Source organism: Rhizobium sp. BK289, assembly GCF_014193575.1.
Classification (GTDB): domain Bacteria; phylum Pseudomonadota; class Alphaproteobacteria; order Rhizobiales; family Rhizobiaceae; genus Rhizobium; species Rhizobium tropici_C.
Genome location: NZ_JACHZO010000016.1, coordinates 1 through 57,671, shown reverse-complemented (window position 1 = coordinate 57,671; position 57,671 = coordinate 1). Strand labels below are relative to the sequence as shown.

The following is a 57,671-nucleotide window of genomic DNA, read 5'->3' as shown; positions in this document are numbered from 1 at the left end:
GCGACGGTCATCCGGTGCCGGTCGAAGGCCCGACGCCGGCATTGAGCTTCGACGGCGCGGATATCGAAGCGCGCGCCGTGGCCGCTCCCACCGATCGCTGGTGGCGAAAGCTGGCCATCGATGCGCAGATCGTCCTCGTCTGGATTCTCGACAGGTTCGGCATCAGGGCCGCGACCTTCGATGCCAAGATCTATCGGCGGGACCTTGCAGCAAATTCCGATTTTCGCAAATTCGACGATGGACTGAAAATGACGATCGACGTCGATGCTGCGCATCTCAAGCGCATCGAGGCGCGTCTGCAGCAGGCGGAGGCCGCAGGTGTCTGCCGCTTTGGACTGCACCGGCAGGACAGCGCCCTGATGACATGCTTCGTGCCGACACCGCTTATGCGAGACCATATGCATTTCATCGACGGTGCGAGCGGCGGATATGCAATGGCGGCAATGGCCTTGCGGGAAAAGAGGCCGCCGGCGCTTGCCGCGGGCGAGTGATTTTCACGCGATGGAGCGGTGACGCGACTGGCAGCCTCGGGCCGCGGTCGCGATTTTATCGATCCGCTTCGTTTTTGCCATTGTTTCAGCGTCATATGCGCCTTATCTCAAAGAGAACAAAACGAGAGTCGCCGGTTGCGGCGATCGTCTTTTGCTGCATTTCATATGCGGGGGTGCGGGAGAAATGCAGCCGGATTTCTGGCGTCGACATGACCTGACGAAGGAAAGCATCGACGCTGTCGCATGGTGATTTTGTCCGACCTCAAGCCGATAGGCAGGGGGTTGCGGAGACGGCGGCATTCCATGGCCGGGACGAAACATCAGGCATTGCAATATGGACCGCGGGGATAATGACTATTCATTCGAGTGTTTCCGATATTCTTCTCGATAAAGTAGCGGAATGGCTGACGCAGGCGGCGCTGACCGGCGAAAACCTGGAGACCATCGTGCGGGGCTTCTGCGAGCGCATGGCGGCGACGGGGATGCCGCTCGTTCGCGTGCATCTGACCTTTTCTATGCTGCATCCGCTTTATGATGCTCTCGGATTTACCTGGCGGCGGGCGGGCGGCCTGACGATCGAAGGCTATCGCCATGTTAACGATCGGCCGGAACGCTTCATGCAGAGCCCCTATTACTATCTTCTCTCCAATAATCTCCTGCATTTGCGTCGTCGGATCGATGTGGATGGAGCCGTGGAGTTTCCGATTTTCGAGGACCTGCGCAAGGAGAAGGTGACCGACTATATGGCCTTCGTGCAGACCTTTGGAGCGGGTTCTGTCCAGGGCATGATGGGTTCCTGGTCAACCGACAGCATCGGCGGCTTCAGCGAGGAGATGATCGGAGCGCTGATGCGCATGCAGAACCATCTCGCCATGGCGGCCAAGATGGCGGTTCTAGGTAAGCTCGCCAACAACATGTTGACCACTTATCTCGGCGGCGACGCCGGCAAGCGCGTGCTGAACGGGCAGATCCGCCGCGGCGACGGCGAGACGATCCGCGCGGCGCTGGTCATGGGTGATATGCGGCAATCCACCGTCTATGCCGAAAAGGAAGGGCGGCAGGCCTATATCGATACGCTGAACGAGTTCTTCGACGCGATCGCGGCCCCCTTCAACCGCAATGGGGGCGAAATCATGAGCTTTCTCGGCGATGGATTCCTGGCGGTCTATCCCTGCGGCCGCCACAAGGATCCGTCCAAGGTGGCTTGCGAAGCGGCGCTATCGGCCGTTTTCGAGGCGCAGCGCCGCGTTGCTGCCCTCAACAAGGATCGCCAGGCGCGCAATTTGAGCGAGGTGCGTTACGGAATAGGCCTGCACGTCGGCAACGTCATGTTCGGCAATGTCGGATTGAAGGATCGGTTGACGTTCTCGGCCTTCGGCGCCGCCGTCAACGAGGTGGAGCGGCTGCAGTCCCTGACCAAGAAATATGGAACGGAGGTTGTCGCGAGCCAGGCCTTTTCCGGCTACACCGACTGCGAGTGGGGAACACTCGGGGAAGAAAAGCTGCGCGGCGTGCGCCAGCGCTTTACAGTGGTCTCTCCGATGGCAGCCTCCATTGCCAATGGTACGGTGGAGGTTTTCCACGACGCGGCGGCGGACGGGCTCTCCGAAGCCGAGCAGGTTATCCTCCTGCACAGGGATGCCAAGAAGTTCGAAGGCCGTGTTCAAGTCGAAAACCTGACCCAGTGACCTCTGCCGCAGCCTGGTTCAGCATAGGCCGATATATCACTGGAAAGACGACAGATTTTTTACAGTCTTTGCACCGCCTTGACCAGCTAGACACCCGTTATGCCCTACGTTAGTGTGCCGCCTAAGGCCACAAAGGTCATGTGAGCGGGAAGTAATATGTATGGCGTCAGGGACTGATCTACTGCGTATTGAGAACCTCGACGTCTCGTTTTCCCTTTACGGGGACAATCTGCGTGTCGTCAAAAACGCCGGTTTGAGGGTGCTTCCCGGCAAGGTCACGGCCCTTGTCGGCGAGTCCGGTTCCGGCAAATCCATTATCAGCCAGTCGATCATGGGCATCCTGCCGACGCCGGCAACCGCGACGGGGCGGATCCTTTTTACCGACCCACTCGACGGCGAGACCACCGATCTTCTCCAACTGCCGCGTGATGGCGCCGCTATGCGCAGGCTGCGTGGCGCGCGCATGGCCAAGATTTTCCAGGAGCCGATGACGTCGCTGTCGCCGTTGCATACGGTGGGCAACCAGATCAGCGAAGTGCTCCGTATTCACAGCCCCGACACCAGCAGGGCGGAGCAGCGCGAGAAGACTGAGGAAATGCTGAGCCTCGTCGGCTTTCAGGATCCCCAACATACTTTCGACATGTATCCTTTCCAGCTCTCCGGCGGCATGCGCCAGCGTGCGATGATCGCCATGGCGCTGATCTGCAATCCGGCGCTGCTGATTGCCGATGAACCGACCACCGCGCTTGACGTCACCATCCAGGCGCAAATTCTCGGTCTGCTGCGCAACCTCCAGCAAACCTTCAACATGGCGATGCTCCTGATCACCCATGATCTCGGTGTCGTGGCGAATATGGCCGACGAGGTCGTCGTTATCTATCACGGCGAAATCATGGAGGCCGGGCCGGTCGAAACGATCTTCCGCCAGCCGCAGCATCGCTATTTGAAGGCCCTGATGTCGGCGGTGCCGCATTTCGACATGAAGCCGGGCGAACGGCTGAAGTCCCTTCGGGATGTCCCCGTCAATCTCGGCACCTTTTCCGGCAAGAAGAAGCTGATCGGCAACGGCGCGCCCGCCACCGGCACGGCACCCGATGTCCTGCTCAGCGTAAGCAACCTGACCAAGACCTATACATCGAAGGCCGGCGGCCTGTTCGGCAGGCGGGACGGCACGAAGTTCCGTGCCGTCGATAATGTCAGCTTCGATATCCGCCGCGGCGAATGTCTCGGCTTGGTCGGCGAAAGCGGCTGCGGCAAGACGACAGTGAGCAAGATCCTCATGCGCGGCATCACGGCCGACAGCGGTTCCGTCAGCTTCGACGACGGCAGCGGCAAGATCGACGTGCTGTCCGTCAAGGGCGACGAGTTGATGGATCTGCGCACGAAGATACAGATGGTCTTCCAGGATCCGGTTTCGTCGCTTTCTCCGCGCATGACGATCCGCAATATTCTGAGCGAGCCCCTGGAAATCCATGGGCATGGCGATAGTGCCGAACGCAAGGAGAAGGTCGAGGCGCTGATGCAGGCGATCGGCCTCGACAAGCATTTTCTCAGCCGTTACCCGCACAGCTTTTCCGGCGGCCAGCGCCAGCGCATCGGCATTGCGCGCGCCCTGGCACTTGGGCCGAAGCTTCTCATCCTGGATGAGCCGGTCTCGGCACTCGATGTGTCCGTTCAGGCGCAAATCCTGAACCTCCTCAAGGACTTGCAAAAGGAACTCGGCCTGACCTACCTGTTCATCTCGCACAATCTCGCCGTGGTCGATTACATGGCGGACAGGATCGCCGTCATGGCGCGGGGGCGCATCGTCGAAATCGCGCCGCGCGAAATCATCCTTCGCGATCCCGTTCATCCCTATACGCGCTCGTTGCTTGCCGCCGTCCCGTTCCCCGATCTCGACCGGCCTCTGGATTTCTCCGCTCTGAACAGCGAGGGACCGGCCGCCAAACAGAAATGGGGGCCGCAATTCTCGGAAAGCGCGGACGGAGACCTTGCCTATGCTGATCTGGGCGGCGGCCATTTCGTTCGCGCCCGCCGGGGCGTCGAAGCCCAGGAGCTGCGCAAATGGTAACGCGGCGAAGCTTTCTCGGCCTGCTGGCTTCCACCATATTGCCGCCGCCTCTTGCTGCGGCGGAGGTCGACAACGAGCCGGACTATCTCGCCGATTGGCTGCGAGCCGGCCAGATGCCGCATCTTGCGAAGCGGCTGCCGAAATTTCCGCGCGTCGTCAATGTCGCCGCCATGGGGCGCACGCCCGGCCGCTACGGTGGCTCCGTCCGTACGATCATCGGCAGCCAGAACGATATCCGTCTCATGACGATCTACGGCTATGCGCGCCTCGTGGGTTACGATCGCACGCTGACGCTTCAGCCGGATATTCTGGAATCCTTTTCCGCCGTCAACGACACGGTCTTCACCTTCAAGCTGCGTGAAGGGCATAGATGGTCCGATGGGCATCCGTTCACCGCCAACGACTTCCGTTACTGGTGGGAGGATGTCATTCTCAACAAGGAGTTGACACCCGGCGGTGGCGCGCTCGAATTGCGCCCGCACGGAAGCCTGCCGAATTTCGAGATGCTCGACGAGCTCACGGTGCGCTACACCTGGGATGATCCCAATCCGAATTTCCTGCCGATCCTTGCCGCTCCGCAGCCGCTCGTCATTGCCGGGCCGGCCCACTATCTCAAGCAGTTCCACAAGAAATACCAGGACAAGATTCGTCTTTCATCGCTGATGCAGGAAAACAGAGCGAAGAAATGGCAGGATCTGCATATCAAGATGGGCCGCTCGTACCGCCCGGAAAACCCCAATCTGCCGGTGCTCGACCCGTGGAAGAATACGACGGCGCCGCCGGCGGAGCAGTTCGTGTTCGAGCGCAACCCCTATTTCCATCGCGTCGACGAGAACGGCCGGCAACTGCCCTATATCGATCGCATGATCCTGGACATCAGTTCGTCGTCGATCATTCCGGCCAAGACCGGGGCAGGAGAAAGCGATCTTCAGGCAACCGGCATAGACTTCAACGACTATACTTTCCTGAAAGAGGCCGAGAAGCGCAATCCGAGCAAGATTAAGGTCGATCTTTGGAAGGCAGCGCGTGGATCGCGTGTCGCCCTGTACCCCAATCTCAACAGCGCCGACGCCGTCTGGCGCGACCTCTTGCGCGATGTTCGGGTCCGCAGAGCGCTGTCGCTTGCGATCGATCGTCACGAGATCAACATGGCGGTCTTCTACGGTCTCGGAACAGCGAGCGCCAACACTGTGTTGCCTGACAGCCCGCTTTTCAAACCCGAATATGCCTCTGCCTGGATCGCGCATGATCCGGATCAGGCCAATGCTCTTCTGGACGCCGCCGGCCTTGACAAGCGGGATGAAGACGGGGTCCGCTTGCTGCCGGACGGCCGGCGAATGGAAATCACCGTTGAGACACCGGGCGAAAGCACGCTTGACACGGACGTGTTGGAATTGGTTACCGATCATTGGCGCAAGGTCGGCATTGCACTTTTCACCCGCGTATCGCAACGCGATATTTTCCGCAGCCGCGCCATGGGCGGCCGCATTCTGATGTCGCTGTGGTACGGCCTCGACAATGGGGTGGCGACGGCCGACATGAATCCGGGCGAATTGGCACCGACGACCAATGACCAGATGCAGTGGCCGCTTTGGGGCATGTACTATCTATCGCGCCAGACACAAGGCGTGGCGCCGGACGTGCCGGAGGCAACCGAGCTGATCAAGCTGCTGGGCGAATGGGAAGAGGCTGCCTCCTCCTTCGAGCGGGCCGAGGTCTGGCACAAGATGCTGAAGATCTATACGGACCAGGTTTTCTCCATCGGTCTGGTCAACGGCACTTTCCAGCCGATCGTGCATTCGGCGCGCATGCAGAATGTGCCGGAAAAGGCGCTCTACGGCTTCGATCCGACCTGTCTGCTCGGCGTCTACATGCCGGATACCTTCTGGATGAAGGAGGATCGTCCGAATGCTTAGATATATTCTCTGGCGCGTTGCGGTGATGCTTCCGACCCTGATCGTCATCTCGATGCTGGTCTTTACGATCATCCAGCTGCCGCCCGGCGACTTCTTCGATAGCCAGATCGCGGAATTGCGCGCCCAGGGTGATACCGCGAATCTTCAGGATATGGAGAATCTTCGCCACGAATATGGGCTCGACAAGCCCTTGCCGCTTCAATATCTGCACTGGGCCGGAGGTATGCTGCATGGCGATTTCGGCTATTCCTTCGAGTATCAGCTGCCGGTTTCGGAAGTGGTCGGCGATCGGCTCTGGCTGACCATCCTCGTGTCGATGACGACGATCCTTCTGACCTGGTTGATCGCCTTCCCGATCGGTATTTATTCCGCCACCCATCAATACAGCTGGGGCGACTACGGGCTGACCTTCCTCGGGCTGCTCGGTATCGCCATTCCGAACTTCATGCTGGCGCTGATCCTGATGTATTTCGCCAATGTCTGGTTCGGCGTATCGATCGGCCATTTGATGGATCAAAAATATCTCTCGCAGCCGATGAGCTGGGAAAAAGCGCGCTCGATCCTGTCGCACCTGTGGATTCCGGTCATCATCGTCGGCACGGCCGGAACGGCGGGCATGATCCGCCGCCTACGCGCCAATCTGCTCGACGAGATGCAGAAGCAATATGTCGTCACAGCGCGCGCCAAGGGGCTGCATCCGTTGAGGGTGCTGGTGAAATATCCATTGCGCATGGCGTTGAATTTCTTCGTCGCCGATATCGGGTCGATCCTGCCGGCGATCATTTCCGGTGCCGAGATCACCGCCATCGTGCTGTCTCTGGAGACGACCGGCCCGATGCTGATCCGGGCCTTGCAGAGCCAGGACATGTATCTCGCCGGCTCTTTCCTGATGTTCCTGGCCTTTCTCAACGTCATCGGCGTGCTGATCTCGGATATCGCCCTTGGCTTTCTCGATCCCCGCATCCGCTTGCAAGGCAGGAGCACAAAGTGAGCGTATCCCTGCCAAAGCCCGGTGCTCCTCTAGAGCACTATGTCTCGAACGCGAATTTCGATCCAGATCAGTTCGAAGCCACGTCCGCAGGCCAGCAACGCTATTACATGGCGTCGCAAAAGAAGCTGATGTGGTGGAAATTCAAGCGCCACAAGCTTGCGCTTGCATCCGGCATCTTCCTTCTGCTGGCCTATGGCATGATCGTGATTGCGGAATTCCTGGCGCCCTACGGGCTGCACACCCGCAATGTCGACTATATCCATTCGCCGCCGCAGATGATCCACCTGTTCGACAAGGGCAATTTCGTCGGGCCGTTCGTCTATGGCCGCAAGATGACGCTCGATATCGACTCGCTGCGCCGGATCTACACGGATAACCCCTCCGATGTGCAGCCGATCCGTTTCCTTTGTCGCGGGGACGCCTATCGCTTCTGGGGGCTGGTGGACTCGAACCTTCATCTGGTTTGCCCGGCCGTCGGCGGCCAGATGTATCTGCTCGGCACCGACAGGCTGGGACGTGACGTGCTGTCGCGCATCATCTATGGCGCGCGCATATCCCTGACGATCGGGTTGATCGGCATTTCAATCAGTTTTCTGCTCGGCATCGTCATCGGCGGGCTTGCCGGCTATCATGGCGGCCTTTTCGATCTTCTCGTGCAGCGCGTGATCGAGGTGCTGCAGTCGCTGCCGAGCCTGCCCTTGTGGATGGCGCTTGCGGCGATCATGCCGGTAAGCTGGAGCCCGATCATCGTCTACTTCGGCATCACCATCATCCTCGGCATCCTGGATTGGACAGGCCTTGCGCGCGCCGTACGCTCCAAGCTTTTATCCTTGCGCGAGGAGGACTACGTGCTTGCCGCGCAACTGATGGGAGCAAGCACGCCCCGCATCATCGGCCGTCACCTCGTCCCCGGCTTCATGTCGCACCTGATCGCTACCGCAACAATTTCGGTGCCGAGCATGATTCTCGGCGAAACTGCCCTAAGTTTCCTTGGATTGGGCCTTCGTCCGCCGATCACGAGTTGGGGCATCCTGTTGACCGAGGCCAAGAACGTCAGCGTGATCGCCTTCTATCCATGGCTTCTTTTTCCGATGATCCCGGTGATATTGGTTATTCTGGCGTTCAACTTTTTAGGAGACGGGTTGCGTGATGCCGCCGATCCCTACAAATAGCAGGGTGAATGGCGAAGACAGGATTGCAATTCGACGAGCGGTCGCGGATGTCGTTTGCCGACAAACCGCGTTATGACTTTTACCCCCAGAGGTTTTGCCAATGAAGCGGCGCTTAGAAGATGCTCGAATCCTCATGTACAGCCACGACACGTTCGGTCTCGGTCACCTGCGGCGATGCCGGACGATCGCGCATGCACTCGTGGAGGATTATCGCGGGCTGAACGTGCTGATTATCTCTGGCGCGACGATTGCCGGGGCATTCGATTATCGGTCCCGTGTGGATTTCGTCAAAGTGCCGAGCGTGATCAAGCTGCGTGACGGCGAATACACGTCTATGGCGAGCCATGTCGCGTTGCAGGAAACGCTGAAGATGCGGCAGTCGATCATCCGTCATACGGCGGAAACCTTTCAGCCGGATGTTTTCATCGTCGACAAGGAGCCGTTGGGCCTCAAGGGCGAGGTCGAGGAGACCCTGACCTATCTCAAGGCGCGTGGTACGACGCTTGTTCTCGGCATGCGCGATGTCATGGACGCACCGCACCTGTTGGAGGCGGAGTGGAAGAAAAACAACGTGCTGCAGAAGATCGATCAGTTCTACGACAGCGTCTGGGTCTACGGGCCGCCGGATTTCCATGATCCCCTTATCGGGCTCGATGTGCCAGCGGGCGTGCGGCGGAAGATGGAGTTCGTCGGCTTTCTGCAGCGTAGCGTTTCCACTCTGGGCACGAAATCCGAACATGTGCCCGACGAGGACTATATCCTGGTGACGACTGGCGGCGGCGGCGATGGTGCCGATCTCGTCAGCGATGTGGTTGCCGCGTTCGAACAGGACAGCTCCCTCACGCAGAAGACGCTGATCGTCCTCGGCCCCTATATGCCCGCCAAGGAGCGCGGCCAGCTCCTGGAGCGCGCCAGCAAGATCGATTGTCTGCAGGTGATCGAGTTCGACAACAAAATGGAAGAGCTGATTGCCGGCGCCAAGGCCGTTGTCGCCATGGGCGGTTACAACACCTATTGCGAGATCCTCTCCTTCGATAAGCCGGCGCTGATCATTCCGCGCACGCGTCCACGCGAGGAACAGCTGATCCGCGCCCAGCGCGCCAGCGAACTCGGCCTCGTCGATATGCTGCTGCCGGAGGAATCCGCCGATCCGAGGCAGCTTGCCGCCGCCCTGAAGCGCCTGCCGAACCGCGCGCCGCCTTCGGCAAGCAGCAGTAATATGCGCCTTGAAGGCCTGGTGCATATTTCGCGCACCATCGGCGAGTGGTTCGATGATCGCGAGCGCTATACGCCGCTGTCGATCGTTGCAGAATAGAGCATCGGAAGCCGTCGATGCGGAAGAAAATCCTGGTGGTCCTCAAGGGCTATCCTCGCCTGTCGGAAACCTTCATTGCGCAGGAGCTGCTTGGCCTGGAAAGGGCCGGCTTCGACCTGACGCTGATTTCGATGCGCAAGCCGACGGACAAGAAGCGTCATCCAGTCCATGACGAAATCAAGGCGCGCGTCGTCTATCTGCCGGAATATCTGCACAACGAACCGCTGAGGGTGCTGCGGGCCTTCTTTGCAGGCATCGGCAAGCCGGGCTTCAGGCCGCTCGTGAAGCAATTCTGGGCCGACTTGAAGCGGGACATTACCCCAAACCGCGTGCGGCGCTTCGGCCAGGCATTGGTTCTGGCGCATGAATGGCCAGACGGTGGCGAATGGCTGCATGCGCATTTCATCCATACGCCGGCTTCGGTGACCTCCTATGCCAGCATCATGACCGGCATTCCCTGGACCTGCTCGGCGCATGCCAAGGATATCTGGACGTCGCCGGACTGGGAGCTTTCTGAAAAGCTCGACCGAGCCCGCTGGGCGGTGACCTGCACGCGCACCGGCTTCGAGCACATGCGCGATCTGATCCAGGCGGATGACAAGGTCTATCTCAGCTATCATGGCCTGGATCTCGATCGCTTCGCTCCCTTCGCCGGCGAACATTCCGATCGGAACGGCACGGATGCTTCCGACCCCGCCTTCATTCTCAGCGTCGGGCGCGCAGTGGAGAAAAAGGGATACGATGTCTTGCTGAAGGCACTGGCGCTGCTGCCTGGCGATCTCAACTGGCGCTTTACCCATATCGGCGGCGGCGATGGGCTGGCAAAGCTGAAGGCATTGGCCGACACGCTCGGCATTGCCGATCGCATCACCTGGAAGGGCGCGCTGGCCCAGGAGGATGTGCTTGCCCATTATCGTCAGGCCGATATCTTTGCGCTTGCCTGCCGCATTGCGGCCGACGGCGATCGCGACGGCCTGCCGAACGTGCTCGTGGAAGCATCGAGCCAGCGTCTCCCCTGCGTTTCCACCAATGTTTCCGGCGTTCCCGAATTGATCGACGATGGCGAAAGCGGTCTTGTCGTTCCATCCGAGAATCCGCAAGCCCTTGCCGCGGCGCTGGAAGCTGCCATTCGCAATCCCGCGCTACGCCGCGGGCTGGGAGAGGCAGCCGAAAGGCGGGTGCGCGAGCATTTCGACTATCATGCCAGCATCCGGCAATTGACGCGGCTGTTCGAGGAACAGTGGCAAAGGGAAGATCAATGGCGGAAATCCGCATGACGGCCCCGCATTCCCAGCCTTTGCGCGTTTTCTTCTACGTTCAGCATCTGCTCGGCATCGGCCATCTGGCGCGCGCCAGCCGCATTGCCAGCGCCCTGGCGAAGGATGGCTGTGAGGTGACTGTTGTCACCGGCGGCATACCGGTGAGCGGTTTCCCCGCGGCGGATGTCACCTCGGTCACATTGCCGGCCGTCGTCGCTAGCAGCGCCGGGTTTTCCGGGCTGGCCGATCAGGCCGGCAATCCCGTCGGCGAAGATTTTCTGTCGCGTCGTCGCGATCTGCTGCTGGATGCTTTCCGGCAGGCTGCCCCCGATGTTGTCGTCATCGAGGCCTTTCCGTTCGGCCGCAGACAGATGCGTTTCGAGCTTCTGCCGCTGCTCGATGCCGTTGCCAAGGCAGATCCGAAACCGAGGCTTTACACATCGGTGCGCGATATTCTGCAGCAACAGAAGAAACCGGGCCGGGACGAGGAGACCGTCGGCCTGCTTCGCGACCACTTCGATGGCGTGCTCGTTCATGGCGATCCGCATTTTGTCCGGCTGGAAGAAACCTTTCCCCTGACCGAGGCGATCGCCGACAAGATTGCCTATACCGGTCTTGTCGCACCCGCCTTGCCGCCGGAGCCTGTCGAAACCTTCGATATCGTCGTATCGGCCGGCGGCGGCGCTGTCGGGCTTGATCTGATCCGCGCATCGCTGGAGGCGGCAAGCCGCGTGGCGACCGATCGCCGCTGGCTTCTGATTGCCGGGCCGAACCTGCCCGAACAGGATTATGCCGATCTCGCCAGGCGCGCGCCGGGCAATGTCGCGCTCGTTCGCTTCCGCAAGGATTTTCCGTCTCTGCTGCGGGGGGCGGAGCTGTCGATCTCGCAAGCCGGCTATAATACCGTCGGCGATCTTCTCGTTGCCGGTTGCCGCGCCATTCTGGTCCCCTTCACGGCCGGCGGCGAAACGGAGCAATCCGTCCGGGCCGAGCGGCTGGAAAGGCTGGGCTTGGCATTGGCTCTGCCGGAGGCGGGATTGACGAGCGAATTGCTGGTCGCAGCCGTGAAAACCGCGCTGTCGCGCCCCAAGCCGAGCAACCCGGACATCGATCTTGGCGGCGCCGCCAGAACCTCGGCTATCCTGCGTCGAACCATATAGGGAAAAGCCGCGGCTGATATCGGAGGCATCCTGTCGTTTTATCCTCCTGGATTCCTGCAATCTTGTGATATAAATCGAAAAATCGATGAATCGGGAGGAGCGTGGACGAAGGACCGGGCGGTTCCCCTTTTCACAATGGGGCCACGTATCCGCAACGAAATCTTCCCGCATCTCTGCAACATCGGTGCCGGCATCAGGCCGGCGTTGGGCGTTGAATCTGAAAGCCTGCAGTAAGCAATGGAAAAAAGCCTAGCGCGTTACATTTGGTCGAACACCCGGCTGGAGCAGGTCTGGATACTGCTGGTGGTTGCGGCGTCGATGATTCCGTACTTTCTGTCCTTCGACCTGCCGAAGCAGATCGTCAACGGACCGATCCAGGGCAAGGGCTTCGAACATCCCGGCGATACGCAGACGTTCATGCACATTGCCTTCAACATGCCGCTGATCGGCCATGTCGAAGTCTTTCAGGGCGTCCAGCTGACCCGCATGTGGATGCTTGTTGCGTTGAGCATGGTGTTTCTGGCGCTTGTCGTGCTCAACGGCCTCTTCAAGCTCTATATCAATACCTATAAGGGGCGGCTCGGTGAGCGCATGCTGCGACGCATCCGCTTCGAACTGATCGATCGCGTGCTGCGGTTCCCTCCGAGCCATTTCAAGCGGGTGAAGCCGGCGGAAATCGCCACCATGATCAAGGACGAAGTGGAGCCGATGGGCGGCTTCACCGGCGATGCCTTCGTCCAGCCCGCTCTTCTCGGTGGCCAGGCGGTGACGGCGCTCGTCTTCATCATCATGCAGAATTTCTGGCTCGGCATGATCGCCGCGGCCATCGTCGCCGTACAGGCGATCGTCATTCCCCGCATGCGCAAGCGGCTTCTGGAGCTTGGCCGCCAGCGCCAGCTGACGGCGCGCGAGCTTTCCGGCCGCGTTGGCGAAATCGTCGATGGTATCGGCACCATCCACGCCAACGATACCACCAACCTTGAGCGCGCGGACATAGCTCACCGGCTCGGATTGATCTTCTCGATCCGCTATGATCTCTACCAGTGGAAGTTCCTGGTCAAATTCATCAATAACTTCCTCGCTCAGGTGACGCCGTTCCTGTTTTATCTGATCGGCGGTTTCCTGGCCTTGCAGGGCCGCCTGGACATTGGCCAGCTCGTTGCCGTCATCAATGCCTATAAGGATTTGCCGGGACCGCTGAAGGAACTGATCGACTGGGACCAGTCGCGTCAGGACGTTCAGGTCAAATACAATCAGGTGGTCGAACAGTTCAGCGTCGATCATCTGATCGATCCGAAAATCCAGGCGGTTTCGCACGTGCCCGCCGGCCGCATCACCCATTCTCTCGTCGCGACCAATCTGACCATCGTCGATGACAGCGGCGCGCGCGTGCTGGACCACGTTTCGGTTGAAATTCATCCCGGCGAAAGGGTAGCGATAGTTGGCGACAGCGGGGCGGGAGGCGAATATCTGGCGGAAGCATTCGGGCGCCTGATCTGGCCGGACAGCGGCCGCATCTCGATCGATGGCCGCGATATCCTGGAACTGCCGGAATCGGTAACCGGACGACGTATTGCCTACGCCTCGTCCGAGACCTTCTTCTTCCACGGCACGTTGCGCAGCAATCTGCTTTATGGCCTCAAGCATGCGCCACTCATCGCTCCCGTCTATACCGACGATGAGGCCACAAAGGCCAAATGGCGTGTGACCGAAGCGCGGCGCGCGGCCAATCCGGAATTCGATCTCAATAGCGACTGGGTCGATTATGCGGCTGCCGGTGCCACCGGGCCGGATGATATCTATTCGGTGATCCGTCCGGTTCTCGATGCCGTTGCCATGTCGCAGGATATTTTCGACATGGCGCTGCGCTCGAATGTCGATGCGGCAGCACATGAAGATCTGACATCGCGCATCGTCGAGCTGCGTCAGGCATTGCGGTTGCGGCTTGAGGAAGAGAAGCTGGAGGACCTCGTCGTTCCCTTCCAGTTCGATGTTTATAATCCGCAGGCGACGGTCGGCGAAAATCTGTTGTTCGGTACGCTGAAGCGGCCGCAGATCACCAATCGCAAGCTGGCGGCACATCCCTATTTCCAGCAGATATTCGCCGAGACGGGTCTGGTATCGGATTTGTACGATATGGGTCTGGAAATCGCCGAAAACGCTGTCGAGCTTTTCACCGACCTGCCGCCGGACCATCCGTTCTTCCAGCAGCTGACCTTCATGACGGCGGAGGATATTCCGACCTATGAGGCGCTGCTTCAGAAGCTGAACGGCAAGGGATATGAGGCGGCGACCGACGATGAACGCGCGGCCATCATCCGCCTGAGCTTCTCCTATATCGAACCGCGTCACCGCTTCGGTCTTCTGACACAGATGCTGATGGAAAAGATCGTCCATGCACGGGCGAAATTCTACGAGAACATACCAGCCGATCTTGCCAGGGTCATCGAGCGTTATGATCCGGAGCGCTTTACCGCGTCGGCGACCTTGATGGACAACGTGCTGTTCGGCCGCATCGCCCATCAGCAGGCCAATGCGCCCGAGCGTATCCACCAGATCATGTATGATGTCTTCGGTCGTCTCGGCATGCATGACAGCGTCCTGTCGATCGGCCTGGATTTCGATGTCGGCTCGGGCGGCAAGCGCCTGACGAATGTGCAGCGCCAGAAGCTCAATCTTGGCCGTGCTCTTTTAAAACGTGCGGACTACATCATCTGCAATCGTCCGCTGCCGGCGCTCGATCATCGCGTTCAGGAACAGATTGCAAGAGCCATCCTGGGCACATTCGACAGCGACGGATATGCGCCGGCCATCATCTGGGTGCTGTCCAACCCGAGTTTCGCCGAGTTGTTCGATCGTGTTTTGGTCTTCGACCATGGGAGTCTTGTCGAAAGTGGGTCAAGCACCGATCTTTTAGAGAAAAACGGTATGTTCAAAGAACTGTTATCGTAATATCCTATCTCGACAGTGGCGTCTGGGGCCGAACACTGGGGGTACCGAAGCTCATGCTTCTGAAAGACGAAGTTGAAATGCTGAAGCGAGTGCCGATTTTTTCGCGCATCGCGCCCGCGAAATTGAAACTCTTGGCGTTTACGTCCGATCGCGTCAGCTATAATGCTGGCCAAACCCTGTTTCATCAAGGTGATCAGGGAGATGCCGCCTATGTTGTTCTTTCCGGAACTGCTGATATTCTCGTCGATAGCCCGGCCGGCGAGATCAAGGTCGCCGAAGTCGACGTGAATTCCATCGTCGGCGAAATCGCAATCCTCTGTGACGTCTCCCGTACCGCCACGGTAAAGGCCACGTCCAGGCTTGAAGCACTGAAGATCAGCAAGGAGCATTTTCTGAAGCTGCTCAGCGATTTTCCGGAAATGGCTGTCGAGATCATGCGCGTGCTTGCCGACCGTCTCAACCATACGACCTCGGAACTGACCGCCGTCCGCAGCCGCCTCAACCAGCCGCAGTCGATGGCGACGCATTGAGATTGCAGATGGTGTAGAGCGCGCTACGGGCCGGCGCCGAAAAAGGCGAGCCGGGTAAGCGCCGTATAGTGCGATTCCGACACCATCAGAGCGACGAAGACAAGCACCAGGACCGGCGGGACCAGGATGGCGTAGATCAGCGCGAGACGCTCCCAGGCCATGTGCATGAAAATGGCGACGATCAGCCCGGCTTTCAGGATCATGAACAGCAGGATCAGGGACCATCTCAGATAGCCCTGAATGCCGAGATAATCGACAAGGTAGGAGAAGGTGCTGAGGACGAAAAGCAGTCCCCAGACCACCATGTACAGCTTTATCGGATGCTGCTGCCCGGAATGTGTCTGCGTCTCAGCCATGATGCCATCCTCACCACAGATAGAAGAATGCAAAGATGAATACCCAGACCAGATCGACGAAGTGCCAGTATAGTCCCGTGATCTCGACGATCTCGTAACTGCCCTTGCGGCTGGTGAAGAACCCCCGCCTTTCCTGGTCGAAATCTCCCCGCCATACCTTGCGCGCCATGATCAGGAGAAAGAGGACTCCGATCGAGACGTGGGTGCCGTGGAAGCCGGTGATCATGAAGAAGGACGAACCGAACTGCGCCGCTCCCCATGGGTTTTCCCAGGGGCGGACTCCCTCCCTGATCAGCTTGGTCCATTCGAATGCCTGCATCCCGACGAATGTCGCGCCGAGAACTGCGGTTGCCAACATCAGAGCGGCGGTCTTGCGGCGATCACGGCGGTATCCGAAGTTGACGGCCATCGCCATCGTGCCGCTGCTGCTGATGAGAATGAAGGTCATGATGGCAATCAGAATCAGCGGGATTTCCTTGCCTCCGATCGTCAGCGCGAAAACCTCGCTGGGATTGGGCCAGGCGACGATGGTCGACATGCGCGCCGTCATATAGGCCAGGAGGAAACAGCCGAAAATGAAGGTGTCGCTGAGGAGGAAGATCCACATCATCGCCTTGCCCCAGGAGACGTTCTTGAACGCCCGCTGGTCCGATGAAAGGTCAGCCGCGACGCCGCGCAGTCCCACGGGTTGCAGAAGTGGTTCGCTTGTTGGTCTTTCTATGGATTCGGTCATCATCGAGGCTCCTCAACTGACCAACTGACGGCAGAGATCGACGAAACTATTTGCCCAGCCGGCAAAGAGCGCAAAAAGGATCAGCCAGATGACGAGCATGAAATGCCAATAGATGGCGCAGAGATCCACGCTCAGGCGGATTCTCGCCGATACGGTGTTTGTCCAAGCGTGGATCGTCGTCCGTCCGAGCACGAAAAGCCCGCCCAGGATGTGCAGGCCGTGCAGCCCGGTGATCATGTAGAAGAAACTATTCGATGGGTTGTCGGCGAGCACATAGCCTGCCGCAACCAGTTGCCGCCACGCCAAAACCTGTCCAGCCAGAAAGAGAACCGCCAGTGCGAACGCCACTGCAAGCGCCGTGTTCAGCATCTCGCTGCGGTCGAGACGGGCTTCGGTTTTTGCCCATTGCAGTGCGACGCTGCTTGCCGCAAGGGCGGCGGTATTTACCCAGAGCAGTCTTGGGATCGGAATGCTCCACCAGTCGGCGCCGCTAAGGCGCGTAAGATAGGCGCTGATGAGGAGCGCGAACAAGGCGCCGACGACGGCGAGAAAGATGCCGAGACCGACTTTCGCCGTGGTCGCCGATGATCCGCGCATGTCAGGCGCATTGCCTGCGAGGCTCGTTTCCAGCCAGGGTTTCGAGGTCAGCCGCTGCCGCGCCATCCACCAGGCGATGATGCCGGCAATCCCGGCCATGAAGATGAGAATGGCGCTCATGACAACGCCCTTTCGGACGGCCCGACCGAGGCCGGCTGGTTTTGCGGCAAGAAATCCTGATCCGCTCCGGGGACACTGTAATCATACGGCCAGCGGTAGACGATCGGCAGTTCCTTGCCCCAATTTCCGTGCGCGGGCGGCGTCTGCGGCGTCTGCCATTCCAATGTCGTTGCCCGCCACGGATTGCCGCCCGCCTGCCGGCCCCAGCGAAGGCTCCAGGCGAGATTGAACAGGAACAGAAGCTGCGCGGCGCCGACGACCAGAGCGGCAATGGTGATGAACATATTCAACGTATGCGCCGACGGCGGTATGAAGGCCGTTTCGCCCAGCTCGTAATAGCGGCGCGGCACGCCCATAAGGCCAAGGTAGTGCATTGGGAAGAAGATCGCATAGGCGCCGAGGAAGGTGATCCAGAAGTGGATGTGGCCCATCGTCACGTTCAGCATACGCCCCGTAATCTTTGGATACCAATGGTGGATCGCGCCGAAGATCACCAGGATCGGCGCGACCCCCATCACCATATGGAAATGGGCAACCACGAACATGGTGTCGGACAGCGGCACGTCGACGACGACGTTACCGAGAAAGAGGCCGGTCAGTCCACCGTTGATGAATGTGACGATGAATGCCAGAGCAAACAGCATCGGCAATGTCAGATGGATATCGCCGCGCCAGAGCGTCAGTACCCAATTATAGACCTTGATCGCCGTCGGGATGGCGATGATCAACGTCGTGGTTGCGAAAAAGAACCCGAAATTCGGGTTCATGCCGCTCACATACATATGATGCGCCCATACGACGAAACTTAGCGCCGCAATGATGACGATAGCCCAGACCATCATCCGGTAGCCGAAGATGTTCTTGCGCGCATGGGTGCTGATCAGGTCCGAGACGATGCCGAAGGCGGGAAGGGCAACGATATAGACCTCCGGATGGCCGAAGAACCAGAACAGATGCTGGAACAGGATTGGACTGCCGCCACCGTGCTGCAGTTGCTGGCCCATCTCGACAATCGCGGGCATGAAGAAGCTCGTGCCGAGCAAGCGGTCGAACAGCATCATGACGGCAGCGACGAAGAGCGCCGGGAAGGCAAGGAGCGCCATGACGGTCGCGGTGAATATGCCCCATACCGTCAAGGGCATCCGCATCAGCGTCATGCCGCGGGTACGTCCCTGCAGCACCGTCACGACATAGTTCAACCCGCCCATCGTAAAGCCGATGATGAACAGGATCAGCGATGACAGCATCAGGATGATGCCCCAGTCACGCCCTCCCGGCGTACCAGACAGAAGGGCTTGCGGCGGATAGAGCGTCCAGCCGGCTCCCGTCGGCCCGCCGGGCGCGAAGAAGCCGACGACCAGCACGATGACTGCAAGCAGATAGAGCCAGTAGCTCAGCATGTTCGCATAGGGAAACACCATATCGCGCGCGCCGAGCATCAAAGGGATCAGATAGTTGCCGAAACCGCCGAGGAATAGCGCGGTCAGCAGGTAGATCACCATGATCATGCCATGCATGGTGATGAACTGATAATAATGTTCCGCATCGATGAAGGAGAAATAGCCGGGAAAGCCGAGTTGCAGCCGCATCAGCCACGACAGCACCAATGCCACCATGCCGATCGAGATGGCGGTCAAAGAGTATTGAATAGCGATGATCTTGGCATCCTGGCTGAAGACATATCTCGTCCACCAGCTTTTCGGATGATAAAGCTCCACATCCTCGACTTCAGCGGGCCGGATGACCTGCTCGATGCCGGAACCAATCTCGACCATATTCCTTCCTCCCTGTAGCCTCCGATGCGGCATTCCTCCTCAGCGGCGCATGGGGCTTACTTTTGCGCCGACGCCAGCGATTTCGAGAAAGTCGGCTGTTGCTGCAGCCAGGCTTGATAGGCTGTATCGGTATCGACGATGACGGTGCCGCGCATCTGCGGATGACCAACACCGCACAATTCCGCGCAGAGAACCTCGAAGGTTCCCGTTCGCGTCGGTGTGAACCAAAAATAGGTCACCGTGCCGGGAATCATGTCCATCTTTGCCCGGAATTCCGGCACGTAGAAGTCGTGCAGAACGTCGATCGAGCGCAGAAGCATCTTCACCGACTTGCCGGCCGGAATATGCAACTCACCGCCTTCGACGATGACGTCGTCCAGACCCGCAGGATCATTCTTGTCCAAACCGAGCGGGTTGTCCGGAGTAACATCGCGCGTGTTCGCGCGCCCGAGGCGCCCGTCCGCCCCCGGCAGCCGAAAACTCCATTGCCACTGCTGACTGACGACTTCGACCTCGCTGGCATCGGCCGGCACCGTGACGAACTGATTCCACACGAAGAGGCCCGGTGCGAGCATCGCCGCCACACCGATTGCTGTTCCTCCGGCGAGCCACCATTCCAATCTCTTGTTTTCGGGCTGGTATGCCGCCCGGTTTCCTGTGCGGTGCCTGAAACGGAAGACACAATAGGCGATGAACATCACGACAACCGCAAAGACGATGCCGGTGATCCAGAACGTGATGACGATCGTGTTGTCGATATAACTCCAATTCGACGCGATCGGCGTCCACCACCAAGGGCTCAGCAGATGGAATGCAATTGATCCCACCACCAGCAGAACGAGAATCAATACGACAGCCATCGTCTCCTCCTTGACCCGGCCGCGAACGTTTCTGCAATCTCATCGCGAAACGTTTTAGTATTATCTCATGAACAAATCACCCGGGCAATTGCGGCAAAAGTAGTGGTTTATCCAGCAGAGCCGCACGGAGTGCACCAATGCCTCGGCCCGATGGTCGCATCTCGCTATTTGGAGTATTGCTTCAAATAGGCGATCAGATTGGTAATCTCGGTATCGTCCTTCAGTCCGACGAAGGTCATTTTCGTGCCCTTCACCTTCGCCTTGGGGTCGTGCAGATAATCGCGGAGCGTCGTCTCGTTCCAGACGAGGCCGCCCTTGCCCGCCTCCTGCATGGCTGACGAATAAGCGAAATTAGGGTGTGTTCCAGCCGTCCTGCCGAACAGGCCGTTCAGCGAAGGCCCGACCTTGTTTTGATCCGTTTCGGCCACATGACAGATGGCGCATTTCTTGAAAACGGTGGCCCCTGCTGTGACGTCACCTTCCTGTGCAAAGGCGACGAGTGGGAAAGCAACGGCGGGAAGCAGACAGATCGGAAGAAAACGGTAAGACATGGCAATCCTCTTTCTCTCCATCGGTGTTCCAATCTATGTGTCAAACCGCAACCGACGGTCATAAATCTATCAAATCTTGTCGCCTTTGTCGCCTATTCCTTAAATTAGCTAGTCGTCATTCCTTGCGCGGGAGCAATCGGCGATTTCCGACGCGGAGATCTTGAAGACGATGCCCGCTCTTGACGATAAGGTTTTGCCATCGAGTGTCGCTACTCGGCTCTTGACCGTGGAACACCGAACCGGGGCTTCCAAGCAGGTGTGCTTGAGTGCCTGGAAGCTGATATGGGTTCTGTAGACGTCTGCGCCGCTAGCATTGCTTCACAGGAATGCGAGCGGCGCTTATGATCCATTCTCGATCCACACTCTGACGCAAGATCGAGGCGGAGCCTGTTCCAAAGCTAGACCGATCTCAGTTGGACAGTCGCTAGACCTGCCGCTTGGCGGCAGATCTAGCTAATGTCATGTGCGTGTCCATGCCTAAGCGTGGGCATGCGGATGGTGCGCATCCCAGACGACCCATAGTGATGCACCAGCAATGAGCACGCCGAGAACGGTATCCGTCCACATTGCGCTTGCATTGGGGGCAAAACCAAGCAGCCAGGGAGATGCAATCAGCCAAAGACCGAGTACCAGACTGGCCCATTCCTCCCATTCAGCAAATACTGAAAGCGCAGCGACCGCAAACACGCCCAACAGGGCGGCAACGATCCATGCGTTCCAGCTGGGTATCATCTCAGCTGTGAAACCGAAGATCCACGGAGAGACAAACAAGCATGCCGCCAGGATCAGATTTACCCAATCCAGCATTCTCTTTCTTTCCATCAGAGGCATTGCCATAACAACTTCCTCCCAATAAGAAGCCTAGTGTTGGCTACACTTAGCGTGAACTTCACGCCTAAGTATATAAGTGGTTACTTTCGCTTCCATTTCAAGATAACGTGTGAGCGATACTTTCGGTATTATGTCTAAAGTTTCAGCTGTAATGGATGCTGCCGTCCCAGCTCTGCTTTCAAGAAGCGAACAGGCGGGGAAAGATTCCGCCGTAAGGCGCTACATGGCCGTGATGTCCTCCCCCGTTGCTCCGGATGATGCAGATCGCTGAATTTCGGATGAACACCGTCTTCAGCATCCGTTCTGAACACGAGGCCTACAAAGGAGCCGTTCAACCGCGGTGATATCCGCATCGAAGGAGGGGTCAAAATGATCCGCACGTCCATTATCCGCACTCTTCTTGCCGCTGCCGCAGTCGGCGCTGTCGTCATCACCCCGGCGATGGCCAACGACGTGCGCATCGAACAGTATGGCTGGCAGAACTCCGCCGGCGGCGCGCAGAACGGCCACAGGAACCGTGTTCGGTTTTATCAGGACGGACGCTACAATACTGCCATCGGCCAGCAATACGGCCATCGCAACCTGTCTGCCGTCGGGCAGGAGGGCGACAACAACTACGGAGCCACCTATCAGTACGGCAGCCGCAACGTGGCCGGCATAGGACAGTTCGGCTCAAATCACACCGCTATTCTGACGCAGGATGGCAACGGCAACATCGCCGCGGGTGTCCAGGTCGGGCACGGTTGCAACGCCGATGTCAGCCAAGGCGGCAACGGGAATGTAGCCGCGTTCGTCCAGACCTGCCCTTGACCTTTGCGACACGGGCCGGGACCTGTGTTCCCGGCCTCGTTCTTTGCCACGACAAGGAGGCAATCCATGGTTAACTCAGGCAGAGGCTTTCCCATCACCGCAGCGATGATGCTCGCCGGACTGATCGCCGCCGGCGCGAGCGCTGCCGTTCTCGACACGGACAGCTCGGGCTCAGCACCAATTCGCTGCGAAATTCGAGAGAAAATTCAAGGCGATACGATATTTTTGGAGCCGCTTGTGCATTCCGACAGGGAAATGAGTGGCACCTATAGCATCAGCGTATCCGGCGGAGGCGAGGGAGGCTCCTCGAACATCCAGCAGGGCGGTGAATTTTCGGCGGTGGCCGGACGCACGACGTCGCTCGGCCGAATAAGTGTCAGCGCGGGCGGCGCCCTTTACGATGTGAAGCTCAAGGTGACGGTGCCCGGCGGGAACGTCAGCTGCACCAAACAGGTGGCGGGCGTATTCTGAAAGATACTTTAAGTGCTCAAGCAGCGATGGAGCCATTCAGCGATTTCCTGAACCGCTGAATGGCTCTTTTTGTCTGCCTGCCGCAATCAGTTCCCAAGCCCCGTTGGCGGCTTTGGGCCTATCCGCCTTCCTCTATCCGTGCAGTTAAATGGCTGCTGAACATCCTCTTCCAACTTGGTTCAGCTTGGTTTTGCAAAAGTGGCGTATCGGCTGACGACGGCCGGATCAGGAGAGGCAATCATGAATACCAAGCTCGCCAACACTCTAGGAATCGCCACTATTGCCCTATTGCTTGGCGTCTCGGCGCAAGCAGGCTCCGCCATGGCCGGCGGCTCGATCGCATTTTATCTTTCGCCTCGAACGGCACAGGATGCCGAAGTGATGGATTTCGGTTTGCGGGCCTATTCGCTCTACAATGGCCTGCGTGGGGGTGCTCATATCCGTCAGTTCGGCCGAAACAATCTTGCCGGCCTCGGGCAGAATGGACGAGACAATCTCGGTATCGTGCGCCAGGAAGGCAACGGCCATTCCGCGACGCTGCAGCAGAACGGCAGCGATAACTCCTATGGCATCTTCCAGTTCGGAAGAAATACCGACACGCAAGTCGTGCAGAACGGCGACGGGCAAAGTGGGGCGGCGTTGCTGTTTGGTTGGTAGAATTTCGTCGATGAGCTGTGCTTGCCCCGAACGCCAGGACACGGCTTCTCAAAGGCTTTCCAAGCTTTTCCAAAACACCCGACCAGGCACCGTCAATGTCTATTCTGGCGCCGCGATGCTTTACTCTGGGCTATGCTGTGTCGCGGTAGAGAACGCCGATCTTTCAGGAGGTGCAAAAGCAGATTCCGTTTCCCCCCGCGAGGAACGAGATCAATGTCGCTGACAAGCTTTGCGCCGCCCGCGCGACGCTCCAGGGTGATCTTGCGGCTATGGAAGGCTTCCAGCTCGGCACGATGCGCCACGCTTATGATGGTGATCCTCGGCAATTCCCGGATCACCATCTCCATCATCTTGTCCTGGCTCTTCTCATCGAGTGCCGATGTTGCTTCATCCAGCACGATGATATCGGGGTCGTGCAGCAGGAGACGCGCGAATGCGAGACGCTGCTTTTCGCCGCCCGACAATGTCTGGTCCCATGGCGCTTCTTCCTCGATCTTGTCGTTCAGATAATCGAGTTCCACTTTGTCGAGAGCGGCCTTGATCTCATCCAGCGTCCAGCTGTCAGCGGCGCGGGGATAAGCGACTGCCCGGCGAAGTGTTCCGGAAGGAATGTAAGGCCGCTGGGGCAACATGAACAATCGTCTGTCGGCGTGGAAGTTGACACTGCCGCCGCCCCACGGCCAAAGACCTGCAATGGCCCGCACAAGCGTGCTCTTTCCCGTGCCGGATTCTCCGGCGACGAGCACCCGCTCTCCGGGTTCGATTACGACTTGAGTCTCCTTGACCACGGCGGTGCCGTCGTCCAGCGACACGGAGAGATCGTTCAGGCTGAGCATGGCATCACCTTCGGCTTCACCATGCTTGATGCGGCCCATTGTGTCGCTCTTTTCCGCACGCTCAAGCCCGTCGAGCGACATCATCAGCGAAGCGACGCGTCGCGCGCAAGCGTTCCAATCGGCGAGGCGGGGATAGTTGTCGACCAGCCATCCGAATGCGCTCTGAACGATAGCGAAAGCAGAAGCTGCCTGCATGACCTGCCCGAGCGTCATGCTGCCTTCGAGAAATTTGGGCGCGCAAAGCAAAATCGGCACGACGGGCGCAAACAGGCTCGACCCCTGCGACACAAGCGTCGTGCGCATATGTTGGTGCGCAAGCAGCGCCCATTGCCTGAGCACGTTGCCGAAGGTTTTGTCGAGGTCGTTACGCTCCTCCTCTTCGCCGCCGAGCAATGCGATGCTCTCGCCGTTTTCCCGCACATGCGTCAGTGTATAGCGAAATTCGGCTTCCGCCTGATTTTTGATTTCGGAGACATGGACGAAATGGCGGCCGATGACCGCCATCGAGGTGGAGGTGATCGCGGCATAGAGCACCGCGGTGATGACGAGGAAGCCGGGAATTGTGATTGTCGAACCGGCGATTGTCACGGTCAGGGCGCCGCCGATCGTCCAGAGCACCACGATGAAGGTCGAGGCCGACAGAAAGGCCGAAATGACGCCAGCGATGAAATCCACCGGCGCTTCCGTGGCAATCCGCAAATCCTCGGCGATGCGCGCCTCCGGGTTCTTGTGATCGCCACCGATAAGGTTCAGCTGATAGTAGCGGCCGTTTGCCAGCCAGCGCGCGATGAGCGCCGTGGTCAGCCAGGACCGCCAGCGGCGCTGAATTGCCATTCGCAGCGAGACTTGGACGACGACAAGAGCCACGCTTCCGAGCACGAGCGGCAGGAACATGGCGCTTAGAAAATATACGGTATGGGCGTTGCGCTGCTCTATCGCGTCAAAAATTGCGCGATTCCAGATATTGATCCCATACTGGAAGCAGACATTGGTGCCGATCAGGATCAACAGGCCGATTGAACATGGCCACGCAAGTCCATCACCGCCGTTGCCCCAATAACCTCGCGCGCTGATCCAGAAGCGCCTCAGCAAATATCTTTTGCGCGCCTGTTCTGCTTCTTCGGGCGTTAGCTGCGGATCGGGTTCAATGAAACTTGGCGGGGGCTCGACCTCCACAGTCGATGCCTTACCTTGACGCGACCTCTTGGCACCATGCGCTTTGGTACCGTCGACCGATTTCTGTTTGGATTTAGCGTCGGTCATAAGCACGACAACGGCTTAAAAATCAAAAAGTTTCATGGACGGCAGCCTTGAGGAACTGTCCATCGCAATTAGCGTTTCAGTATCAGGAGGAATTTACCATGTGCCCGCAAAAGCCAATGAGCGCACCGCTGTGTGCGCCAGAATTTGGGTTGCCGAACCCTATACAATATTACCCTCAGCCATTGCCCCCTCTCGCCCCTTCAGAAAGCGAGAAAGACGCGTATGAACAGGGAATCAAAGCAGGAAAGCGTGAGGTGGAAAACAAAGAGAACCCCTTTCCCGCTGGCAGCGAACAGGCCAAAGCTTATGAGCATGGCTACCTTGATGGCCAGAAAATCCGATTCGCGGACATGTTTTAGCGATGGACGATTTCGGGCGCCTGCGTGGAAATTGGCACCGGCGTTTTCAGTTTGTTGCGAACCATAGCGACGTTTCGCATTGCCGGGCCTCAAGCTTCGACTTGCTGGGCAAGATCCTGGGACACCGTTCTTGACATGAACGTTTACACTCTCCGCGTCGATATCTTTGTCCAAAGCAAACCGTTCAGTGCGATCGCGTTTCCAGGAAAAGGAGCGGTCGCGGACGCCACGGGCAAAGATCCATCTAAATTTCTCCACCTGAAGTCGGTCTGACCGGTGCGAGACAACGATCCGTAGAGCAGCTAACATATCCTTAATCAATCGCAGGTGGAAATGGAATCCGAAACAAAACCAGACGATGGGAGTGATGCTTCAGCGAGAAATGGGTGATCGCAGCGCAGTCGGATTACGGCGATGACGGCAAACAATCGCACGCCGAATTCCTCAGTTCATGCAATCGGCGATGAGGGATATGACAGCCGCCGTCTAAAAGTTTCGCCTCTCACTTTTTTCAGCGTCGGCAAACCTTTGCTTACGTGCTTAGCCGGATGAAAAAAGCTGCGCTTTGATCATGTGTGCTGAGAGATAAGAGAGGTTTAGGCAATTTAAGTAGAGCCAATCTATTTGGGCCGATAATTAGCCGGAAAGATAGCCGGCGGCCGTGCTTGCGCCTGAGATGAAATTCGTTTCTAATTTAACCGGAGATTGAAGATCCTGTTTTTCTGAATTATATTTAAATTTATTGGTGTATAACGTGCCAATGCATATAAGAAATAGACAATAATTACAACTTATCTCATTTAGATTAAAATATTACTTAACATATTGGCAAAACCGCTGCGCTATATTATCTTCCCGCCACTCAATCAAAGGAGGCGGAGCGGGCGGAGGGCGCTTTAAACGATCTATTGTTCTCCTCGAGATCATTTCGTGGGTGTGGCATCGTCGATAGCGATGCACCATAAAATGCAATTTCATCATCAGTGAAGTCTGAAAGTCTTGTACCGGAGTGGACGCGCGCGAGCTGGCTCGCTTGCGCGGCACACCGACCGTGCGGCTGCATCTTATCGAAGGATGCTTGCCTCGTACAAAATAACTGCGGAAAATTCGGAGAGGTTCTCCAAATGCGGTACTATTCCCTGGACGCGATACGCGGCCTTGCTGCTATCGCCGTTGTGCATTTTCATATGGGATTGATCTGGCACGTCGCACCGTTCGGTTATCTGGCGGTCGATTTCTTTTTCGCGCTGTCGGGCTTTGTCACCGAAACGGTTTACGGCCCACGATTCATAGCTGGCATGACGACGCCTGGTTTCTTTGCCGCCAGGCTGAAACGGCTCTATCCGGTCTTCCTTATCGGCATTTTTCTTGGTGCCTTCGTAATAGTGGCTAAGGTATTTGCAGGTATCGACTGCCCGCCAGCATGGGTCGTTCCGCTTAATCTGGCAGTTCTGCCCGCGCCTGTTGCCGGGGACTATTTTCCGGTCAATGTTCCGTGCTGGACGCTCTTTCTGGAGTTCACCGCCTACTTTCTTTATAGCGCGTGTCGGCGTTACCTGACGCCACCGATACTGCTGACGATGACGGCGGTTTCGGGTGTTGCGCTGCTGGCATGGGGCGATGATCTGAACGTTGGCAGCACGTGGGACACCATCCACATCGGCATTGCGCGGCTTGGCTTCGCCTTTCCCTTCGGCGTGTTGCTGGCGCGGCTTGGCGTCAGGCCGTGTTGGCGTACGTGGCTCGCACTATTGCCGCCCGTTTGGCTTATGGTCGTTTTCTATTACTCGCGAGCTGGCACGGATATTGCGCTGTTAACTCTGCCCATGTTGCTCGTCTGGTCCATCGCACTCGAAGTGCCGGCAAAGTTGCAAGCGTTGTCGCGCTGGCTCGGCGATATTTCCTATCCACTCTACATCGTACACTATCCGCTTCTTTCCGTTTTTCAATTCTTCTGTCGGGAGATCGGCGCTGCTGGGCCAATTGCGCAGATGGTCGGCACGGTGGGTCTTCTCGGCGCGGCTCATATGGTGGCGTCTTGGAATGGCCGCTACCGGACTTTTGCAGAAAAAGGCGGCTGACCATGGAAGACGAACCGAAGCTGGGCTCGGCTTGATGGCCATCGGCTTTGCTCTGCCAATCACGATGCGCAAATCGCGGGAATACGCTCCAGCAAATGGAGGAGGCAATGATTTGGAATTTCGAAGTCATTGTGGCCGTTATTGGCAGCCTCGGCGCTGCCGGCTTTGTCCTGTGGCAATTGGCAGACCCAGGTCGCCGCAGAAACGAGACACGCGAGCACAACGACGACACCGGCGCGATTGTGGAAGAGGTGCGGCAAAACCGGAACGAAGACGACTAGGACATCATTTCGCACTTCCGTCGTAACCCGCCGAGCCGCCATGGACGGCGTTGGCTTGTCCGTCGGCGCAATCATGGGCAATCCTCCAAGCCGCGGATTTAATGTCGTAATGCGATACAAATCCGCAGGGCCGCGTATTTTTGTCGAGATGGGCGCCGGCTGGCCGTACATTGGTACTTGCGCAACCATTGGAGGAACTCGGCGGAGTGTTTTCCTCATACGGTGAAACCATGATTATTGCGACGCCGACCGCGAATAATTAGGCCGACGTCTCGTTCATTATACATTGCTGGAACATTGTGAATTCGGAGGAAACCTGCGAACATGAAAGTAGTTTCTTTGCTGGCGGGTGCCTCATGGACAAAAAATCCGACGCGATCGATGTAGAGGTTGGATTACGCATCCGGCTGCGCCGGGAAGAATTGTCAATTGCGCAGGATGTATTGGCCGCGAAGCTTTGCATAAGCCCTCAGCAGCTCGAGAAATACGGGCGCGGCATAGAAAAAATCGGTGCTGGTCGCCTTCTGTGCATCTCTGAAATTCTCGATGCCCCGGCCATGTTTTTCTTCAGAAGCACATTGGTCGATGCCCTTCCTTCTGTGGCGAGACCAGCTGATTTTCAATTTACCAGACATCATGAGGCCGCTTTGCAGACAGCCTTATCGGCGCTTGAGGACAAGCGGCTGCGGGCAAGGATGCTCGCTTTTGTGCAATCAACCGGACCTGACAACGAGCGCTGATCTAGCAAGATGACATTTCATTTAACGACACTCGGCAGTTGCGCCCTTTATGATGAGAAGGGTGATCGCATGAATGTGCCAAAGCAGGCGCTGCTCATGCTAGCCTATCTTTACGATTGTCGACGATCGATGCCGCGGAAGGACCTGGCGGCTTTCCTCTGGCCCGGCGATCTGCAGGCTGCCGGCGCCAATTTGAGGTCGACGCTTCTGCGTTTGGCGACTGCGACGTCCAAATCATCCAGTCCGCTGATCAGCGGTGCCGCGACGAGCCTCGCATTGAACTTCGAGGCGTTGCGGTGCGATCTGGATGCTGTCGAAAATGCATCCGGCATTGCCAGGCTTAGCGCGCTCGCCGATGCCGTCGCCAAGAATTTCCTGCCCGCTTACGGCAACGGCTCCGGATCCGCGGCTGTTTGGGTACGCGACGTGCGGGCGCGGCTCGCAGGGGAGCTGCGAGTGGAATTCTTCAAAACGCTGGGCCAAGCCTCTTGGTCCCAAAATCGCGGCGAATTGAAGCGCGCAGCCATGCTTCTGCTGGACTGGGATCAGACGGATGACGAGGTCAGGGCGGCGCTCGGCGAGAAAATTACGTCTTACAGTCAGTTGATCGGCGGAGCGAAAGATCCGATTTCAAACCAGCCGGCTCAGGATATGCTTCCGGTTGCCGCCGGCAATCCCGTACCGCGTATCGCCCTGCTTCCGCCTGAGACGCTGGAGGATTCGGAACGAGCCGGATCGGTCGCAAATGCGGTTATCGAGGATCTGACGATCAGTCTTTGCGTCGACCGAAGCGTCTCCGTAGTCGCTCCCTATACCGCCGAGCAGATCCGCTCCTCAAACGACAAGGCCGGGCTTCTCAAGCAGCATAATGTGGTCTATGCGCTCGATACGAAGAGAACGGACAACAGCCTGTTCGCCCAGCTGATTTTCATGCCGCGGGATGAAATTGTCTGGGCGACACGCGTCCAGCTGGATAGTGCGGCCATAACGGAGCATCGCAACGCGATCGCTACCGCCATCCAGAACTCCATCATCGAGCGCGTTGGCGCCTTCCACCACATCGTTTCCGATTTCAGCTGTAAGCCTCAGGCCTATTTTGCCTATCTCGAAGGCGTACAATGCCTGTCCCGCCTGAGCCTTCAGAATGTTCGCCGCGCGCGCAAGCATTTTAAAGAGGCTCTCGAGCACGAGCGGGGTTTTGCGGCGGCCCTTGCGGGCATCGCCAGGACCTTGACGATGGAATGGGTTCTGACGGCGCGCGGCGATGGCGACCTGTTGCATCAGGCGGAGAAAATGGCGGCGGATGCAATCCGTGATGACAGCCAGTTCGCCGGAGGCTTCAAGGAAATCGGCGTCGCCCGGCTCTACCGCGGCAATATCGACGGCAGCCTCGAGGCCTTGTCGAATGCTGAAGACCTTAGCCCGCACTATGCGGATGTGATTTGCAGCCACGCCGACAGCCTCACCCATGGCGCCAATCCGAAAGCGGCATTGGAGAAGGTTGCGACTGCTCTTGATCTCAATCCGCTTGCTCCGGACTACTATTATTGGACCGCAGCAGGAGCCAGCTATTTCATTGGAGAATATACCGAAACGCTGGCCTATCTGGACAGAATGAGAGACCCAGGACCAGCAAGCAGGCTTGCGGCGGCAAGTTGGGCAATGCTGGGGGATCTCGCGAAGGCCAAGATGTATCGACAGCGCGCCCTGCGCGACAATCCGAATTTCGATCTTGAGGCATGGCTTGCCATGATTCCAATCAAGGAAAAGTGGCAGATTGAGCATTACAGGGAAGGCCTGTTGAAGGCCGGTTTTTGAGAGGAAGAAATTATGGCAAAGGCAGTTCTGATTGGAATTAAGGGTGAAAAGGGGCTTTGGCTAGCTGACCTCGAAAAGGGGACCATCGTTCGATACACGCGGCGGCTGACGGGCGATCTGGGGAAGGCTGAATCCTGGCGGGGCAAAGGGATCAGAGTGGAGAAAGATGTCGATTTCGCTGTGGCGTTGACGTCGGCAGGCGATGTGGCGTCGGGCCTCTTTGAAGGCTAGGCACTCGTGATCGGTGTCAAACAACTTTAGAGCATGCCCTCCTGGCGAAACCTTGTCGAGGGTTTGGCCCCATCTGGGACGATTTGGCATAACCCGTGTCGGCCGCCAGACCGAGCTCGATCGCATAGGCATTCCCGTCTGGTGCGCCTATGCCCCGAATTCCAGGGCGATCGTCATCGCTCAGGGAAAAGGTCTGGATGACGTCTCTGCGAAAACATCCGCGGTGATGGAAGCGATCGAGCGATCGGTCGCGACCCAACCCTATTGTTCAACGCTCATGGCAAGTCTGAATGATCTTGCCGCAAGCGGTCATGCCACGGATTGCCTGGAAGATCTGCTGGCGATCGGTGCGCAACCGATAGAGGCCATGGAGCAGATCAGATGGTCTCAAGCCCACGATCTGGCCAAGAACGCCTCGATATTCGTACCTTTCGAGGCCATTCATCTTGACCGAACGCATGTCCGCCCACGCTTCTGGGTATCATCGGATGGATTGGCGTCGGGGAATACCTGGCATGAGGCCGTCCTGCACGGGCTGCTGGAGCGGGTCGAGCGGGATGCTTGCGTCCTTTGGAACGTCGGCGAACCGGCGCATCGGCACGAACGCCGGATAGATCCGTATAGCATCGAAGATGAGGGTATTCGCGAGATGTTGGAGAAGATTTTCTCGGCAGACTTCGATCTCGCCCTTTTCGATGTGACGAGCGATCTGGCTGTCGCCTCCATCGTCGCATTGCTGCGGCCGAAAGGCGATGACGGCTCGCTGAGATATGTCGATTTGACCATGGGCGCAGGGGCATCCTTGTCCCCGGAGTTGGCCGCAGCCCGGGCCGTTTCCGAGGCCGTGCAGTCGCGGATGACCTTCATCGCCGGTGCCAGAGATGATCTTGTCCCGGAACTGTTCTCACGCCGCGCCGATCCTGCCCATCTGCAATTGTTCCGGGCTCGATGCACGACGAACCTGAGCGAACTGCCGACGATGTCGGCCGTGTCTGCGCAAGATGCGCTCGACCGGCTTGTCGAGACCCTGTTGGGAGGCGGTATTGACCAGCTTTATGCAATCGAGCTGGCACCCGAATGGCTTCCGGCATCGGTCGTAAAGGTTTTCGCGCCGCAACTCGAACATCCTGACGGGGATCGCCGAATTCGTCTCGGCAGCCGCGCATTGTCAAAGGGTTTCCTGTGAAAGTGTTCTTCGTAGGTCCGAGCTTGCCCGATGCCGAAGCATATGCCGACAGTACGATGGTCATACGACCCCCGGCATGCCAGGGCGACGTTATGAGAGCACTCGAGGAGGGGGCGACCGCTATCGGCCTTATCGACGGTCAGTTCGAATTCGTCGCGCCGGTGTGGCACAAGGAGTTACTCTTTGCCCTCTCCCGCGGTATCCCCGTGTTCGGGGCAGCCAGCATGGGAGCGCTCCGCGCCGTGGAGTGCCGGGCTTACGGCATGGTCGGCGTTGGCCGGATCTTCGATGACTATGCTTCCGGGCGCCGCGAGGAGGACGCGGATGTTGCTCTCCTCCATGGCCCAGCGGAATTGGGCTATCCCGCTTTGTCGGTGCCGCTGGTCAATGTCGATGCCACAATCGAGGCTGCGATCAGCCAAGGCATTATCGGCAGGCAGGAGGCTCTGCAGCTCTCCCAGGCAGCTCGGCGTATATTCTTCAAGGATCGGACCTGGAAGCGCATTGCCGAAGCCGCCGATATGGACACAGGGCAGGTGAGGGCACTTGTCGCAAAAGCGTGGACCGACCAGAAGCGTCTGGATGCGATCGAGCTTGTGCACGCCCTTGCCGAAGCGTCGTTGCAGGCACATAAGTGGGGCTGGTCTTTCAATGCGACACCGCTGTGGCGTAAGCTCTTTCCGCAATTTTACCGAATGTAGTTGATTCTGAATACAGTCTCTGCGTGTGCAACGCTTTTGCAACGACCCTCATCAATCGAAATATGCCAATCTCCCTCCATCAGATCGTTTTGGCGGGGCTTTTAACAGTGAGCGATTTTGGGAAACAGGAACGTGCGGGCGAGATCTTGGCGCTTGTAAAAATGATGCAGTATGCCGGCGGAGTCGCGAGTGATCTCGATGCACCGCAGGCCGTGTTCCTTATAAAGGAGGTGCAAGCCGCACTTCTTTCGATTTTAGAGACCGAGTTCCCGACACTCTTCAGCGCCCATCTGAACGGGCTTGTCGTCGGTGACATGCATGGTCACTGCTAGCAGGTTCTCGTCCCGATGGAGTGGCCTGCGAGAAAAACAAGCTCTGCCGACACAACAGGCATCGCTGCGGATTTCAAGGAACCTCAGGGGAATATGAGGATTGCGGTTATGATGTTTGGAGCAATTATTATTGCATGGCTCGCGATTGCCTGCGGTATCTGCCGTTCGTTGAACTGGCTCTGACTTTGGCCGTGAACAGGTGTCGTGAAATTGTCCCGATCACGCCTGCAAAGATGATCGCTTATCGGGCGTTTATCGGGCCTGTCGGTGTCGAGCCTCATGATGCTTCACACTGCCGAGTGCAATGGCCCATTCCGCAAATTCTATGGGCGCACTCAACGGCTGAAAAAGCCTAAGAGAAACTCAGTCGGCATTGAGCAGTCTCTGCTCATGCCGAGCTTACGTGAGGTTGCCAGCAATCTTGCGGTGGAGGGGATCATGGAAAGGTTGAAACGTTTCGCACAAGGCGATTTGTCACAAAATGAGCTCAAGGTCATAAAGCGAGTATTTGACTTAGTGACGCGGCAGACCTGGTTCGACGATACTCAATACAGCCGCGAGGGGTTTGCCGCCGCGCTGGTCAGCTTGTTTCGATGCGGAATGAATAATCCGACGCAGCTGGAAAGGATCGCGATGTTTTGGGCATTGAGCGATTTTTCCAAGAGCATGTCGCATACCCAACGGACCAAACTGAAGTCACTCTACAGCCAATGCGAGGCAGAGCGGCAAGTCTGCTATTGATGAGATCTGAACTTTGAAGCTTGCTTTGCAAGCCGTCGCCACAGACTGACAACCGTCCGCCGATGCGGGTCGTTTTGCAGCAATTACAGCGCAACAAGCCTCGGCTCGTACTGCTCAACATCGAGGATTACGAACGCCTCATGCGTCAGTCCGATGCTTGTGCAGCCGGCACGAACGATACCATGTCCGACGCTTTGCTTGCCGAATTCGAGGCCGCCGTCGAAGCTTATGCGGATAGTGATGAGGCGAGTCGGTGAGCCGAGGTCAGTCGCTCTCGCTGACGCAATCTTGTCATCGGTTCTTCGCGACCTGCAGGTACGATTTCTTAAATCCCTGATCCGTCGAGTTGCTGGGTATCATCGCCTTCCCACGGTGAGGGCATCGAGGTGCGGTTGAGATTGGCCGACGGCATCGGCATCCAGCACTTCAATTCCGGCTCGGCATATTCGACGATGCGGCCGGGCGCAGAATCAGAGGCGCGCCAGCCTTCCGCACCGAACTGATCGCCATTCGACCAATAGGCAAGGTCAACTTCTGCCGGCCCCTGTTCGGACGGGCGGATCGTGACAAGGATGCGACTGCCGTCTTTCGGTGCGCTTGCCATATGGCGCCAGCGGTCTGCCTCGACCATCGTTTTTCCTCCTGCCTTCTGCGGGTTGCAAGTGTCACCTCGCCATCGAGAATGGTCAACTCAAACTTTGCGGGTATGTGCCGGGGTGTGCCGGACAAGAAACCAAAGCAAAGGACACTTGTCGAAAATGAACTGCCGCTCCTGCGCCGGCACGAGTCGAGTTCGCCTATTTCATAATATCACCTTTGTGCGAGTGATCAGTAACGCCAACTCCTTTCCGGATTAGGGAATCTCTCTTGGTTTGCCGGGTTTGCGATGTAGCGAGCAGAATGGAAAGCGCGATGGCACACAGCATCGCAGCCATTAATATTCCGGGCGGAAAACGAACCATATCGACAACTCAGCTTCCCTCCCATCTAAGGCGATAATTATGGCGTTGCGCTATCAGTTGTGGAGATCTTGTGGAACGGCGCGATCCGCGCAGCAAAGAAAGTTGCCAAGCGTTGAGACGAAAGGACGACTGAGGTGATCAACGAGCCGCTTTGCCATCCGGCATTGCGGCATCCTGCCATCCTTTGACTGCGCTGGTCAGGCTCGTGCCAGCGGCAATACGCATTTTCATCGAGGTCTCGCGTCGAGAGCGGCGACGGTGCATCTGAGTTTCAGATGGGTGGGATCCGTCACATCGAGCTTGTCCCATGGCACGATGTAGCCGCTCGACCGCTCCCTGAAACCGAAGGGGCGCAGGATCGCGTTGCCGATCGCCGTTGCCGATAATCGTTCGAGCAAACCGAGAGCTCCGAGGTGATATTCGACGATGACGAAATCTTCTTCCATAGGTTCCGCCTTGATCTCCTCCAGCCGCCCGATCGGCTGATCATTCACGTCATGAACCTGCGTTCCGAGCAGGAGTTCCAGGTGAATTTCCGTCACGACCGTCCTCCCGGGATGTGGCTGAAGATATGTTGTCTCAGCCATTCCTGCGCCCGCTCAAGCGGTGTCTCGCTATTGTCGACATCGGCTTCGATATCGACGCCCACATCGGTGATTTTCGACCATGGGATCCGGTAGGGACGCCAGCCGTCACCCGCTTGCGCGCGTTGGGAAGAAGCGAGCATCCAGGCATACAGGCGCCGGCTCAATCTTCGCACCAGCGCCGGGGTACCCATTTCGATGAAGGCGATCTTGAGCCGGCCGTCATCTGCGGCCGTAAGCACGATGCCATCGACCTTTCCGATGCGGGCCTGCCGTCGATCGACGACCTGCTTATCCAGAACGTCACAGCCGAGATACATGTCAGCCTCCCAGAATTTCGAGCGGCGTGGTTACAATCGAAAGCACGAACGCCATCGCGACGATAAAGATGACGGCGGCATTGCTGATCCAGCCATTTCTATGCTCGCCCACATAGGCCGGGTCGTTCATGAGAACGAGGAAGGGAACCACGCCGAACGGCAGGCTGAGGGCGCTGAGCGCCATCGAAAAGATGGTGAGCTGGAGAGGATCTATGCCGGCGATGATCGGGATCATGGCAATCAGAAGCGAAGCGGTATAGACGAGGCAGAAGGCGGGATTGTCTTTTGGCTTCGTATTTTCCGACCAGTTCCATCCGAAACCCTGTGCGACCAGATAGGCCTGCGCCAAGCTCACTTCGAGGGCTGCGCCCAGGCAGGTGATGCCGAGGGACATTGCAAAGAGATAGAATCCCCATTTTCCGAAGGCCGGCGTGAGGATCATGGCGATCTGCTCATATCCTTCGATGTCTCCGACCCCTTTGGGGGGATAGATCATCGCAGCCAGCACCATGATGGCGGCGGTGATGATCGCGCCGAAGCTCATGCCGATGATTGCTATCGCGCGATTGGCGCCAAAAAAGCTTTTGTCCCATTCGTCTTCGATGGCGCCCGAGGAATAGAAGTAGAAGAGGTAGGGGGAGATGACTGCGCCCAATATTCCGACGACGATAAAACCGTAGTGGAGGGGATCTTCGCTTGGCAGCGTCGGCACCACGCCTTTTACGACCTCATCCCAAGGCGGTCCCATGACGAACACGGCGACGACGAAGGACAGCGCCAGAAGGCCCAGGGACGATATGCCATTCTCGATGAGGCCGAACGTACCTCGCCACAGCAGCAACCAGACGGCAAATGTCACCGGCAGCGACCACCACTGAAATTTCACGCCTGTCAGGAACTGCAGCGCCAGCGAGATGCCGCCGATTTCGGCTGCAAGAACAAGAAGATTGACGATAAACGCTATGGTTACGGTCAGAAGAAAAACGTTGGAACCGAAGCGGTCCCGAATTCCATCGACAATCGTGTAATGGCTCGCGATTGCAAACCGCCCCGACATCTCGACGAGGAAAATCACGCAGATCGTGCCGAGCACGATGGCCCAGAGAGGCCCGTATCCATGGGCCGCGCCCGCCTGGCTGGAGGTCGCGATATTTCCCGTTTCAAGAAAACCGCCGATGCTCGTGATGACGCCAAGCGATATCTGCAGCAATTTTTTCATTGTGCTGCTCCGGAGCCCGTTTTCAACTTGGCTTCGAGGTTCCGCAAAGCCTCAAGATGCTGTGAAATCGTATCTGTCCGGCCGTTGACGAGGTCGTCATGCGCCGCGCCGATGACCGTGTTCAGCTGATCGGCCACGGTCGCGAAATCCCGCCGAGATGCCGAAAGCTTCGTCGACAGGCTGCCGATCTCTTTTCCGCACCGTTCCATGGTGAGGGCGGTAAAGCTGTTCGGCACCAGCATTCTCACGCGTGCGTCGAGGGCCATGTCCGCCGTTGCACTCCAGGAAAGTACCGAGCGAATTTGGCGTTCGGTTTGTTGTTGTCCGTCGGAGCAGGAGGTCATGCTTGCAAGCAGCAGGGCGACGATAAGAAGTTTCACAGCCAAGGTCCTCATGGATGCCGCCCAGCGCGATATTCCTAATATAATCAAATAGAGGCGAGTGAGTTCCAATCCGATGGCGCGACCGGCGCCAGAACGATCATTGCCCAAGTGTGCGGTGGCCGGTCGTGGGATTCAGAAGCTCTTCGGAAGCCGCAGCGCGCGCTGCTTGCGGAGTGTATCGCGTATTGTTGCGCCGGGCCGCTCTCATCGCGCTCAAACGAAGGCCTTCTTCCGGTTTATCTCGACATGGCTCACCTCCATCAAGGAACGCGGCGCCAAGGACGGAACCTTGAAGCTCTCGAGCGAACCCAGCGTTGAGGCCGAGATATTGATGGCTTCCATCCATGGAGCCATGCTCTGGCGCGAGCTTATGGGGCGCCCGAAGTGTTCGCCACCATTCTGGCGCCGACCCTGCAGCGCCTGTTTCCGACCGTCGCTCGATAGAGGCTTGGGGCGTAACGAAGCCGCCCCAAGGCAAAACTGCATCTCAAAAAACTGCCAACTAGGAGGCTCACAGCGCGTTACGCCGTCCTCCATTGTGCCGACGAGCTCGAGAAGACCTTGGATGGAAGCGGTCGCTACTATGAGAGCATCGATCTGATCGATGCGTTCCATCCGCAGACCATCCTTGTCTATGCGATGAACCCGTCGATCAGAGGATGGATCATCTCAGCAGCCCGTGCATCACAAGATCAATATGCGCTTTCAGATAGGTGGTTTTGTCCAGAGGCTGTCGGTCGTCGAAAAGGAGCTTGAAGAATAGAAAGGCGATGGCGGGCGCCACGACCGCGTCGCAGAACGCCGCCGGTGCCGGACGGAACTCCCCGAGTTTTACCCCTTCGTCGATGAGGGACTGCATTTGACGCTCGAGCGGCTCGATAAATATGTCGTGGTGCCGATCGACGATCTGCGGGAAACGTGAACCCTCGGCAATGACGAAGCGCATCAGCTCCCGCAATTTGCGATCCCTGATTATGAGATCGTAGATGAGCTCGATATTCCCCTGAAGCCGCTCCGTGACGGTCCCTTTCAGTTCGTTTGAGCTTGCCAGCAGATTTTCGAGAGGCTCGGAAATGTGCCTGATCATCGCCTCGAAAAGCTGTTCCTTGGTCTCGAAGTAGACATAGATGGTTCCCTTCGTAACCCCGACCCTGCTGGCAATATCTTCGACGCGTGTAGCGACATAGCCGCGCTCGACGAACTCCTCAAATGCGGCATCCAGGATCTGTATGGGGCGACGGGCCTTTTGCTCCGCGCGCGTCAGCTTTTTTAGATCGGTCATGGTGCCACCTTGAGGGTTATTGACGGTTCGACGTCAAGATAAATTCTATTGACTAATGAGTCAGTCAATAATATTCGTCTCGCCAATGGATGCAAGAGGTCAATCATGAAAACTATCCTTGTCATCGCATGGCTGGGTGCGAGTGCGGTCGCGCTGTCGTCATGCGAAAAGCAGGCCGAGAGTGAGACGAAGCCAAAGAACGTGGAGGCTGTCGTGGCCAAGGTCACGCCGGTCGTGGAAAGCAACGCCATTACCGGCGAAGTGAGCGCCCGCGTCGAAAGCGACCTCTCTTTCCGGGTAAGCGGACGTATCGTCGAGCGCCTGGTTGACGTTGGGACGTCGGTGAAGGCCGGACAGGTGCTTGCGCGCATGGACGCCGAAGAACAGAAGGCGGATCTCGACGTTGCCACTGCGAACCTGCAATCGGCGCTCGCGCAGCAAACGCAGGCCCAATTGGCATTCGACCGCCAGCAGAACCTCTTCAAGACGCAGGTGACGACGCGCGCAGCACTCGATCAAGCCCAGGAAACGTTGCTCACTGCCCAGGGAAGCGTGAAGTCGGCACAAGCTCAGCTCGACACGGCACAGGACGCGCTCTCCTATACGGAGCTACGCGCCGATGCCGATGGTATCATCACCGCCAGAAACGCCGAAGTGGGGCAGGTCGCGCAAGCCGCACAGCTGGTCTTTACGCTTGCGCATGACGGCCCTCGCGACGCTGTCTTCAACGTCTTCGAATCCCTCTATCTCGGGCGAAATCTTGAAAACCAGGTTGCCGTCAGTCCTCTTTCGGCCCCGTCGCACAGGATGGAGGCTTTCGTGCGCGAAATCTCGCCCACGATCGATGCCTCGACCGGAACGATCAGGGTCAAGGTGGGTCTCGAAGCGGCTCCGGATATGCAGCTTGGCGCTCCGGTGGTCGGCGTGTTCCGGTCCACCGCGCGGGACGCGATCGAATTACCGTGGTCGGCAATGGCCTCGAAGAGCGGAAAGCCGGCCGTCTGGATCATCGATCCCGCTTCATCGAGCGTGTCGCTGCGCCAGATCGATGTCTCTGGCTATGAGACAGGCCGCTTCGCAGTGCGCACTGGCGTGTCCCCGGGCGAGATCGTCGTCGTCGACGGTACAAAATTCCTGCGACCGGGCCAGGCCGTCACATACGACAAGGGAGCTGCAAAATGAAAATCCGTATCACAGCCGGCCTTGCGATCCTCGGCTCACTGCTGCTGACGTCCTGCGAGAAGCAGGAGGAAGCCCATTACGAGCCGGCGCGCCCCGTGCTTTCCGTTGTCGTCAAGTCCACCGCGGCTTCCGCACTGACCTTGCCCGGGACGGTCGAGGCCAGGATCGAGACCCAGCTCGCATTTCGGGTTCTGGGGCGCGTCATAGCGCGCAAGGTCAGCGTCGGCGATATCGTCAAGAAGGGCGATGTTGTTGCCGCCATCGACCCGCTGTCGCTGGAGCTTGCAGTGAAAAGTTCGCAATCCGAACTTTCGAATGCCCAGGCGCAGTTGGCGAATGCCGCATCCACCGAAGAGCGCCAGCGCTCCCTGCTCGAGAGCAGATCGGGAAGTGAAGCGGCTTATGAAGAGGCGGAACTTGGGCGCAAGAGCGCCATTGCTTCGGTTGCCAAGGCCCAGGCCAATTTGGACAAAGCGGAAGAGCAACTGGGATATACGCAGCTCAAGGCGGAATTCGACGGCGTCGTGACGGCGACATCCGCCGAAGTGGGCCAGGTGGTGTCCGCGGGCCAAAGCATTGCCACCGTCGCCCGACCCGACCAGCGCGACGTCATCATCGATATACCCGTCGCCAGCTTCGACGGTCTCAAGGTGGGGTCGCCCTTTGAGGTCGCTCTCCAGCTGGATCCAACCATCCGCGCGAGCGGCGTCGTCAGGGAGATTGCTCCGGAAGCCGAGGCGACGACCCGCACGCGACGCACGAAAATCACGCTCATCGATCCGCCGGCAGCGTTCCGCCTGGGCTCCGTCGTCACAGCAACCGCAACTGTCGTCGCAGATCCGATGATCCTGCTGCCCTCTTCATCCGTCCTGATGAAGGACGGAAAGCCGAATGTCTGGGTGGTCGATGCTGCGGCCCGCAAGGTCTTCATTCGCGCGATCAAGATCGATGGAGACCTTGTCGAGGGCGGTTCCGTGAAGATCGCAGAAGGCGTCAGCGCCGGCGAACGCGTCGTCGTTGCCGGAGTTCACAAGCTTGCCGACGGCCAGGCCGTCCGACTGGATTAAGGAAACACCCCGTGAAAAAATTCAACCTGTCCGACTGGGCGCTCGAACATCGTTCGCTCGTCTGGTACTTCATGATCGTCTTCATTCTGGCCGGCGCGTTTTCCTATATCGGGCTCGGCCGCGAGGAAGATCCCGCCTTCACCATCAAGACGATGATCATTCAGGCGCAATGGCCTGGCGCATCGGCCGAGGAAGTCACCAAGCAGGTCACCGACCGGATCGAAAAGAAGCTCGAGGAGCTGGATTCGCTCGATTATACGAAGAGTGAGACGGTTGCCGGCCAGACGACCATTTTCGTCGAGCTTCTGCCGACGACCAAGGCCAAGGATGTCAATGCCATCTGGATGCGGGTCCGCAACCTGGTCGGCGACATCAAGGGAGATTTCCCAAGCGGCGTCGTCGGGCCATTTTTCAACGATAACTTCGGCGACGTCTATGGCAATATCTACGCCTTCACCAGCGATGGGCTGACGCAGCGCCAGCTTCGCGATCTCGTCGAGGATGCGCGGGCAAAGGTGCTGACCGTTCCCAATATCGGTAAGGTGGATATTATCGGTGCGCAGGATGAGGCCATCTATCTCGAATTTTCCACCCGGAAGATCGCCGCTCTCGGGCTCAACCAGCAATCCGTCATCGATACGCTGCAGGCGCAGAACGCCGTCACCCAGTCCGGTTTCGTCGATGCCGGCCCAGAGCGCATCGCCTTGCGGGTCAGCGGACAGTTCACATCGGAGGAAAGCCTTCGGTCGATCAATCTCCGTGTCAACGACCGCTTCTTTCCGTTGACTGATGTCGCGACGATCAAACGCGGTTATGTCGATCCTCCCTCGTCGCTGTTCAGGTTTAACGGGCAGCCGGCCATCGGGCTTGCCATCGGTATGAAGACCGGGGCAAACCTGCTTGAATTCGGCAAGGCGCTTGACAAGGAGATCGAACAGGTCACCGCCGATCTTCCAATCGGCGTGGATGTCCAGCGCGTTTCCGATCAGCCTGCCGTCGTCGACGAGGCCGTATCGGGCTTCACGCGCGCACTGTTCGAGGCGATCGTCATCGTGCTTGCGATCAGCTTCATCAGCCTTGGCGTCCGGGCAGGGCTCGTGGTCGCCATCTCCATTCCGCTCGTGCTGGCGATTACCTTTCTCGTTATGGCATATACCGGCATTTCCATGCAGCGTATTTCGCTTGGGGCGCTGATCATCGCCCTTGGCCTTCTTGTCGACGATGCCATGATTGCGGTGGAAATGATGGTAGCCCGACTGGAAATGGGCGACGATCTGAGAAAGGCAGCGACCTACGTCTACACCTCGACCGCCTTTCCAATGTTGACGGGCACGCTCGTGACGGTCGCGGGCTTCATCCCCGTCGGCCTCAATACCAGCGCTGCTGGCGAATTCACCTTCACTCTGTTCGTAGTCATTGCCGTTTCGCTCCTGGTCTCATGGATTGTTGCGGTGTTGTTCACGCCGCTTCTGGGTGTGACGATCCTTCCGAAGACCATGAAATCTCATCACGAGCAGAAAGGGCGTTTTACACGGGCCTTCGCATGGCTCCTGCGTATGGCCCTGCGCTGGCGCTGGATTACGATCGCCGCCACCGTAATAGGCTTCGCTCTTTCCGTCGGCGGGATGAGCCTCGTGCAGCAACAGTTCTTCCCCTCTTCCGACAGACCTGAGCTGGTCGTCGACTGGAACCTGCCGCAGAACAGCTCGATTTCGGAGACGAACAAGCAGATGGCCAGGTTCGAACGCGAGATGCTGGCGAACAACAAGGACATCGATCACTGGACGAGCTATGTCGGCCAAGGGGCGCCTCGCTTCATCCTGTCCTTTGACGTGCAGACGCCCGATGTCTCGTTCGGTCAAACCGTGATCGTCACCAAGGGACTCGATGTTCGCGACAAGGTCAAAGCCGAACTGCAGGATTATCTGACGAAGACCTTCCCCGGAACCGATGCCTTCGTGAAGCTGCTCGATATCGGGCCTCCGGTCGGCAAGCCGGTGCAATATCGCGTCAGCGGGCCGGATATCCAGAAGGTAAGAGATATCTCGCAGAAATTCGCCGGTATCGTCGGTCAGCATCCTCTATTGTCCAACATGACATTCGATTGGAATGAACCCTCGCGCGTGGTCAAGGTCGATGTGCTTCAGGACAAGGCACGGCAACTGGGCGTCTCGTCGCAGGACATTGCAACGGCGCTGAACAGCATCGTCGAGGGATCCGCGGCCACGCAGATCCGGGATGACATCTATCTTGTCGATGTGATCGGCCGCGCTCAGACCTCCGAGCGAGGTTCGATCGAGACGCTGCAGAACCTGCAGCTCGGCGGTTCCAATGGCAAGTCCGTGCCGTTGTCCGCAGTTGCGAATTTCCACTATGAATTGGAGCAGCCAACGATTTGGCGGCGCACCCGCATACCGACCATCACCATCAAGGCTGCGGTCGTCGGACCAACGCAGCCGGCGACGATCGTCAACGAATTGAAGCCGAAAGTCGACGAGTTCCGCAAGGCCCTTCCAACCGGATACCACATCGTTGACGGCGGTTCGGTCGAGGAAAGCGCGAAAGCGCAGGGGCCGATCGTCGCCGTCGCACCGCTGATGCTGTTCATCATGGCGACGATCCTGATGATCCAGCTGCAGAGCTTCAACAGGCTCTTTCTGGTCTTCGCCGTCGCACCGTTGGCTTTGATCGGCGTCGTCGCGGCCTTGTTGCTCAGCAATGCGCCGCTGGGATTCGTTGCGATCCTTGGCGTACTTGCTCTGATCGGCATTCTGATCCGTAACTCGGTGATCCTCATCGTGCAGATCGAGCACCTTCGAAGCGAGGGCGTGCCACCTTGGCAGGCCGTCATCGAGGCGACGGAGCACCGGATGCGGCCCATCATGCTGACGGCGGCAGCCGCAACGCTCGCGCTGATCCCGATCTCCAGGGAAATATTCTGGGGACCGATGGCCTATGCGATGATGGGCGGCATTGTCGTCGGTACGGTTCTGACGCTGCTCTTCCTCCCCGCCTTGTATGTTGCCTGGTTCCGAATTCCCCGCGACAGCGCGCAGCACTGAAGAGGGGATCCGATGTTGACGGTTGGAAGAACGGGCTTTGCCGTGCTGATGACCCTGTCGGCATTGGCGGGGTGTGCGGGGCGGTTGGAGAATGTTCTCCAGCCGCTTGCGGCGGCAACGCCGGGCACAAGCACCGTTGATATCATGGCAGCCACCACTCGCCGGCCGACCGACAAACCGGGCGAACTCTATTCCGGCGAGCGCGGAACGGCGATATCCTTCAACGATATCGTCGTTTCCATTCCTCCGGATCGAAACCGCAAAATCGGCGAGGTACAATGGCCATCGCATGTGCCGGCCAATCCCGCAAAGGAATTCGCGGTTATGAAGGTCGGGAGGGTGGCATCCGAACGCGACGTTCTTGAATGGTTCAGCAAGAACCGCAACGCCAAGCGGCAGGTCGTCATTTTCGTGCACGGCTTCAACAACACCTATTCCGACGCCGTCTTTCGTTTCGCTCAGATCATGCATGATTCCGGAACGGATGCCGCGCCGATCCTCTTCACGTGGCCCTCTCGCGGCAACGTCTTCGACTATCTCTATGACAAGGAGAGCACGAATTTCTCACGGCGAGCACTGGAGGATCTGATCCTGCAAGCCGCCAAAAGTCTGGATGTCGGGGAGGTGACGATCCTCGCCCACTCTATGGGATCCTGGCTGACGGTGGAGGCGTTGCGTGGCGTCGCCATGCGCAACAAGACGATTCCGGCGAAGGTGAAGAATGTCATCCTGGCATCGCCCGACATCGATATCGACGTGTTCCGCCGGCAGATGATCGAGATGGGGGCGCAACGCCCGCATTTCACGATCTTTTCCTCGACCAAGGACAAAGCCCTGCAGGTTTCGCGATGGCTGTCCGGCGGCGTCAATCGTGTCGGCGGCTTTGACTCGACGCCCTATGCCGCGGATCTAGCGAAGCTCGGGATCACGGTCATCGATACAAGTTCCGTCAAGCCGGACGATGCGCTCGGTCATAATGCGTTTGCGGACAATCGCGACATGGTCCAGTTGCTTGGACGGCGGCTGGCGGGGCAGTCGCTGGATACCGGGCAAGTCTCGCTTGCGGACCGCGTGGGGATGGCGGCCGTTCGAACGGCAGACCTCGCGGGATCGGCAGCGAAAGTCGCAGTCGCAGCCCCCATGTCGATTATCAGCGATGATGCAAGGCAAGTGCTGAAACAGCAATTTTCCTCGGGACCGTCGCCTATCGTCGATGGGCGGATTTCCTACTGAACTGGATTATTCATTTTAGATCCGATCATCCGTCACACCACGGGCCAAGGGCGTTCGAGTGTGATGGCAAGACCACCGGCACGGCAGCCGGAAAAAGCGGCTCGATGATTGGAGCCGCTTCGCAAACCCGCATGCTTTTCACCATCAGCACGGAGGATATTACTCGGCTTTTCGGGCCGGCCGGCCCACCGGGGCGACAAGCACGCTGCCCGGTCCATGCACGGCGGCGAAGAGCAGGCCAGCCACGAACGTAAAGTGATCGACGAAAAAGCCGAATTCGGCCTGGTTACCTGCCCAGTGCGACGGCCCGTGGAATGAGAAGCCAAGGAAGATGACATAGATGGCTGCGATGATCGCCGCCGGGGTGAAGAAGGCTCCGCTGAGGAAGGCTATGACCAGCTGTGCCTCGAGGGCCGCCGCACACCAGGCCAGGAACAGCGGCAACGGAAAGCCGGCGGCTGCGATGTAGCCTGCGGTCGCGCCCATGTCCATGAACTTGAATGATACAGCCATCAGGAAGACGGACGCGAAGATCAGGCGGGCGATGAGAATGGCGGCGGTCTGCCAGGTCGATTGAGTATTTTCCACGATATTCCTCCGGTTTGAAATTGGTTGATGCCCCAAGGACGGTCGATGGAGGGACATACCGACAGAGGTCGGAAATTTTTCGGGCTATGTGTCGTTGGAGGCGTCCCGCTTCATGAGCGCCGGTAATCGAGTGAGATCGGGTCGCGCACCTGGGACATTGCGCATTCGGATGGATCGTTTTGAATACACTGCGATGTCGCCGCAAGCGGAGGCCGTCACAACACAGTCTCGAACAGGGGAACCAATGCCGCGCCGATGGCACCGGGGGAATCGGTCATCTCCGCTACGGTCAGCTTAGGCATGTCCCGCAATGCGCCATGGCGAGGCAGATTGTTGATCTCGGTCCGTTCGATCATCATTCTTGCCAGCCGATGCGGAAGCTCGCCGCCGAGCACGATCAAGGCGGGGTCGAATACCGCACAGATCGCGTTGATGGCGCGATTATGCGCCGGCATCACGCGATCGACCCATTCGGCGACATCATTCGAATTCAGCAGTTCTTCGCGTTTGAGATCCCGCAACGTCAGATCCGCGTATCCTTTGGCGCGAAGGTGTTCCAGCAGGACACCAAGTGCCGGGCGGTCGCCGTAGTCTTGACGCTCGAAGAGAACCGAAAATTCGCCGGCATTGCCGAAACTGCCGCGAAACGGCATGCCTCCGGAAACTAGACCGCCGCCATAACCATGAAGATGCGCGATATAGGCGAAGTCCGGAGCATCGCGGCCGACGCCAAAGATCGCCTCCGCCAGGGCCGCGGTCCTGGCAACATTATCGGCCCAGACCGGCAAGCCAAGCTGCTTGCCGACAATCGGCGCCAGGTCGATCAATGACCAGTGCGCCAGCGGCAGCGGACAATTGAAGGCTGTTTCCAGCATGCGGTGGCCGGAGACTGCCAAGCCGATACCGAGGATATCGCTGCGCTTGGCGTGTTGGCGAATAAGAAGGTCTTCGAGCGCGGCTTCGATCCGGTCCAATTCAGCCGGAAGCGAGGACCCTGCCTGTGGAATTTCCACGTTTTCCAAAGGCTCTCCGAAACCCATGAGGCAAAGGCCGATTGAGCCGACATTCACTGAGATTCCGAGTGTCAAGCACCAGTCTCTGCACAGCGTCAGTCCAGGGCTTGGCGGTCCGGGACGACGGGCTTCCGATGCGGAAAAGGCAATCATGCCTCGATCATGCAGCCGCCCGACAATTCGATGCAGGGACTGTTGAGTGAGGTCGAGCGGCTCGGTCAGATCGGAACGCTCGATACCGGGAGCCTTCCAGATCAGCCGCAGCAGATCCCGTTCGTTGCGGGAAGCCACGCGTGGAGGTTGAAGATCCCGCAAGAAATGGACGGCGACATGGTCTAGCGGATTATACTTCATTTTTTGACCATTTTAATTTACACTATAAGTGTGAATCTTTTAAAGGCGCTTGTTTTTGTCAAGCTGAGAAACCCGATCCCCGATCTGCCGGTCCTGCTTACTTCATCAAGATCGGCCCGGCCAGCGGAGATCGCGCCAATCCCGTCCCGGTAAAAGGGGCGGTATCGGAGCATTCGGGGCATCATATCGGCGTTGCGACATCCCAGGCGAGATGCGCGAATGATGAGTAGGTAAGGGGGGTAAGAGCCAAGCTGCATGGTATCGTTGAGCCTCGACAATGTTGCGCGCTCCTATGGCGCGTTATCTTTTGATTTCACGCCGACGCATAAGGGCAGTGATTTCGAGTCGATGGTCGAGGCGTTTTCAGGAGCCTATGGCGTCTTTGACGCCAAGCCATTGGGCAAGGACCGGGCTTTTACCTGGGCGGCGGATCTCAGAAGAAGCGGGTCCCTTACAGCGGTCCATTCGGCATATGAAAGTCCATGGGAAGTCCGGACGCTCGATGAAACCCCGCAACATCTTGGGCTTTATATCCCCCGCGCAGGTTCGTTGCGGCTGAGCATTGGAAGAAGGGTCGCCGAAGGTGGCGCCGGGCATATTCTCATGGCGAACAACCATGAGGCTCGCGATCGCTTGCTTCTGGGCGAGCCGATTAGCCTGGACGCTCTCTTGCTGGACTGGAAAGTCGTCAAGCGAATGCTGGCTTCACTTCTGGAAACGCCGATCCTCGATTCGTTGGATCTGGAACCCGTTCTCGATCTTGCAACACCCGCCGGCCAGCTCATCGGCAACCTGGCACAAACGATCATCCAGGGCATGCGCAATGATGGGCCGCTCTTATCCTCCCCACTTGCCGTGTCGGCGATGAGCGAAACGCTTGCCGATCTTGTCATCAGATTTGGCCAGCATCGTCTTTCCTGCCATCTGAGCAAGGAGAAGGTGTCGATGATCGCGCCGTGGCATGTGCGCCGTGCCATAGACTATATGCACGCCAATATTACCGAGCCCTTCACCATGTCGATGGTGGCGGACGATGTCGGCGTTTCGCTTCGTGCCCTGCAGATGGGGTTCAAAGCATTCAGAAAAACGTCGCCGGGTGCCTATCTGCGCACAATCAGGCTGAAAGCTGCGCGCGATCAATTGCGAGATCCGTTGAATCGGCAATCCGTTCGCGAAGTCTGCGCGACATGGGGTTTCTTTCATCCGGGCAGGTTCTCCATTATCTATCGCAGCATGTTCGGAGAGAGCCCAAGCGACACGCGCGCGAATGCGGTGGGGCTGCGTTGATAGCCATACCATCCGCGGGACGGTTATCGTTCCCTATTGGCGGAAAGGCTAGACGTCCGAGAGGATTCTCGTGGCTGCTACAGCCGCGTTAAGGGCCATGACTGCATCGGCATCGGTCCGGCTCGGTTCCGGGTGACCAAAGAAATAGCCCTGAACCTCGCTGCATCCTTCGGTCAGAACGCATTGAAGATGCGCTTCCGTCTCCACGCCCTCGGCGACGGTCGTGACACCAAGCCGCTTGCCGAGATCGGCAATCGCCCGGACGACAGCAGCAGATTCCGGGCGCTTCACGGCATCCCTCACGAACGAACCATCGATCTTGATCTTGTCGAAGGGGAAGGCTCGCAGATGCGTGAGGGACGAGTAACCGGTTCCAAAATCGTCCAGTGCCACACGAACCCCCAGGTCGTGTATACGGCGCAGATCTCCAATGCCCCCTTGCTCGTCATCGAAGATCGCAGTTTCCGTCACCTCAATTTCGAGCCGTTCCGGCGAAAGGCCGGAAGATGCCAGCGCCGACAACACCGTGGAGACGATCGTGCCCTTGCCGAGTTGGCAGGCCGATACATTGACGGCCACGCGCGCGCCATCCTCCCATTGGACGGCATCCCGACATGCTGTCCTCAGGACGAACTCGCCAAGCTGCTCGATCAATCCGTTCTGCTCTGCGACTGGAATGAATTCCGCAGGTGAGATCCACCCCCTTTGCGGGTGATGCCAGCGGATCAATGCTTCGCGTGCCGTGACCTTGTTGCTGTCGATATCGACGATCGGCTGATAGAAGACGAACAATCCCCGGCCGTCCCGCAAGGACGCGCGTAATGTCGTTTGAAGCTGAATGCTTTCCTGGATTCGATTTTCCATCTCTTCGGAAAACACCTTATACGCGCCCTTGCCGGCGGCCTTTGCCGCATAGAGGGCGATGTCGGCCCGAGCGAGCAAAGCTTCTCCCGTTTCTCCATGCATTGGCGCGTGCACGATGCCGATCGATGCGCCGATTTGAACCTGATTTGCTTGGTCGAGATCGAACGGCATGGAGAGGGCATCGATGATCCGGCCGGCCAGCCGCGCCACCCCCAAGGGGTCGGCATATGGAACCAGAACGGCAAATTCATCGCCGCCGAGCCGGCCGATCGTCATGGCGGGGGCTGCGCAAATGGCGCGCAGTCGATCGGCGACCGCTTTCAGCAGGGCATCGCCGATGCGATGGCCTTTGGTATCGTTGACCAGCTTGAAGCCGTCTAGGTCTATGAATAGCAGCGAAGACCCATGGTCCACCGCGCCGAGGCCCGCGTCAAATTGCGCATTGAACGTTGTACGGTTTGCGAGTCCCGTCAGCGTGTCGTAATGCGCGAGCTGGCGTATACGTCCCTCTGCCTCCACTTCCTTGGTGACGATCGCCCAGCTGAGCATCGGCCCCAGAAAGCTTCCGTCATCGGCGGTGATTGCCGAAATCCTGAGGTCGAGCACTTCCGGCCCGAGCTTGATGCGGGCATTATGAGGCAGATTTGCCGGATCTGCGAGAATGCGGCGTTGATGCTCCGGATTCCTATGGAAGACATCGATCGAGGTGCCAAGCAGTTCGTCTGCCTTTATCGGCAGCAGATGCTCGATCTTGCGTATGAGGTGTTTGGAGGTCTCGTTGGCGTAGTTGATGATCAGCGTTTCGGGCTCAACCGTCATCACGGCGACAGGCATGTCATCGATCATCCGCAGCAAACGGCTTTGCGCTTCCTCGCGTCGACGCGCTTCCGTCTGCGTATTCACCATGCGCGCAAAATCGCGATAATTGATGTTGAGGATGACGAGCATGCCAATCGATACCAACGCGATGTTGATCGCGGTCGCAATGAAGGTTGGCTGTCCGGTCGCACAGAAGAAGATGATGAAGGCGCCATTGACGATTGCAGTCACGGTTATGGCTGCCGAGCGAAGATGCATTAGGCTGAAGATGCAGGAAATCACCGTGATGGCCATGTAAAAGGCCAAATGCGAACGGGTATATGCATCGCCGTAGGGAAAGAGCAGGAACGACCAGGCGGTAAAGGTAAGGGCAATTGCGAAAGCAAGGCGATTGGTCCGTCTCAGAGCATGCAACGCCACCTCCGGCGTTGGATCCATGTGACGCGACCGCCACCAATGGCGGACGCGGAATATGGATGCCAATGTAAGGACAACAGGAGCTCCAATCGTGAGCCAAGCCGGGGCAATCATCATGTGCGTCGCGGCAACCGCCCAGGTGCTCGACATCAGGATGAAGTACATCATCGGCATCTGGCGCGAGAAAGCGCGGTATTGTGCTTTCAACAGCTCGGGATTGTCGACCGGTACCGCCATAAATCGCCGAACGCTGTCGAACATCTGCCACATGGAGGCCTTTCCATGTATTCCAAATGGTCCATGTGCCATCTCGCTTGGGCGTTGTGCGACAGTCATGAATGCAACAATTTACTGATTGATAGGGCCACGCGACCGCAGGCGGTCGCGAAGAACCACCCGAAGATAAGCGTCAACCATCCAGGATTGAGTTGCGCAAGCGATTCCCCGAATTCTTGGGTTCCAGCGTTCAGGCAGTAGGAGACGGTAGCCAAACTTATCACGACCCAAACAATCCATGACAGATTGAACATGAACTCGATTTTATTGCGCTGTTCTGCCCGCTGTTGCAAAAGAACAAAGCTGATTACGGGGATGCTTGCGCCCATCAAGACGAAGGGTGTCCATGAGGGGGAGAATGCATGTGGAAAGCCAGCCATCAATAAAGCGGCGGCGGCAATCGGCCCAAGAAATAGGAGGGCCGCGCTCAATGGCGATGCAGACAGATTGCTTGTCAAGCTATTCGAGTCATCAACTTCCGATAGCAATACTTCCGTATTCTTATCTGCGCTCTTCAATTGCTTCCCCGATGATTGTGAATGCTTGTTGTTACGTGATCGTCCCTTCGGATAGTTTTAGAGTGGTTGCGAAATGTTAATGATCTGTTGGTGTTTCCCGAACCGATGGCGTGGCGTCGTCACACGGTTGGATTGTTGCGTTACTTGGATATCTATTTCGTAAAATGCAGGTTTAAGCCGGCGCTATGTTCACGTCCTCTGATGGACCCGATGCCGAAATTCTCGATGGTGACGGCTTCAATTTTGGGCGGCATTTGCGAAAGCCGGCGCAATAGGGCGCAGGTTGCCCGCAATCGCGTCCGGGCCGAGGCCAGGAAAGCGTGTCCCTTGCCGCCTCGTTGGCCTGCAAAGGCGGAGTAAGGATCAAGCGATCGATGTTCTCCCTCCGCTTTCGTGTCATGCCAAGAGACGTCCACCGCCGCGCCTGGCGAATGCACCAACCATGCTTGGGCATCGATTCCACTGGTTTCAGCGGGTGGAGAGGGCCGGCGGTGGCGGTGGGGTGGTCGAGCCGGAGGCGAGTGAGCGCTGAACCATGACCGTGTCGGCCCAGCGGCCGTAGCGATAGGCAACCGCCGGCAGCAGGCCGACGCGAACGAAGCCGAAGCGTTCGTGCAAGGCCAGCGAAGCGACATTGTCTGCGTCGATATAGCCGATCATCTGCCGGAAGCCGGCCGCAGCGCAGGCGTCCATCAGCCCGCGCATGAGCAGGCTCCCGACGCCCTGGCCGACATGGTCGTGATGCACATAGATCGAATGCTTGACGGTGTAGCGATAGGCCGGGCGCTTGCGGAACAGCACAACATAGGCATAGCCGACGACCTTCTCACCTTCGATCGCAACGACATGCGGGAAGCGGCGGTCCTTCAAATTCTTGCGCCGTTCGCGCAGATCGTCCGGTTGCGGCGTGTCGCTATCATCAACCCCAGCCTCGACGCCACGGTGAATATGGCGGCGATAGATCGCCAACATCGCATCGACGTCGCTCTCCCGGGATGGGCGAACGACGATTGTTTTATCCTGCTTCATGACCAATCCGAACTTTCGAGCCTATTCCGCGACGACGTAGGTATAGAGTCGGATTTTGCCGGATGCGTCGATCTCGCGATAGAGCCCCTGGATCTCCACCTCGAAGCCGGGGAAGGTGTTGAAGCAGGTCTCGAACATCTTGAGATAGTCGATCATCGGCTTTGCCTGCTCCGTCAGGCGCTCGCCGGGCACGATGGTCGCGATCCCCGGCGGGTAGACGACGAAGGGTGTCGTTGCGATGCGGCCGGCAATGGCGTCGATCGGCAGATAGTCCACATCGTTGCGCACCAGGCAGCGTGCGGCATCATGCGGCGACATGGCCATCGGCGGCAGGTGGTCGGCGGAAAACTGCTTCGTCTGGAGCGCGCTGACATCGGCCTGGCGGAAGAAGTTGTGCATGTCCCTGCACAGATCGCGAAGCCGCACGCCTGCATAACGGCCCGGACGGCGCCGGTAGAATTCCGGGATAGCTTCCTCCAGCAAAGCATTGTCGTCATGGAGTTTCTTGAAGGCGACGAGGCCGCTGATCAAAGTGCCGGCCTTGCTGGCCTCCACACCGGGCGTGAGCAGGAACAGCAGCGAATTGAGGTCGTTCTTTTCCGCAACGATGCGGTTTTCGCGCAGATATTGCGCGACCACGGGCGCCGGTATGCCGTGCTCGGTGTATTTTCCGCTCGCCCGGTCGAAGCCGGGGGTGAGCAGGGTGAGCTTGTTCGGATCGGTCATGGCAAAGCCCGGCTCCATCGCCGAAAAACCGTGCCATGCCGCGCCCGGCGTCAGATGCCAAAAGGCTGCATTGGTGGCAAGCTGGTCCGTGGCAATACTCTCCCACGCTACGTCATGCACCGCGCCTGGGCTGGAGACATCCGGGATCGCCACCCGGTCCGGCACGAAGGGCTCGAAGAACCAGCGGCGCTCCGGACGATGTTCCTTCTCCTCGAATTCGCGGCGCACGGCGCGGATCTTCTTGCGCAATTCGATGCCGAGGCGGATCGTGTCGTCCCAGAGCACTTCGCCCGAGCGGCCCTTCATCATCTGCGCGCCGACATCGAGAGAGGCAAACAGCGGATAGAAGGGCGAGGTCGAGGCGTGCTGCATGAAGCTTTCGTTGAAGCGCCGGTGCTCCACGCGGCGCTTCTGGCCGGTGATGTGCCTATCCTTCATGTGAATCTGCGAGGCCTGCGAGAAGCTGGCGAGCTGCTTATGGGTCGATTGCGTGGCGATGATACCGGGCGCATCCGGGCCGAGGTCCGAAAGACCCATGGCAAAGCGCCCGGCATAAAGCGGATGAAACTTCATGAAGCCCGCCCATGCCTCGTCGAAGAGGATGTAATCGCACAGGTGGCCGATGCGCTTGAGGATCATCTCGGCATTGTGGATGGTGCCGTCATAGGTGCATTGCTCCACGACAGCGACGCGGAACGGGCGCGGCTTCTTGTAAGCCTCCGGATCTTTCACCAATGGATGCGTGCGGATGCGCTCGCGCAGCGCGTCCTCGTCCATTTCAGCGAAATCCATGGGGCCGATCAGCCCATAAAGATTGCGTCTGGTCGGCAGATAGACCGGAATGCCGCCCGAGATCATCAGGGCGCCGTGATGGGCGGCCTTATGATTGTTGCGATCGAACAGCACGAGATCGCCATCGGTGACGAGGGCTGACAGAGCAACCTTGTTGGAGGTGGAGGTGCCGTTCAGCACGAAATAGGTCTTCTCGGCGCCGAAGATCTTGGCCGCTTCCTTTTGCGCGGCGAGAGCCGGTCCCTCGTGGGTCAGAAGGTCGCCGAGGTCGAGCACGGAATTGTCGAGGTCGTCGCGAAACACCGCTTCGCCCAGATGCTCCATGAAGACACGGCCGATGGGGCTGCGGCTGTAGAAGATGCCGCCATTGTGGCCCGGGCAGGTCCAGAGATGGTTGCCCTCCTCGGCATAATCGACCAGCGCACCGAAAAACGGCGTCTTCAGCGTTTCGGCATATTGCTTGAGCCGGCTGATGAGGCTCTTGGCGATGAAGGCGGGCGTCTCTTCGGACAGGAAGACATAGCCGTCGATGAAATCGAGGACCTCGACCGGCACATCCTCGAAGCGCTTGCGGCGGATCAGCAGGATGATCGGGAATTCGAGGCCGCGCCGGCGCATGAGGTTGATGAGGGCGGCCGTCTTGCCTTCCAGGCCTTTCTTGCCCCAGTCGACCAGCATGCAGCCGATCGCTGCGTCCGTCTGCACGGCGATCTCCGCATCTTCGAGATTGCGCGCGCGCACCACTTCGAAGCCGGAGCGTTCTATCTCCTCGACGATCTGGTTGTAGCGGGCACCCTCCAGATCCTCATTGTCAAAGGTGGGCGTTGCGAACAGAAAGTTGAAGCGTCTGAAATAATCCATCTGGGTACCCGCTTTTGATCCGGCACGAGGTGTCGACGTATTTCATGACATGGATGTGACAAAATATCGAATGTCCGAAACATGCAAACAGAATGGCATTTCTGCCATTCATGTCGTCTCCCTGTGGATTTTACTTTTTCATTGCAATCCGGAAAATGTCGTGTGTCCGTTAGGTTTAGGCGCTAAATCCGGATTAAGCGCATCGATGAAATCGAAAAGTCACTCGGCGCCGATCAAAACCAGACACGGCGACGCGATCTTATGAAGCGGTATGTTAGCGTGGGCCGGGTCTCTGGCGACTTTCTCTATACAAATCATCAGGTCCGCTGCTTTGCCGACATCTCGCCCAGCCGTTCTGGCAAGTATATCCCTTGCCAAAGCCACCTGATCACCTCTTCGGCTGTTCTCCCATTGGGGCAGGGTCGAATGGCCGGTCAGTCGACCGGCTGAAACAGAAGTCGCGATGAATGCCGATAGCCCCAGGATGAGCAACATGCGTCTTTTCACGTGATTTCCTCTGCATGCCCGATCTTAGCCTATGACGTCGAATTGCTATGACAACGGCACAAGATGTCAATGATGTGCAGCCGCATTCACCTGTCGGGACCCCGCATCTCTGCCGCCCGTTCCGCAATCACTTCGCTCCTCCCATTTGAAGGCATCAAGGAAGAACCGCAGATCGAAATTTCAGCTTGCCGTTTCAATCGAAATCAGTAGCTATCGCTGCTTCGGCTTTGCCGCCATTCCTTGATTTGTTCGCTTGATTGCGGGCTTCTCAGCAGCCAGATGCGCTGACGGCATCTCGGGTGTTGCCGATCGGATATCGTTGGTGATCGATTGTGCTGCTGCGATCACGGCTTGCCTGATCTCTGCCACGCGCTTCTCGTCGACGCCCGTGACGAAAGGAACGCTGACGGCTGCAATGACCGTGTCCTGGTGATCCCTTACGGGGGCCGCGATTGCATGGACGCCGGACATCTGCTCGCCCATGTCCCGCGCCCAATTCTGCTTGCGGATCAGCGCAAGCTCTTCGAGCATTTTGTTTGGGTCCGTAATCGTCTGGTTGGTAAAGCGCTCCAGCTTCGTCAGGCGCCGCTCAATGTCCTCCTGCAAGGAGAAGGCAAGCAGGATCTTGCCGGCGGCACCCGCATGAAACGGCAGCCGCTGGCCTGCCGTTGCCGAGAGCGCATATTGGCCATGGCCCTGCGCCGAGGCAACAACCAGGATATTGTCACCTGAGGGCACCGTCAGCTTGCTGCCTTCGCCAAGAAGTTCGGAAATCCTGTTCAGATGCGGCTGCGCGATCGCCAGGAGATCGTAACTTGCAACGGTGGGAGCGACATGGGCTGCAAGTGTGAGAAGGCGCCTGCCGAGCGTATAGCTTCCCGCTGGTGAGCGATGCACGAAGTCATGGGCGCTCAGCGTATTCAGCATGCGGTAGACGGTGGTGCGCGACAGCTTCACTGCCTTGACGACATCCCGGATCGTCGCGCCCTCAGGCGTGCGCTCCAGCAACGCGAACACCTCCACCATCTGTTCGATGACGGGGATACGATACTTTTGCGCGGCGTCTTCACTAATGTCTGTCATAGAAATCCTGCCAAGCCTACCAGGCAATACCCAGCCTTCCTTAAGCAATCCGTGGAGTTCACGCAATCGCGGCTCCCTTCCATTGACTCCGACATGAGAATGCCGGTAAATTCTTAGATGAACTTATATCAGTTCAAATAAGAAACGTCATGTCGATTTAATCGCGGCACAGCGTTTCGAAAAAGACGCCGGATCGGAGGTTTGGCGAGTGGCTGCGCCGGCACGCGCGGCGAAACGGAATTACGGAGGAGGATGCAATGAAGAGTGTGAAATCGATCGGACATGTGGCTGTCAGCGTAAAGGACATCGACCGCTCGCTTGACTTCTATGTCAACAAGCTGGGCTTCGACGAAATGTTCCGGCTCGATCGTGACGGCCGCCTGTGGATCGTCTATCTGCGGATCACCGACACGCAGTTCATCGAATTGTTTCCGGAGGGCGTCGGCGATGGCGCACCGCCATTTGCCAATGTCGGATACAATCATCTCTGCCTCGAGGTTGAGAATATCGATGAGGCGATCGCCGATATCACCAGCCGCGGCGTCGTCCTGACGGCGGAAAAGAAGCTCGGTGTCGACAACAATTACCAGGCTTGGATCGCAGATCCGGAAGGCAACCGCATCGAGCTGATGCAGCTCGGCGCAGACGCCATGCAGACGGCCGCTATTCGCCGCATCAAGGGACTGGTCTGAGCCATGGATCTTTTCAGGCATCTCGGTCATATCGCATTGCGCGTCAATGATCTCGACAAGTCGCTGGCCTTTTACCAGAAGCTCGGCTTTCGCGAGATGACGCGTCTGCTCAATGATCAGGGCGAGGCGTGGATCGTCTATTTGAGGATCAACGACGATCAATATCTCGAGCTTTTCCCGAAGGGGATAAAGCGGCCGGAAGCCGGCCCGGACGTCATTGGCATCTTCCATATTTGCCTCACCGTTGAAGACATCGACAAGACGTTCGAAGAGCTTGCGAAGGTGGGCATTCACCCCAGTAAGCCAAGGCCGACGAAGATCGGCATCGATGGCAATCGCGGCGCATGGATCGAGGATCCCGATGGCACGCAGATCGAAGTCATGGAGATGGCGCCGGATTGCATTCAGCTCCAGGCCATCAGGAGATTGCATGATGAATCAGCCTGAACGGGCTGTTGTCTTCCTCGATAGCAGATAATCCAAAAGGGCCCGGCGGTTATCTGCCGGGTTCTCTCGTCGCGGGGTTTAGAGCGTTTCTGCTTTTCTTCGAATTGCGAAAACGCTCCAGCTTTTTGTCCCAACGCAATTCCGGACGGAAAACCGTTATGCGCTTTTCTTGGAATTACTCTAGAGCAACGTGCATTCAGACGTATCCGGCGGCTTTAAAGTAGTTTTG

The 57,671-nt window shown here is 58.1% G+C and carries 52 protein-coding genes and 3 pseudogenes (1 of these 55 running past the window's edge); 34 read left to right on the top strand and 21 right to left on the bottom strand.

The window, feature by feature from the left end; genetic code table 11:
• The 11 genes from FHT84_RS25475 to FHT84_RS25425 form a co-directional block, all read left to right on the top strand.
• Positions 1-491, top strand: the end of a protein-coding gene (locus FHT84_RS25475; protein WP_112342432.1) for a DUF3095 domain-containing protein. It extends 685 nt beyond the left edge of the window; only the last 491 of its 1,176 coding nucleotides appear in the window; its start codon lies off the left edge, out of view; the stop codon is at positions 489-491.
• Positions 492-841: 350 nt separating this feature from the next.
• Positions 842-2,179 (top strand): adenylate/guanylate cyclase domain-containing protein, encoded by a 1,338-nt coding sequence (locus tag FHT84_RS25470; RefSeq protein ID WP_112342431.1) that lies wholly within the window; start codon positions 842-844, stop codon positions 2,177-2,179.
• Between the two features lie 160 nt (positions 2,180-2,339).
• A complete protein-coding gene (locus FHT84_RS25465; RefSeq protein WP_112342430.1) occupies positions 2,340-4,250 on the top strand; it encodes an ABC transporter ATP-binding protein in 1,911 nt (636 codons plus the stop codon).
• Entirely contained in the window at positions 4,244-6,166 is a 1,923-nt protein-coding gene (locus tag FHT84_RS25460; protein ID WP_112342429.1) for an ABC transporter substrate-binding protein, read from the top strand. Before FHT84_RS25465 ends, FHT84_RS25460 begins: the two co-directional genes overlap by 7 nt.
• Positions 6,159-7,157: an ABC transporter permease gene (locus tag FHT84_RS25455; RefSeq protein WP_112342428.1), complete on the top strand. Its 999-nt coding sequence runs from the start codon at positions 6,159-6,161 to the stop codon at positions 7,155-7,157. Before FHT84_RS25460 ends, FHT84_RS25455 begins: the two co-directional genes overlap by 8 nt.
• Entirely contained in the window at positions 7,154-8,329 is a 1,176-nt protein-coding gene (locus FHT84_RS25450) for an ABC transporter permease (RefSeq protein WP_112342427.1), read from the top strand. The genes FHT84_RS25455 and FHT84_RS25450 overlap by 4 nt, the downstream gene beginning before the upstream one ends.
• A 100-nt stretch (positions 8,330-8,429) precedes the next feature.
• The gene (locus tag FHT84_RS25445) at positions 8,430-9,644 is read left to right on the top strand and encodes a glycosyltransferase family protein (protein WP_112342426.1); all 1,215 of its coding nucleotides are present in this window, start codon (positions 8,430-8,432) and stop codon (positions 9,642-9,644) included.
• 17 nt (positions 9,645-9,661) lie between these two features.
• Positions 9,662-10,921 (top strand): glycosyltransferase family 4 protein, encoded by a 1,260-nt coding sequence (locus tag FHT84_RS25440; protein ID WP_112342425.1) that lies wholly within the window; start codon positions 9,662-9,664, stop codon positions 10,919-10,921.
• On the top strand, positions 10,918-12,063 hold the full coding sequence (locus FHT84_RS25435) for a glycosyltransferase (protein WP_112342506.1): 1,146 nt from the start codon (positions 10,918-10,920) through the stop codon (positions 12,061-12,063). Before FHT84_RS25440 ends, FHT84_RS25435 begins: the two co-directional genes overlap by 4 nt.
• A 237-nt stretch (positions 12,064-12,300) precedes the next feature.
• Positions 12,301-15,015, top strand: coding sequence for an ABC transporter ATP-binding protein (locus tag FHT84_RS25430; protein WP_183764912.1), 2,715 nt, complete (start codon positions 12,301-12,303; stop codon positions 15,013-15,015).
• Positions 15,016-15,068: 53 nt separating this feature from the next.
• Entirely contained in the window at positions 15,069-15,545 is a 477-nt protein-coding gene (locus tag FHT84_RS25425) for a Crp/Fnr family transcriptional regulator (RefSeq protein ID WP_112342423.1), read from the top strand.
• Between the two features lie 23 nt (positions 15,546-15,568).
• On the opposite strand, the gene FHT84_RS25420 is transcribed toward FHT84_RS25425, so the two are convergent.
• The 7 genes from FHT84_RS25420 to FHT84_RS25390 form a co-directional block, all read right to left on the bottom strand.
• Positions 15,569-15,901 carry a cytochrome C oxidase subunit IV family protein gene (locus FHT84_RS25420; protein WP_112342422.1) on the bottom strand — a complete coding sequence of 111 codons (333 nt, stop codon included), beginning with the start codon at positions 15,899-15,901 and terminating at the stop codon, positions 15,569-15,571.
• 10 nt (positions 15,902-15,911) lie between these two features.
• On the bottom strand, positions 15,912-16,634 hold the full coding sequence (locus FHT84_RS25415; RefSeq protein WP_112342505.1) for a heme-copper oxidase subunit III family protein: 723 nt from the start codon (positions 16,632-16,634) through the stop codon (positions 15,912-15,914).
• A 12-nt stretch (positions 16,635-16,646) separates the two neighbouring features.
• Complete coding sequence (locus FHT84_RS25410; RefSeq protein WP_112342421.1) at positions 16,647-17,351, bottom strand: cytochrome c oxidase subunit 3; 705 nt, start codon at positions 17,349-17,351, stop codon at positions 16,647-16,649.
• On the bottom strand, positions 17,348-19,126 hold the full coding sequence (locus FHT84_RS25405; RefSeq protein ID WP_112342420.1) for a cytochrome c oxidase subunit I: 1,779 nt from the start codon (positions 19,124-19,126) through the stop codon (positions 17,348-17,350). Before FHT84_RS25405 ends, FHT84_RS25410 begins: the two co-directional genes overlap by 4 nt.
• Before the next feature lie 56 nt (positions 19,127-19,182).
• Positions 19,183-19,986 carry a cytochrome c oxidase subunit II gene (locus FHT84_RS25400; protein WP_112342419.1) on the bottom strand — a complete coding sequence of 268 codons (804 nt, stop codon included), beginning with the start codon at positions 19,984-19,986 and terminating at the stop codon, positions 19,183-19,185.
• Positions 19,987-20,150: 164 nt separating this feature from the next.
• On the bottom strand, positions 20,151-20,537 hold the full coding sequence (locus FHT84_RS25395) for a cytochrome c family protein (protein ID WP_112342418.1): 387 nt from the start codon (positions 20,535-20,537) through the stop codon (positions 20,151-20,153).
• 477 nt (positions 20,538-21,014) lie between these two features.
• Positions 21,015-21,374 carry an SPW repeat protein gene (locus FHT84_RS25390; protein WP_112342417.1) on the bottom strand — a complete coding sequence of 120 codons (360 nt, stop codon included), beginning with the start codon at positions 21,372-21,374 and terminating at the stop codon, positions 21,015-21,017.
• 363 nt (positions 21,375-21,737) lie between these two features.
• Here FHT84_RS25390 and FHT84_RS25385 point away from each other — a divergent pair, with 363 nt between their 5' ends.
• The 3 genes from FHT84_RS25385 to FHT84_RS25375 all read left to right on the top strand — a co-directional run bounded on the left by FHT84_RS25385 (position 21,738) and on the right by FHT84_RS25375 (position 23,306).
• Complete coding sequence (locus FHT84_RS25385; RefSeq protein WP_112342416.1) at positions 21,738-22,178, top strand: curlin; 441 nt, start codon at positions 21,738-21,740, stop codon at positions 22,176-22,178.
• Positions 22,179-22,244: 66 nt separating this feature from the next.
• Entirely contained in the window at positions 22,245-22,649 is a 405-nt protein-coding gene (gene csgH, locus FHT84_RS25380; protein WP_112342415.1) for a curli-like amyloid fiber formation chaperone CsgH, read from the top strand.
• A gap of 240 nt (positions 22,650-22,889) precedes the next feature.
• Positions 22,890-23,306, top strand: coding sequence for a curlin (locus tag FHT84_RS25375; protein WP_112342414.1), 417 nt, complete (start codon positions 22,890-22,892; stop codon positions 23,304-23,306).
• Between the two features lie 92 nt (positions 23,307-23,398).
• Here FHT84_RS25375 and FHT84_RS25370 read toward each other — a convergent pair whose 3' ends face one another.
• Complete coding sequence (locus FHT84_RS25370; RefSeq protein ID WP_112342413.1) at positions 23,399-25,405, bottom strand: ABC transporter ATP-binding protein/permease; 2,007 nt, start codon at positions 25,403-25,405, stop codon at positions 23,399-23,401.
• 98 nt (positions 25,406-25,503) lie between these two features.
• Here FHT84_RS25370 and FHT84_RS25365 point away from each other — a divergent pair, with 98 nt between their 5' ends.
• The 11 genes and pseudogenes from FHT84_RS25365 to FHT84_RS25315 all read left to right on the top strand — a co-directional run.
• Entirely contained in the window at positions 25,504-25,764 is a 261-nt protein-coding gene (locus tag FHT84_RS25365; RefSeq protein WP_112342412.1) for a hypothetical protein, read from the top strand.
• Between the two features lie 1,124 nt (positions 25,765-26,888).
• Positions 26,889-27,845, top strand: coding sequence for an acyltransferase (locus tag FHT84_RS25360; protein ID WP_112342411.1), 957 nt, complete (start codon positions 26,889-26,891; stop codon positions 27,843-27,845).
• A 107-nt stretch (positions 27,846-27,952) separates the two neighbouring features.
• A complete protein-coding gene (locus tag FHT84_RS25355; protein WP_162736958.1) occupies positions 27,953-28,126 on the top strand; it encodes a hypothetical protein in 174 nt (57 codons plus the stop codon).
• 356 nt (positions 28,127-28,482) lie between these two features.
• Positions 28,483-28,866, top strand: coding sequence for a helix-turn-helix transcriptional regulator (locus tag FHT84_RS25350; RefSeq protein WP_112342409.1), 384 nt, complete (start codon positions 28,483-28,485; stop codon positions 28,864-28,866).
• Positions 28,867-28,935: 69 nt separating this feature from the next.
• Positions 28,936-30,684, top strand: a complete 1,749-nt coding sequence (locus tag FHT84_RS25345) for a hypothetical protein (protein ID WP_245430356.1) — start codon at positions 28,936-28,938, stop codon at positions 30,682-30,684.
• Positions 30,685-30,696: 12 nt separating this feature from the next.
• On the top strand, positions 30,697-30,915 hold the full coding sequence (locus FHT84_RS25340) for a hypothetical protein (RefSeq protein ID WP_112342407.1): 219 nt from the start codon (positions 30,697-30,699) through the stop codon (positions 30,913-30,915).
• 13 nt (positions 30,916-30,928) lie between these two features.
• Positions 30,929-32,101, top strand: coding sequence for a YcaO-like family protein (locus FHT84_RS25335; protein WP_112342406.1), 1,173 nt, complete (start codon positions 30,929-30,931; stop codon positions 32,099-32,101).
• The gene (locus FHT84_RS25330) at positions 32,098-32,802 is read left to right on the top strand and encodes a TfuA-like protein (RefSeq protein WP_113249744.1); all 705 of its coding nucleotides are present in this window, start codon (positions 32,098-32,100) and stop codon (positions 32,800-32,802) included. The genes FHT84_RS25335 and FHT84_RS25330 overlap by 4 nt, the downstream gene beginning before the upstream one ends.
• Before the next feature lie 62 nt (positions 32,803-32,864).
• On the top strand, positions 32,865-33,134 hold the full coding sequence (locus FHT84_RS25325; protein WP_210278962.1) for a hypothetical protein: 270 nt from the start codon (positions 32,865-32,867) through the stop codon (positions 33,132-33,134).
• 282 nt (positions 33,135-33,416) lie between these two features.
• A complete protein-coding gene (locus FHT84_RS25320; RefSeq protein WP_112342403.1) occupies positions 33,417-33,875 on the top strand; it encodes a hypothetical protein in 459 nt (152 codons plus the stop codon).
• An 86-nt stretch (positions 33,876-33,961) separates the two neighbouring features.
• Positions 33,962-34,132, top strand: a pseudogene (locus FHT84_RS25315) (prevent-host-death family protein); the annotation flags it as partial.
• Positions 34,133-34,200: 68 nt separating this feature from the next.
• On the opposite strand, the gene FHT84_RS25310 reads toward FHT84_RS25315, so the two are convergent.
• From FHT84_RS25310 to FHT84_RS25290, 5 genes are all read right to left on the bottom strand, one after another.
• On the bottom strand, positions 34,201-34,506 hold the full coding sequence (locus FHT84_RS25310) for a hypothetical protein (RefSeq protein ID WP_112342402.1): 306 nt from the start codon (positions 34,504-34,506) through the stop codon (positions 34,201-34,203).
• A 558-nt stretch (positions 34,507-35,064) separates the two neighbouring features.
• Entirely contained in the window at positions 35,065-35,379 is a 315-nt protein-coding gene (locus FHT84_RS25305) for a PRC-barrel domain containing protein (protein WP_112342401.1), read from the bottom strand.
• A complete protein-coding gene (locus tag FHT84_RS25300; protein WP_112342400.1) occupies positions 35,376-35,741 on the bottom strand; it encodes a hypothetical protein in 366 nt (121 codons plus the stop codon). The genes FHT84_RS25305 and FHT84_RS25300 overlap by 4 nt, the downstream gene beginning before the upstream one ends.
• A gap of 1 nt (position 35,742) precedes the next feature.
• Positions 35,743-36,960, bottom strand: a complete 1,218-nt coding sequence (locus tag FHT84_RS25295) for an Nramp family divalent metal transporter (protein WP_112342399.1) — start codon at positions 36,958-36,960, stop codon at positions 35,743-35,745.
• On the bottom strand, positions 36,957-37,451 hold the full coding sequence (locus tag FHT84_RS25290; RefSeq protein ID WP_145644633.1) for a hypothetical protein: 495 nt from the start codon (positions 37,449-37,451) through the stop codon (positions 36,957-36,959). The genes FHT84_RS25295 and FHT84_RS25290 overlap by 4 nt, the downstream gene beginning before the upstream one ends.
• A gap of 103 nt (positions 37,452-37,554) precedes the next feature.
• Here FHT84_RS25290 and FHT84_RS31550 point away from each other — a divergent pair.
• Positions 37,555-37,787: pseudogene (locus FHT84_RS31550) on the top strand (TetR/AcrR family transcriptional regulator); the annotation flags it as partial.
• A gap of 72 nt (positions 37,788-37,859) precedes the next feature.
• Positions 37,860-37,988, top strand: a pseudogene (locus FHT84_RS25285) (molybdopterin-binding protein); the annotation flags it as partial.
• Between the two features lie 19 nt (positions 37,989-38,007).
• Here FHT84_RS25285 and FHT84_RS25280 read toward each other — a convergent pair.
• Positions 38,008-38,625 (bottom strand): TetR/AcrR family transcriptional regulator, encoded by a 618-nt coding sequence (locus FHT84_RS25280; protein ID WP_112342397.1) that lies wholly within the window; start codon positions 38,623-38,625, stop codon positions 38,008-38,010.
• A gap of 105 nt (positions 38,626-38,730) precedes the next feature.
• Between FHT84_RS25280 and FHT84_RS25275 the strand changes: the two genes are divergently transcribed.
• From FHT84_RS25275 to FHT84_RS25260, 4 genes are read left to right on the top strand one after another with little or no spacing between them, the layout of a single operon-like run.
• Positions 38,731-39,807 (top strand): efflux RND transporter periplasmic adaptor subunit, encoded by a 1,077-nt coding sequence (locus FHT84_RS25275; protein ID WP_112342396.1) that lies wholly within the window; start codon positions 38,731-38,733, stop codon positions 39,805-39,807.
• Positions 39,804-40,874, top strand: coding sequence for an efflux RND transporter periplasmic adaptor subunit (locus FHT84_RS25270; RefSeq protein WP_112342395.1), 1,071 nt, complete (start codon positions 39,804-39,806; stop codon positions 40,872-40,874). The genes FHT84_RS25275 and FHT84_RS25270 overlap by 4 nt, the downstream gene beginning before the upstream one ends.
• Before the next feature lie 11 nt (positions 40,875-40,885).
• Positions 40,886-43,936, top strand: coding sequence for an efflux RND transporter permease subunit (locus tag FHT84_RS25265; protein WP_112342394.1), 3,051 nt, complete (start codon positions 40,886-40,888; stop codon positions 43,934-43,936).
• A 12-nt stretch (positions 43,937-43,948) separates the two neighbouring features.
• A complete protein-coding gene (locus tag FHT84_RS25260; protein ID WP_245430355.1) occupies positions 43,949-45,169 on the top strand; it encodes an alpha/beta hydrolase in 1,221 nt (406 codons plus the stop codon).
• Positions 45,170-45,328: 159 nt separating this feature from the next.
• On the opposite strand, the gene FHT84_RS25255 is transcribed toward FHT84_RS25260, so the two are convergent.
• Entirely contained in the window at positions 45,329-45,757 is a 429-nt protein-coding gene (locus FHT84_RS25255; protein WP_183764908.1) for a DoxX family protein, read from the bottom strand.
• A gap of 215 nt (positions 45,758-45,972) precedes the next feature.
• Positions 45,973-47,124: an ROK family transcriptional regulator gene (locus FHT84_RS25250; RefSeq protein ID WP_112342392.1), complete on the bottom strand. Its 1,152-nt coding sequence runs from the start codon at positions 47,122-47,124 to the stop codon at positions 45,973-45,975.
• 255 nt (positions 47,125-47,379) lie between these two features.
• On the opposite strand from FHT84_RS25250, the gene FHT84_RS25245 reads away from it, so the two are divergent.
• Positions 47,380-48,411, top strand: a complete 1,032-nt coding sequence (locus FHT84_RS25245; RefSeq protein WP_113249743.1) for an AraC family transcriptional regulator — start codon at positions 47,380-47,382, stop codon at positions 48,409-48,411.
• 48 nt (positions 48,412-48,459) lie between these two features.
• Here the strand turns inward: FHT84_RS25245 and FHT84_RS25240 are convergent, their stop codons facing one another.
• The 5 genes from FHT84_RS25240 to FHT84_RS25220 form a co-directional block, all read right to left on the bottom strand.
• Positions 48,460-50,781: an EAL domain-containing protein gene (locus tag FHT84_RS25240; protein WP_245430354.1), complete on the bottom strand. Its 2,322-nt coding sequence runs from the start codon at positions 50,779-50,781 to the stop codon at positions 48,460-48,462.
• Positions 50,782-50,843: 62 nt separating this feature from the next.
• Entirely contained in the window at positions 50,844-51,305 is a 462-nt protein-coding gene (locus FHT84_RS25235) for a hypothetical protein (RefSeq protein WP_112342390.1), read from the bottom strand.
• A gap of 468 nt (positions 51,306-51,773) precedes the next feature.
• Entirely contained in the window at positions 51,774-52,334 is a 561-nt protein-coding gene (locus tag FHT84_RS25230) for a GNAT family N-acetyltransferase (protein ID WP_112342501.1), read from the bottom strand.
• Positions 52,335-52,355: 21 nt separating this feature from the next.
• A complete protein-coding gene (locus tag FHT84_RS25225; protein ID WP_112342389.1) occupies positions 52,356-54,713 on the bottom strand; it encodes an Orn/Lys/Arg decarboxylase N-terminal domain-containing protein in 2,358 nt (785 codons plus the stop codon).
• 717 nt (positions 54,714-55,430) lie between these two features.
• On the bottom strand, positions 55,431-56,303 hold the full coding sequence (locus FHT84_RS25220; RefSeq protein ID WP_112342387.1) for an IclR family transcriptional regulator: 873 nt from the start codon (positions 56,301-56,303) through the stop codon (positions 55,431-55,433).
• Positions 56,304-56,560: 257 nt separating this feature from the next.
• Here FHT84_RS25220 and FHT84_RS25215 point away from each other — a divergent pair, with 257 nt between their 5' ends.
• Both FHT84_RS25215 and FHT84_RS25210 read left to right on the top strand, forming a co-directional pair.
• The gene (locus FHT84_RS25215) at positions 56,561-56,995 is read left to right on the top strand and encodes a VOC family protein (protein ID WP_112342386.1); all 435 of its coding nucleotides are present in this window, start codon (positions 56,561-56,563) and stop codon (positions 56,993-56,995) included.
• A gap of 3 nt (positions 56,996-56,998) precedes the next feature.
• Positions 56,999-57,442 (top strand): VOC family protein, encoded by a 444-nt coding sequence (locus tag FHT84_RS25210; protein WP_112342385.1) that lies wholly within the window; start codon positions 56,999-57,001, stop codon positions 57,440-57,442.
• Positions 57,443-57,671 lie beyond the last annotated feature (229 nt).

Coding starts and splice junctions, on each gene's coding strand:
- FHT84_RS25470 (WP_112342431.1), top strand. CDS start 842: ATGACTATTCATTCGAGTGTTTCCGATATTCTTCTCGATAAAGTAGCG.
- FHT84_RS25465 (WP_112342430.1), top strand. CDS start 2,340: ATGGCGTCAGGGACTGATCTACTGCGTATTGAGAACCTCGACGTCTCG.
- FHT84_RS25460 (WP_112342429.1), top strand. CDS start 4,244: ATGGTAACGCGGCGAAGCTTTCTCGGCCTGCTGGCTTCCACCATATTG.
- FHT84_RS25455 (WP_112342428.1), top strand. CDS start 6,159: ATGCTTAGATATATTCTCTGGCGCGTTGCGGTGATGCTTCCGACCCTG.
- FHT84_RS25445 (WP_112342426.1), top strand. CDS start 8,430: ATGAAGCGGCGCTTAGAAGATGCTCGAATCCTCATGTACAGCCACGAC.
- FHT84_RS25440 (WP_112342425.1), top strand. CDS start 9,662: ATGCGGAAGAAAATCCTGGTGGTCCTCAAGGGCTATCCTCGCCTGTCG.
- FHT84_RS25435 (WP_112342506.1), top strand. CDS start 10,918: ATGACGGCCCCGCATTCCCAGCCTTTGCGCGTTTTCTTCTACGTTCAG.
- FHT84_RS25430 (WP_183764912.1), top strand. CDS start 12,301: ATGGAAAAAAGCCTAGCGCGTTACATTTGGTCGAACACCCGGCTGGAG.
- FHT84_RS25425 (WP_112342423.1), top strand. CDS start 15,069: ATGCTTCTGAAAGACGAAGTTGAAATGCTGAAGCGAGTGCCGATTTTT.
- FHT84_RS25420 (WP_112342422.1), bottom strand. CDS start 15,901: ATGGCTGAGACGCAGACACATTCCGGGCAGCAGCATCCGATAAAGCTG.
- FHT84_RS25415 (WP_112342505.1), bottom strand. CDS start 16,634: ATGACCGAATCCATAGAAAGACCAACAAGCGAACCACTTCTGCAACCC.
- FHT84_RS25410 (WP_112342421.1), bottom strand. CDS start 17,351: ATGAGCGCCATTCTCATCTTCATGGCCGGGATTGCCGGCATCATCGCC.
- FHT84_RS25405 (WP_112342420.1), bottom strand. CDS start 19,126: ATGGTCGAGATTGGTTCCGGCATCGAGCAGGTCATCCGGCCCGCTGAA.
- FHT84_RS25400 (WP_112342419.1), bottom strand. CDS start 19,986: ATGGCTGTCGTATTGATTCTCGTTCTGCTGGTGGTGGGATCAATTGCA.
- FHT84_RS25395 (WP_112342418.1), bottom strand. CDS start 20,537: ATGTCTTACCGTTTTCTTCCGATCTGTCTGCTTCCCGCCGTTGCTTTC.
- FHT84_RS25390 (WP_112342417.1), bottom strand. CDS start 21,374: ATGGCAATGCCTCTGATGGAAAGAAAGAGAATGCTGGATTGGGTAAAT.
- FHT84_RS25385 (WP_112342416.1), top strand. CDS start 21,738: ATGATCCGCACGTCCATTATCCGCACTCTTCTTGCCGCTGCCGCAGTC.
- csgH (WP_112342415.1), top strand. CDS start 22,245: ATGGTTAACTCAGGCAGAGGCTTTCCCATCACCGCAGCGATGATGCTC.
- FHT84_RS25375 (WP_112342414.1), top strand. CDS start 22,890: ATGAATACCAAGCTCGCCAACACTCTAGGAATCGCCACTATTGCCCTA.
- FHT84_RS25370 (WP_112342413.1), bottom strand. CDS start 25,405: ATGACCGACGCTAAATCCAAACAGAAATCGGTCGACGGTACCAAAGCG.
- FHT84_RS25365 (WP_112342412.1), top strand. CDS start 25,504: ATGTGCCCGCAAAAGCCAATGAGCGCACCGCTGTGTGCGCCAGAATTT.
- FHT84_RS25360 (WP_112342411.1), top strand. CDS start 26,889: ATGCGGTACTATTCCCTGGACGCGATACGCGGCCTTGCTGCTATCGCC.
- FHT84_RS25355 (WP_162736958.1), top strand. CDS start 27,953: ATGATTTGGAATTTCGAAGTCATTGTGGCCGTTATTGGCAGCCTCGGC.
- FHT84_RS25350 (WP_112342409.1), top strand. CDS start 28,483: ATGGACAAAAAATCCGACGCGATCGATGTAGAGGTTGGATTACGCATC.
- FHT84_RS25345 (WP_245430356.1), top strand. CDS start 28,936: ATGAATGTGCCAAAGCAGGCGCTGCTCATGCTAGCCTATCTTTACGAT.
- FHT84_RS25340 (WP_112342407.1), top strand. CDS start 30,697: ATGGCAAAGGCAGTTCTGATTGGAATTAAGGGTGAAAAGGGGCTTTGG.
- FHT84_RS25325 (WP_210278962.1), top strand. CDS start 32,865: ATGCCAATCTCCCTCCATCAGATCGTTTTGGCGGGGCTTTTAACAGTG.
- FHT84_RS25320 (WP_112342403.1), top strand. CDS start 33,417: ATGCTTCACACTGCCGAGTGCAATGGCCCATTCCGCAAATTCTATGGG.
- FHT84_RS25310 (WP_112342402.1), bottom strand. CDS start 34,506: ATGGTCGAGGCAGACCGCTGGCGCCATATGGCAAGCGCACCGAAAGAC.
- FHT84_RS25300 (WP_112342400.1), bottom strand. CDS start 35,741: ATGTATCTCGGCTGTGACGTTCTGGATAAGCAGGTCGTCGATCGACGG.
- FHT84_RS25295 (WP_112342399.1), bottom strand. CDS start 36,960: ATGAAAAAATTGCTGCAGATATCGCTTGGCGTCATCACGAGCATCGGC.
- FHT84_RS25280 (WP_112342397.1), bottom strand. CDS start 38,625: ATGACCGATCTAAAAAAGCTGACGCGCGCGGAGCAAAAGGCCCGTCGC.
- FHT84_RS25275 (WP_112342396.1), top strand. CDS start 38,731: ATGAAAACTATCCTTGTCATCGCATGGCTGGGTGCGAGTGCGGTCGCG.
- FHT84_RS25270 (WP_112342395.1), top strand. CDS start 39,804: ATGAAAATCCGTATCACAGCCGGCCTTGCGATCCTCGGCTCACTGCTG.
- FHT84_RS25260 (WP_245430355.1), top strand. CDS start 43,949: ATGTTGACGGTTGGAAGAACGGGCTTTGCCGTGCTGATGACCCTGTCG.
- FHT84_RS25250 (WP_112342392.1), bottom strand. CDS start 47,124: ATGAAGTATAATCCGCTAGACCATGTCGCCGTCCATTTCTTGCGGGAT.
- FHT84_RS25245 (WP_113249743.1), top strand. CDS start 47,380: ATGGTATCGTTGAGCCTCGACAATGTTGCGCGCTCCTATGGCGCGTTA.
- FHT84_RS25240 (WP_245430354.1), bottom strand. CDS start 50,781: ATGTGGCAGATGTTCGACAGCGTTCGGCGATTTATGGCGGTACCGGTC.
- FHT84_RS25230 (WP_112342501.1), bottom strand. CDS start 52,334: ATGAAGCAGGATAAAACAATCGTCGTTCGCCCATCCCGGGAGAGCGAC.
- FHT84_RS25225 (WP_112342389.1), bottom strand. CDS start 54,713: ATGGATTATTTCAGACGCTTCAACTTTCTGTTCGCAACGCCCACCTTT.
- FHT84_RS25220 (WP_112342387.1), bottom strand. CDS start 56,303: ATGACAGACATTAGTGAAGACGCCGCGCAAAAGTATCGTATCCCCGTC.
- FHT84_RS25215 (WP_112342386.1), top strand. CDS start 56,561: ATGAAGAGTGTGAAATCGATCGGACATGTGGCTGTCAGCGTAAAGGAC.
- FHT84_RS25210 (WP_112342385.1), top strand. CDS start 56,999: ATGGATCTTTTCAGGCATCTCGGTCATATCGCATTGCGCGTCAATGAT.